Origin of the sequence: Bradyrhizobium yuanmingense (genome assembly GCF_900094575.1) — a bacterium.
In the GTDB taxonomy this organism is placed as follows: Bacteria; Pseudomonadota; Alphaproteobacteria; order Rhizobiales; family Xanthobacteraceae; genus Bradyrhizobium; species Bradyrhizobium yuanmingense.
Genome location: NZ_FMAE01000002.1, coordinates 56,301 through 111,778 on the forward strand (window position 1 = coordinate 56,301; position 55,478 = coordinate 111,778).

At 65.2% G+C, this 55,478-nt stretch carries 57 protein-coding genes (1 of these 57 only partly in view); 29 read left to right on the forward strand and 28 right to left on the reverse strand.

Features of this window, described 5'->3' with window-relative positions:
- From GA0061099_RS05285 to GA0061099_RS05345, 13 genes are all read right to left on the reverse strand, one after another.
- On the reverse strand, window positions 1–490 hold the 5' portion of the coding sequence (locus GA0061099_RS05285; protein ID WP_036024632.1) for a hypothetical protein. It extends 41 nt beyond the left edge of the window; only the first 490 of its 531 coding nucleotides appear in the window; it begins with the start codon at window positions 488–490; its stop codon lies off the left edge, out of view.
- A 34-nt stretch (window positions 491–524) separates the two neighbouring features.
- Window positions 525–1,925 (reverse strand): dihydrolipoyl dehydrogenase, encoded by a 1,401-nt coding sequence (gene lpdA / locus GA0061099_RS05290; RefSeq protein ID WP_036024630.1) that lies wholly within the window; start codon window positions 1,923–1,925, stop codon window positions 525–527.
- A gap of 52 nt (window positions 1,926–1,977) precedes the next feature.
- Window positions 1,978–2,727 (reverse strand): SDR family oxidoreductase, encoded by a 750-nt coding sequence (locus GA0061099_RS05295; protein WP_036024628.1) that lies wholly within the window; start codon window positions 2,725–2,727, stop codon window positions 1,978–1,980.
- Window positions 2,728–2,752: 25 nt separating this feature from the next.
- Complete coding sequence (locus tag GA0061099_RS05300) at window positions 2,753–2,986, reverse strand: hypothetical protein (RefSeq protein WP_036024626.1); 234 nt, start codon at window positions 2,984–2,986, stop codon at window positions 2,753–2,755.
- 11 nt (window positions 2,987–2,997) lie between these two features.
- Complete coding sequence (gene odhB, locus GA0061099_RS05305) at window positions 2,998–4,239, reverse strand: 2-oxoglutarate dehydrogenase complex dihydrolipoyllysine-residue succinyltransferase (RefSeq protein WP_074447572.1); 1,242 nt, start codon at window positions 4,237–4,239, stop codon at window positions 2,998–3,000.
- 163 nt (window positions 4,240–4,402) lie between these two features.
- Complete coding sequence (locus GA0061099_RS05310; protein WP_036024619.1) at window positions 4,403–7,360, reverse strand: 2-oxoglutarate dehydrogenase E1 component; 2,958 nt, start codon at window positions 7,358–7,360, stop codon at window positions 4,403–4,405.
- Window positions 7,361–7,497: 137 nt separating this feature from the next.
- Window positions 7,498–8,382, reverse strand: a complete 885-nt coding sequence (gene sucD / locus GA0061099_RS05315; RefSeq protein ID WP_036024616.1) for a succinate--CoA ligase subunit alpha — start codon at window positions 8,380–8,382, stop codon at window positions 7,498–7,500.
- Between the two features lie 36 nt (window positions 8,383–8,418).
- Complete coding sequence (locus tag GA0061099_RS05320) at window positions 8,419–8,898, reverse strand: DUF1579 family protein (protein WP_036024613.1); 480 nt, start codon at window positions 8,896–8,898, stop codon at window positions 8,419–8,421.
- 4 nt (window positions 8,899–8,902) lie between these two features.
- Entirely contained in the window at window positions 8,903–10,102 is a 1,200-nt protein-coding gene (sucC, locus tag GA0061099_RS05325) for an ADP-forming succinate--CoA ligase subunit beta (RefSeq protein WP_036008785.1), read from the reverse strand.
- Window positions 10,103–10,306: 204 nt separating this feature from the next.
- Window positions 10,307–11,275, reverse strand: a complete 969-nt coding sequence (gene mdh, locus GA0061099_RS05330) for a malate dehydrogenase (RefSeq protein WP_025032846.1) — start codon at window positions 11,273–11,275, stop codon at window positions 10,307–10,309.
- 240 nt (window positions 11,276–11,515) lie between these two features.
- Window positions 11,516–12,703, reverse strand: coding sequence for a cell division protein ZapE (zapE, locus tag GA0061099_RS05335; RefSeq protein ID WP_036024610.1), 1,188 nt, complete (start codon window positions 12,701–12,703; stop codon window positions 11,516–11,518).
- A 240-nt stretch (window positions 12,704–12,943) separates the two neighbouring features.
- Complete coding sequence (thpR, locus tag GA0061099_RS05340; protein ID WP_027572985.1) at window positions 12,944–13,480, reverse strand: RNA 2',3'-cyclic phosphodiesterase; 537 nt, start codon at window positions 13,478–13,480, stop codon at window positions 12,944–12,946.
- Window positions 13,481–13,655: 175 nt separating this feature from the next.
- A complete protein-coding gene (locus GA0061099_RS05345) occupies window positions 13,656–14,291 on the reverse strand; it encodes an arylesterase (protein ID WP_036024607.1) in 636 nt (211 codons plus the stop codon).
- A gap of 55 nt (window positions 14,292–14,346) precedes the next feature.
- On the opposite strand from GA0061099_RS05345, the gene GA0061099_RS05350 reads away from it, so the two are divergent.
- The 4 genes from GA0061099_RS05350 (at window position 14,347) to GA0061099_RS05365 (ending at window position 19,483) form a co-directional block, all read left to right on the forward strand.
- Entirely contained in the window at window positions 14,347–15,066 is a 720-nt protein-coding gene (locus GA0061099_RS05350) for an ABC transporter ATP-binding protein (protein ID WP_036024603.1), read from the forward strand.
- Entirely contained in the window at window positions 15,063–17,630 is a 2,568-nt protein-coding gene (locus tag GA0061099_RS05355) for an ABC transporter permease (RefSeq protein ID WP_074447573.1), read from the forward strand. Before GA0061099_RS05350 ends, GA0061099_RS05355 begins: the two co-directional genes overlap by 4 nt.
- 280 nt (window positions 17,631–17,910) lie before the next feature.
- The gene (locus tag GA0061099_RS05360) at window positions 17,911–18,702 is read left to right on the forward strand and encodes a Bax inhibitor-1/YccA family protein (protein WP_036008808.1); all 792 of its coding nucleotides are present in this window, start codon (window positions 17,911–17,913) and stop codon (window positions 18,700–18,702) included.
- A 250-nt stretch (window positions 18,703–18,952) separates the two neighbouring features.
- Entirely contained in the window at window positions 18,953–19,483 is a 531-nt protein-coding gene (locus GA0061099_RS05365; protein WP_036008811.1) for a GNAT family N-acetyltransferase, read from the forward strand.
- Window positions 19,484–19,630: 147 nt separating this feature from the next.
- On the opposite strand, the gene GA0061099_RS05370 is transcribed toward GA0061099_RS05365, so the two are convergent.
- The 3 genes from GA0061099_RS05370 to acnA form a co-directional block, all read right to left on the reverse strand.
- Window positions 19,631–20,002: a DUF2794 domain-containing protein gene (locus GA0061099_RS05370; protein ID WP_036024594.1), complete on the reverse strand. Its 372-nt coding sequence runs from the start codon at window positions 20,000–20,002 to the stop codon at window positions 19,631–19,633.
- Between the two features lie 530 nt (window positions 20,003–20,532).
- A complete protein-coding gene (locus tag GA0061099_RS05380; protein WP_036024589.1) occupies window positions 20,533–21,309 on the reverse strand; it encodes a DUF1223 domain-containing protein in 777 nt (258 codons plus the stop codon).
- Between the two features lie 231 nt (window positions 21,310–21,540).
- On the reverse strand, window positions 21,541–24,261 hold the full coding sequence (gene acnA / locus GA0061099_RS05385) for an aconitate hydratase AcnA (protein WP_036008823.1): 2,721 nt from the start codon (window positions 24,259–24,261) through the stop codon (window positions 21,541–21,543).
- Between the two features lie 241 nt (window positions 24,262–24,502).
- Here acnA and ccmA point away from each other — a divergent pair, with 241 nt between their 5' ends.
- The 5 genes from ccmA (at window position 24,503) to GA0061099_RS05410 (ending at window position 27,664) form a co-directional block, all read left to right on the forward strand.
- The gene (gene ccmA / locus GA0061099_RS05390; RefSeq protein ID WP_036024596.1) at window positions 24,503–25,105 is read left to right on the forward strand and encodes a heme ABC exporter ATP-binding protein CcmA; all 603 of its coding nucleotides are present in this window, start codon (window positions 24,503–24,505) and stop codon (window positions 25,103–25,105) included.
- 235 nt (window positions 25,106–25,340) lie between these two features.
- Window positions 25,341–26,009, forward strand: coding sequence for a heme exporter protein CcmB (gene ccmB / locus GA0061099_RS05395; RefSeq protein WP_025032861.1), 669 nt, complete (start codon window positions 25,341–25,343; stop codon window positions 26,007–26,009).
- 91 nt (window positions 26,010–26,100) lie between these two features.
- Window positions 26,101–26,892, forward strand: coding sequence for a heme ABC transporter permease (locus tag GA0061099_RS05400; RefSeq protein WP_036024578.1), 792 nt, complete (start codon window positions 26,101–26,103; stop codon window positions 26,890–26,892).
- Window positions 26,889–27,074 carry a heme exporter protein CcmD gene (ccmD, locus tag GA0061099_RS05405; RefSeq protein WP_036024576.1) on the forward strand — a complete coding sequence of 62 codons (186 nt, stop codon included), beginning with the start codon at window positions 26,889–26,891 and terminating at the stop codon, window positions 27,072–27,074. Before GA0061099_RS05400 ends, ccmD begins: the two co-directional genes overlap by 4 nt.
- A complete protein-coding gene (locus GA0061099_RS05410; protein ID WP_036024575.1) occupies window positions 27,071–27,664 on the forward strand; it encodes a DsbE family thiol:disulfide interchange protein in 594 nt (197 codons plus the stop codon). Before ccmD ends, GA0061099_RS05410 begins: the two co-directional genes overlap by 4 nt.
- A gap of 163 nt (window positions 27,665–27,827) precedes the next feature.
- Here the strand turns inward: GA0061099_RS05410 and GA0061099_RS05415 are convergent, their stop codons facing one another.
- Window positions 27,828–28,430 carry a septation protein A gene (locus tag GA0061099_RS05415; protein WP_036008846.1) on the reverse strand — a complete coding sequence of 201 codons (603 nt, stop codon included), beginning with the start codon at window positions 28,428–28,430 and terminating at the stop codon, window positions 27,828–27,830.
- Window positions 28,431–28,552: 122 nt separating this feature from the next.
- Window positions 28,553–29,497 (reverse strand): signal recognition particle-docking protein FtsY, encoded by a 945-nt coding sequence (ftsY, locus tag GA0061099_RS05420; protein WP_036008849.1) that lies wholly within the window; start codon window positions 29,495–29,497, stop codon window positions 28,553–28,555.
- 57 nt (window positions 29,498–29,554) lie between these two features.
- Between ftsY and GA0061099_RS05425 the strand changes: the two genes are divergently transcribed.
- Both GA0061099_RS05425 and GA0061099_RS05430 read left to right on the forward strand, forming a co-directional pair.
- Window positions 29,555–30,256, forward strand: a complete 702-nt coding sequence (locus tag GA0061099_RS05425; protein WP_036024574.1) for an RluA family pseudouridine synthase — start codon at window positions 29,555–29,557, stop codon at window positions 30,254–30,256.
- 254 nt (window positions 30,257–30,510) lie between these two features.
- Window positions 30,511–31,620 (forward strand): DUF2336 domain-containing protein, encoded by a 1,110-nt coding sequence (locus GA0061099_RS05430; RefSeq protein ID WP_036024572.1) that lies wholly within the window; start codon window positions 30,511–30,513, stop codon window positions 31,618–31,620.
- A 168-nt stretch (window positions 31,621–31,788) separates the two neighbouring features.
- Here the strand turns inward: GA0061099_RS05430 and mtaB are convergent, their stop codons facing one another.
- Window positions 31,789–33,042 carry a tRNA (N(6)-L-threonylcarbamoyladenosine(37)-C(2))-methylthiotransferase MtaB gene (gene mtaB, locus GA0061099_RS05435; RefSeq protein WP_036024569.1) on the reverse strand — a complete coding sequence of 418 codons (1,254 nt, stop codon included), beginning with the start codon at window positions 33,040–33,042 and terminating at the stop codon, window positions 31,789–31,791.
- Window positions 33,042–33,917, reverse strand: coding sequence for a diaminopimelate epimerase (gene dapF, locus GA0061099_RS05440; protein WP_036024567.1), 876 nt, complete (start codon window positions 33,915–33,917; stop codon window positions 33,042–33,044). Before dapF ends, mtaB begins: the two co-directional genes overlap by 1 nt.
- Before the next feature lie 245 nt (window positions 33,918–34,162).
- On the opposite strand from dapF, the gene GA0061099_RS05445 reads away from it, so the two are divergent.
- On the forward strand, window positions 34,163–34,921 hold the full coding sequence (locus GA0061099_RS05445) for a GyrI-like domain-containing protein (protein WP_036024564.1): 759 nt from the start codon (window positions 34,163–34,165) through the stop codon (window positions 34,919–34,921).
- A 5-nt stretch (window positions 34,922–34,926) separates the two neighbouring features.
- Window positions 34,927–35,631, forward strand: coding sequence for an SIMPL domain-containing protein (locus GA0061099_RS05450; RefSeq protein WP_036024562.1), 705 nt, complete (start codon window positions 34,927–34,929; stop codon window positions 35,629–35,631).
- A gap of 89 nt (window positions 35,632–35,720) precedes the next feature.
- Here GA0061099_RS05450 and GA0061099_RS05455 read toward each other — a convergent pair whose 3' ends face one another.
- On the reverse strand, window positions 35,721–36,131 hold the full coding sequence (locus tag GA0061099_RS05455) for a hypothetical protein (protein WP_225113772.1): 411 nt from the start codon (window positions 36,129–36,131) through the stop codon (window positions 35,721–35,723).
- Window positions 36,132–36,307: 176 nt separating this feature from the next.
- Window positions 36,308–37,372 carry an MBL fold metallo-hydrolase gene (locus GA0061099_RS05460; protein ID WP_036024561.1) on the reverse strand — a complete coding sequence of 355 codons (1,065 nt, stop codon included), beginning with the start codon at window positions 37,370–37,372 and terminating at the stop codon, window positions 36,308–36,310.
- A 453-nt stretch (window positions 37,373–37,825) separates the two neighbouring features.
- On the opposite strand from GA0061099_RS05460, the gene ffh reads away from it, so the two are divergent.
- From ffh to leuC, 6 genes are all read left to right on the forward strand, one after another.
- Window positions 37,826–39,376 carry a signal recognition particle protein gene (gene ffh / locus GA0061099_RS05465; protein ID WP_036024559.1) on the forward strand — a complete coding sequence of 517 codons (1,551 nt, stop codon included), beginning with the start codon at window positions 37,826–37,828 and terminating at the stop codon, window positions 39,374–39,376.
- Between the two features lie 100 nt (window positions 39,377–39,476).
- Window positions 39,477–39,809: a 30S ribosomal protein S16 gene (gene rpsP, locus GA0061099_RS05470; RefSeq protein WP_025032875.1), complete on the forward strand. Its 333-nt coding sequence runs from the start codon at window positions 39,477–39,479 to the stop codon at window positions 39,807–39,809.
- Window positions 39,810–39,818: 9 nt separating this feature from the next.
- Window positions 39,819–40,376 carry a ribosome maturation factor RimM gene (gene rimM, locus GA0061099_RS05475; protein ID WP_036024556.1) on the forward strand — a complete coding sequence of 186 codons (558 nt, stop codon included), beginning with the start codon at window positions 39,819–39,821 and terminating at the stop codon, window positions 40,374–40,376.
- A 115-nt stretch (window positions 40,377–40,491) separates the two neighbouring features.
- A complete protein-coding gene (trmD, locus tag GA0061099_RS05480) occupies window positions 40,492–41,247 on the forward strand; it encodes a tRNA (guanosine(37)-N1)-methyltransferase TrmD (RefSeq protein WP_036024554.1) in 756 nt (251 codons plus the stop codon).
- Between the two features lie 110 nt (window positions 41,248–41,357).
- Window positions 41,358–41,738: a 50S ribosomal protein L19 gene (gene rplS, locus GA0061099_RS05485; RefSeq protein ID WP_036008895.1), complete on the forward strand. Its 381-nt coding sequence runs from the start codon at window positions 41,358–41,360 to the stop codon at window positions 41,736–41,738.
- A gap of 408 nt (window positions 41,739–42,146) precedes the next feature.
- Window positions 42,147–43,553, forward strand: coding sequence for a 3-isopropylmalate dehydratase large subunit (gene leuC / locus GA0061099_RS05490; RefSeq protein WP_036024581.1), 1,407 nt, complete (start codon window positions 42,147–42,149; stop codon window positions 43,551–43,553).
- A 224-nt stretch (window positions 43,554–43,777) separates the two neighbouring features.
- Here the strand turns inward: leuC and GA0061099_RS05495 are convergent, their stop codons facing one another.
- Window positions 43,778–44,317, reverse strand: coding sequence for a hypothetical protein (locus GA0061099_RS05495; protein WP_036024552.1), 540 nt, complete (start codon window positions 44,315–44,317; stop codon window positions 43,778–43,780).
- A 474-nt stretch (window positions 44,318–44,791) separates the two neighbouring features.
- The gene (locus GA0061099_RS05505) at window positions 44,792–45,067 is read right to left on the reverse strand and encodes a hypothetical protein (RefSeq protein WP_036024546.1); all 276 of its coding nucleotides are present in this window, start codon (window positions 45,065–45,067) and stop codon (window positions 44,792–44,794) included.
- 157 nt (window positions 45,068–45,224) lie between these two features.
- On the opposite strand from GA0061099_RS05505, the gene GA0061099_RS05510 reads away from it, so the two are divergent.
- From GA0061099_RS05510 to GA0061099_RS05530, 4 genes are all read left to right on the forward strand, one after another.
- Window positions 45,225–45,623, forward strand: a complete 399-nt coding sequence (locus GA0061099_RS05510; protein ID WP_036024544.1) for a metallopeptidase family protein — start codon at window positions 45,225–45,227, stop codon at window positions 45,621–45,623.
- Between the two features lie 170 nt (window positions 45,624–45,793).
- A complete protein-coding gene (leuD, locus tag GA0061099_RS05515; RefSeq protein ID WP_057026583.1) occupies window positions 45,794–46,399 on the forward strand; it encodes a 3-isopropylmalate dehydratase small subunit in 606 nt (201 codons plus the stop codon).
- A 79-nt stretch (window positions 46,400–46,478) separates the two neighbouring features.
- Entirely contained in the window at window positions 46,479–47,264 is a 786-nt protein-coding gene (locus GA0061099_RS05520) for a glycosyltransferase family 32 protein (protein WP_036024535.1), read from the forward strand.
- Between the two features lie 237 nt (window positions 47,265–47,501).
- Window positions 47,502–47,921: a hypothetical protein gene (locus tag GA0061099_RS05530; protein WP_036008979.1), complete on the forward strand. Its 420-nt coding sequence runs from the start codon at window positions 47,502–47,504 to the stop codon at window positions 47,919–47,921.
- A gap of 9 nt (window positions 47,922–47,930) precedes the next feature.
- Here the strand turns inward: GA0061099_RS05530 and GA0061099_RS05535 are convergent, their stop codons facing one another.
- Complete coding sequence (locus GA0061099_RS05535) at window positions 47,931–48,704, reverse strand: N-acyl homoserine lactonase family protein (RefSeq protein ID WP_081492926.1); 774 nt, start codon at window positions 48,702–48,704, stop codon at window positions 47,931–47,933.
- 11 nt (window positions 48,705–48,715) lie between these two features.
- The gene (locus GA0061099_RS05540; RefSeq protein WP_036024533.1) at window positions 48,716–49,609 is read right to left on the reverse strand and encodes an AraC family transcriptional regulator; all 894 of its coding nucleotides are present in this window, start codon (window positions 49,607–49,609) and stop codon (window positions 48,716–48,718) included.
- 194 nt (window positions 49,610–49,803) lie between these two features.
- On the opposite strand from GA0061099_RS05540, the gene GA0061099_RS05545 reads away from it, so the two are divergent.
- Window positions 49,804–50,559, forward strand: coding sequence for an SDR family NAD(P)-dependent oxidoreductase (locus GA0061099_RS05545; RefSeq protein WP_036008930.1), 756 nt, complete (start codon window positions 49,804–49,806; stop codon window positions 50,557–50,559).
- 51 nt (window positions 50,560–50,610) lie between these two features.
- Here the strand turns inward: GA0061099_RS05545 and GA0061099_RS39805 are convergent, their stop codons facing one another.
- Window positions 50,611–50,799, reverse strand: coding sequence for a hypothetical protein (locus tag GA0061099_RS39805; RefSeq protein ID WP_141697564.1), 189 nt, complete (start codon window positions 50,797–50,799; stop codon window positions 50,611–50,613).
- A gap of 138 nt (window positions 50,800–50,937) precedes the next feature.
- Here GA0061099_RS39805 and GA0061099_RS05550 point away from each other — a divergent pair, with 138 nt between their 5' ends.
- Entirely contained in the window at window positions 50,938–51,750 is an 813-nt protein-coding gene (locus GA0061099_RS05550; RefSeq protein WP_036024531.1) for a Crp/Fnr family transcriptional regulator, read from the forward strand.
- Window positions 51,751–51,791: 41 nt separating this feature from the next.
- Here the strand turns inward: GA0061099_RS05550 and GA0061099_RS05555 are convergent, their stop codons facing one another.
- Window positions 51,792–52,673: an HpcH/HpaI aldolase/citrate lyase family protein gene (locus GA0061099_RS05555; protein ID WP_036024530.1), complete on the reverse strand. Its 882-nt coding sequence runs from the start codon at window positions 52,671–52,673 to the stop codon at window positions 51,792–51,794.
- A 101-nt stretch (window positions 52,674–52,774) separates the two neighbouring features.
- Here GA0061099_RS05555 and GA0061099_RS05560 point away from each other — a divergent pair, with 101 nt between their 5' ends.
- The 4 genes from GA0061099_RS05560 (at window position 52,775) to GA0061099_RS05575 (ending at window position 55,426) form a co-directional block, all read left to right on the forward strand.
- On the forward strand, window positions 52,775–53,416 hold the full coding sequence (locus GA0061099_RS05560) for a carbonic anhydrase (RefSeq protein WP_036008941.1): 642 nt from the start codon (window positions 52,775–52,777) through the stop codon (window positions 53,414–53,416).
- A 337-nt stretch (window positions 53,417–53,753) separates the two neighbouring features.
- Window positions 53,754–54,449 (forward strand): tRNA (adenosine(37)-N6)-threonylcarbamoyltransferase complex dimerization subunit type 1 TsaB, encoded by a 696-nt coding sequence (gene tsaB / locus GA0061099_RS05565; protein ID WP_036024529.1) that lies wholly within the window; start codon window positions 53,754–53,756, stop codon window positions 54,447–54,449.
- Window positions 54,446–54,931, forward strand: coding sequence for a ribosomal protein S18-alanine N-acetyltransferase (gene rimI / locus GA0061099_RS05570; RefSeq protein WP_036008947.1), 486 nt, complete (start codon window positions 54,446–54,448; stop codon window positions 54,929–54,931). The genes tsaB and rimI overlap by 4 nt, the downstream gene beginning before the upstream one ends.
- A gap of 39 nt (window positions 54,932–54,970) precedes the next feature.
- On the forward strand, window positions 54,971–55,426 hold the full coding sequence (locus GA0061099_RS05575) for a Fur family transcriptional regulator (RefSeq protein ID WP_036024527.1): 456 nt from the start codon (window positions 54,971–54,973) through the stop codon (window positions 55,424–55,426).
- The last annotated feature ends 52 nt before the right edge of the window (window positions 55,427–55,478 follow it).

Consider the following 55,478-nt stretch of genomic DNA (forward strand, 5'->3'; position numbering starts at 1 on the left):
TACGCAGCGTGCGGTAGGACCAGCCCTCGCCGTTGCCGGCGATCAGCTCGCGGATGCGGCGCTTGATCGGGTCGACCAGCTCCGCGGCCTTGGCGCGGATCTTCAGCACCAGGGCGTAGATCCGCTCGAACCAGCGCATCTCCAGAAGCTTGGCGCGCGTCACGTCGAACACGAAGGCGGTGACGCCGACGCCGACGAGCTTTCCGAACACGATCGTGAAGAACGCGCCGGTCCAGTATTCATGCGCGAGCAGCCACAGCCCGACCAGCTTGAGCGGAAACAGCGGGACGACGGGCACGGCAAACACGAGCAGCGTCATGGCCGGCGAGAGCGCATCGACGCGCTCCGTCAGCCAATGCTTGAAGCGCGCCAGCGGGATGGCTGCGACGATCCTGGCGACGATCGGCTCGAGATGATCCCACAGCCAGGCTTCGATCAGGAAGATGATCGCAAGCAGGACCCAGACCGGTTGAAGAAGGCGGCGCAGCATGTGTTTCCCGCCCGGTTCGGCGCTGGGCGCGTCGTTACATATGGATGGCTCGCTTGCCGACCGCAAGCGCGGCTTCCTTGACGGCCTCCGAGCGCGTCGGATGGGCGTGGCAGGTGCGCGCGAGATCTTCCGCACTGCCGCCGAATTCCATAAGAACACACGCTTCATGGATCATTTCGCCGGCTTCGCGGCCGATGATGTGCACGCCGAGCACGCGATCGGTCTTCGCATCCGCGAGAATCTTCACGAAACCGTCAGTGGTCTGGTTGACCTTGGAGCGGCCGTTGGCGGTGAACGGAAACTTTCCGACCGTGTAAGCCACGCCCGCCTGCTTGAGTTCCTCCTCGGTCTTGCCGACGGAGGACACTTCCGGCGTGGTATACACGACGCCCGGGATCACATCGTAATTCACGTGGCCGGCCTGGCCTGCGATGATCTCGGCGACCGCAACGCCTTCGTCCTCGGCCTTGTGCGCCAGCATCGGGCCGGCAACGACGTCGCCGATGGCATAGACGCCCTTCAGACTGGTGGCGAAATGCGGATCGATCTGGACCCGGCCGCGCGCATCGAGCGCGACGCCGGCTTCCTTGAGGCCGAGACCGTCGGTGTAGGGCACGCGGCCGATGCAGACGAGCACGACGTCGGCTTCGAGCGTCTCAGCGGCACCGCCGGAAGCCGGTTCGATTTTCGCGAGCAATGCCTTGCTGTTCACCTCGACGCCGGTCACCTTCGAGCCCAGCTTGAACGCAAAGCCCTGCTTCTCGAGGATGCGCTGGAATTGCTTGGCGATCTCGCCGTCCATGCCGGGCAGGATGCGGTCGAGGAATTCGACCACGATGACTTCGGCACCCAGGCGGTGCCAGACCGAGCCGAGCTCGAGACCGATCACGCCGGCACCGACGATGAGGAGCTTGCCGGGGACCTTGTCCAGCGACAGCGCGCCGGTCGAGGAGACGATGCGCTTCTCGTCGATCTCGATGCCCTTGAGGCGCGCGATGTCGGAGCCGGTGGCGATCACGATGTTCTTGGTCTCGACCACCTGCGAATTGCCGTCGGCGGAGACCTCGACCTTGCCGGTGCCGAGGATCTTGCCGGTGCCCTTGAGCACGTCGATCTTGTTCTTCTTCATCAGGAACTCGACGCCCTTGACGTTGCCGTCGATGCCCTGCTGCTTGAAGTTCATCATCGCGGGCAGATCGAGCTTCGGCGCGGAAACGCTGACGCCCATCTTGGCGAAGGAATGGCCGGCTTCCTCGAACATTTCGGAGGCGTGCAGCAGCGCCTTCGACGGCATGCAGCCGACATTGAGGCAGGTGCCGCCGAGGGTCGCGTTCTTTTCGACCACGGCGACCTTCATGCCGAGCTGGCTCGCGCGTACCGCGCAGACATAACCGCCCGGTCCGGTGCCGATGACGACGAGATCGTAGGTAGCCATGAGAGAAAGTCCCGTAAGGTTAGGCGTGGTGAGGATGCGTCAGCGCGGCGCGTCAGCGTCCGCCGGACACATCGAGAATGGCTGAGGTGACGTAGGAGGCCTCGTCCGAGATCAGCCAGACGATGGCATTGGCGATTTCATCGGCGGTGCCGACGCGCTTCATCGGCACCAGATGGGCCAGGCGATGGGCGCGGTCGGGTTCGCCACCGGCAGCGTGGATGTCGGTGTCGATCAGGCCGGGACGGATCGCGGCGACGCGGATGCCCTCGCCCGCGACCTCATGGCCGAGGCCGACGGTGAAGGAATCGACCGCACCCTTGGATGCGGCGTAGTCGACATAGGTGTTGGGCGCGCCGAGCCGCGCAGCGACGGACGACAGGTTGACGATGACTCCGCCCGTGCCGCCGTGCTTGGTCGACATCCGCTTCACCGCCTCGCGCGCGCAGAGGATGGAGCCGGTGACGTTCACCGCCATCACGCGCTGGATGCGCTCGGCCGACATCTCGTCGACGCGCACGCCGCTCTTGCCGACGATGCCGCCATTGTTGACGAGCGCCCCGAGCGTGCCGAACTTGTCGGCCTCCTCGAACAGATTGAGGATGTCGCTTTCCTCGGCGACATCGCATTTCACAGCGATGGCCTTGCCGTTGCTGGCCGCGATCTGCGCGACCACCTCGTCGGCCGCCTGCTTGTTGCTGGCATAGCCAACCACGACGCGAAAACCGCGCGCGGCCGCCGCAAGCGCGGTCGCCCGCCCGATGCCGCGGCTGCCGCCGGTGATGACAACGACTTTATCCGTCACATCAATCCCCACGAGTTCGAGCGCACTACGACGTCCTGCCCTCAAGAGCCGCCAAGCGATCAAGCACGGACTTGTCCGTCAAGCTGATCAAATGGAACAGAATGAAGGGCGTGAGAAACGGGATCAGGCACAAGGCCGCGAAGCCGACCCCCTTACCTTTCCTGCGACTAATCGGAATCGCAAAGAAGAAAAAGATAAGGGTGGTCAGCAGGAGCGGCACCATGGAGATGAGCGCATGCGCGAGCGACGGCTCCCCCATCGTCGCCTCCCTTAGAGGTCCAGCACCAGGCGCGCCGGATCTTCCAGGCTCTCCTTAACGCGAACCAGGAAGGTGACGGCTTCCTTGCCGTCGATGACGCGGTGATCGTAGGACAGCGCCAGATACATCATCGGGCGGACCTCGATCTTGCCGCCGACGACCATCGGGCGCTCCTGGATCTTGTGCATGCCGAGGATGCCGGACTGCGGCGCGTTCAGGATCGGGGTCGACATCAGCGAGCCGTAGATGCCGCCATTGGTGATGGTGAAGGTGCCGCCCTGCATCTCGTCGATCTTGAGCTGGCCGTCACGGGCGCGGCGGCCGAAATCGGCGATGCTCTTCTCGATGTCGGAGATCGACTTGTGGTCGCAGTCGCGCACCACGGGCACGACCAGGCCCTTGTCGGTGCCGACGGCAACGCCGATGTGGTAGTAGTTCTTGTAGATCAGGTCGCTGCCGTCGATCTCGGCGTTGACGGCCGGGATGTCCTTCAGCGCCTGCACGACGGCCTTGGTGAAGAAGCCCATGAAGCCGAGCTTGGCGCCGTGCTTCTTCTCGAACGCGTCCTTGTAGTGCGCACGCAGCGCCATGACGTTGGTCATGTCGACCTCGTTGAAGGTCGTGAGCATGGCCGCGGTGTTCTGCACGTCCTTGAGCCGGCGCGCGATGGTCTGGCGCAGCCGGGTCATCTTGACGCGCTCTTCGCGGGCGGCGTCATCGGCCGGCGAGGGGCTGCGGACCTGCACGGCGGCGGCGGGCTGGTTGACCGGCGTCGGCGCCGAGGCGGCGCGCTCGATGGCGGCCAGCATGTCGCCCTTGGTGACGCGGCCGTCCTTGCCGGAGCCCGGCACGGTCGAGGCGTCGATGCCGGTCTCGGCCGACAGTTTGCGCACGGACGGCGCGAGCGGCGCATCGGCCGGCGGCGCCTTCGCGGCAGCGGGAGCCGCCGCCGGAGCAGCGGCAGCAGCGGCAGGCGCAGCAGCCTTGACCGGCGCGGCAGCGGGCTTGGCTGCGCCGGCACCTTCGGTGATCTGACCGAGCAGCGCGCCCACGGCAACGGTCGCACCATCAGCAGCGATGATCTCGCTCAGCGTGCCGGCGGTCGGCGCGGGGACTTCGATGGTGACCTTGTCGGTCTCGAGCTCCACCAGGGGCTCGTCGACGGCGACGGGGTCGCCGGCCTTCTTGAACCAGCGGCCGATGGTGGCCTCGGTGACGGATTCGCCGAGCGTCGGCACACGAATTTCAGTCATGGTCTCTTCCTCAAGGGATCGCAGGTAGCGGTCATGAATTCATACGTCATTGCCCGCGAAGACGGGCAATCCAGTACGCCGTGACTTTCGTGATCAGAACGAAAGCCGCGGAGTACTGGATGCCCCGCCTTCGCGGGGCATGACAGAGTCCTAAAAAAACTTCTCAGCTCAGTGCTTCGTCCAGGAACGCCTTCAGCTGAGCCTGATGCTTGGACATCAGACCCGTTGCGGTCGCGGCGGAAGCGGCGCGGCCGACATAACGCGGACGCCGGCTCGCGCCGTTCACCTGGTTCAGCACCCATTCCAGATAGGGCTCGATGAAGTGCCAGGCACCCATGTTGCGGGGCTCTTCCTGGCACCACACCATCTCGGCCTTCTTGAAGCGCGACAGCTCGGCCACCAGCGCCTTCAGCGGCACCGGATAGAGCTGCTCGACGCGCATCAGGTAGATGTCGTCGATGCCGCGCTTCTCGCGCTCCTCGTAGAGGTCGTAATAGACCTTGCCGGAGCACAGCACGATGCGGCGGATCTTCTCGTCGGGGACGAGCTTGATGGCCTCGTTCGGCAGCATCTGGGCGTCATCGTAGAGGATGCGGTGGAAGGTCGTGCCCTTCGCGAGTTCGTCGAGACGCGACACCGCCCGCTTGTGACGCAGCAGCGACTTCGGCGTCATCATGATCAGCGGCTTGCGGATCTCGCGATGCAGCTGCCGGCGCAGCACGTGGAAGTAGTTCGCCGGCGTGGTCGGGTAGACCACCTGCATGTTGTCTTCCGCGCACATCTGCAAGTAACGCTCGAGGCGCGCCGAGGAGTGCTCCGGCCCCTGGCCCTCATAGCCGTGCGGCAACAGGCAGACCAGACCGGACATGCGCAGCCATTTGCGCTCGCCCGAGGAGATGAACTGGTCGAACACGACCTGCGCGCCGTTGGCGAAGTCGCCGAACTGGGCTTCCCACAGCGTCAGCGTGTTCGGCTCGGCGAGCGAATAGCCGTATTCGAAACCGAGCACGGCTTCTTCCGACAGCAGCGAGTTGATGACCTCGTAATGGCCCTGCTCGTGGCCGAGATGGTTGAACGGCGTGTAGCGGCTCTCGTCCTCCTGATCGATCAGGACCGAATGGCGCTGCGAGAAGGTGCCGCGTTCCGAATCCTGTCCGGACAGGCGGACGTGGTGGTTTTCGTTGAGCAGCGAGCAGAACGCCAGCGCCTCGCCGGTCGCCCAGTCGATGCCGTTGCCGCTCTCGATCGCCTTGGCGCGGTTATCGAGGAAGCGCTGAATGGTGCGGTGAACGCGGAAACCGTCCGGCACCTTGGTGATCTTGCGGCCGATGTCCTTCAGCGTGGCGATGTCGACGCCGGTGACGCCGCGCCGCGCATCCTCTTCCTGGTCGGCGATCTTGAAGCCCGCCCACTTGCCGTCGAGCCAGTCGGCCTTGTTCGGCTTGTAGGAGGTGCCGGCCTCGAACTCGGCATCGAGCCGGGCGCGCCAGTCCGCCTTCAGCTTGTCGACCTCGCCCTCGGTGACGACGCCTTCCGCGATCAGGCGCTTGGAGTAGAGCGTCAGCGTCGAGGGATGGGCGGCGATCCGCTTGTACATCACCGGCTGGGTGAAGGCCGGCTCATCGCCCTCATTGTGGCCGTAGCGGCGGTAGCACCACATGTCGATGACGACGGGCTTGTGGAACTTCTGCCGGAATTCGGTCGCGACCTTGGCCGCGAACACGACGGCTTCCGGATCGTCGCCGTTGACGTGGAAGATCGGCGCATCGATCATCTTCGCCACATCCGACGGATAGGGCGAGGAGCGCGAGTAGCGCGGATAGGTGGTGAAGCCGATCTGGTTGTTGACGATGAAGTGCACGGAGCCGCCGGTGCGGTAGCCCTTCAGGTCGGACAGGCCGAAGCATTCAGCAACCACGCCCTGGCCGGCGAAGGCGGCGTCGCCGTGCATCAGGAGCGGCATCACCGAGATGCGCATATCAGGGGGATCGCCGTGCTGGTCCTGCTTGGCGCGGACCTTGCCGAGCACGACGGGATCGACGATCTCGAGATGCGAGGGGTTGGCGGTCAGCGACAGGTGGATGCGGTTGCCGTCGAACTCGCGGTCCGAGGAGGCGCCGAGGTGATACTTGACGTCGCCGGAGCCTTCGACCGCGTCGGGATTGGCCGAGCCGCCCTTGAACTCGTGGAATAGTGCGCGATGGGCCTTGCCCAACACCTGGGTCAGCACGTTGAGGCGGCCGCGATGCGGCATGCCGAGCACGATTTCCTTCACGCCGAGATTGCCGCCGCGCTTGATGATCTGCTCGAGCGCGGGGATCAGGGCTTCACCGCCGTCGAGGCCGAAGCGCTTGGTGCCGGTGAACTTGGTGTCGCAGAACTTTTCGAAACCCTCGGCTTCGATCAGCTTCTGCAGGATGGCCCTGCGGCCTTCGCGCGTGAACGAGATCTCCTTGTCGGGTCCCTCGATGCGCTCCTGGATCCAGGCCTTCTGCGCCGCGTTGCTGATGTGCATGAACTCGACGCCGAGCGTCTGGCAGTAGGTGCGCTCGCAGATCGCGGTGATCTCGCGCAGAGTGCCGTATTCGAGGCCGAGCACGTGATCGAGGAAGATCTTGCGGTCGAAATCGGCTTCGCTGAAGCCGTAGGTGCGCGGATCGAGCTCTTCGCGGTTACGCTGGGCTTCGATGCCGAGCGGATCGAGCTTGGCGTGGAAGTGGCCGCGCATGCGGTAGGAGCGGATCAGCATCAGGGCGCGGACGGAATCGCGCGTCGCCTGAAGCAGGTCGGCGGAGGAGATGTCGGCCCCCTTGGCCTGCGCCTTGGCGGCGATCTTGCCACCGACCGTCTTCTCGACCTCGGCCCAGTTGCCGTCGAGGGCGGAGGTCAGATCGTCCTTCGGGGTCAGCGGCCAGTTGTCGCGCTCCCAGGACGGGCCTTCCGCGTTCTTGCTGATGTCAGCCGGCGCGTCGTTCAGGCTCTTGAAGAACTCCTGCCACTCGGCATCGACCGAGGACGGGTCCTTCTGGTAGCGGGCGTAGATTTCGTCGATGTAGGTGGCGTTGGTGCCCTGCAAAAAGGATGACAGGGCAAAGGCTGCGTTCGCGTCCTGGCGAGACATACTTGAGTTCCTGGCGATTTCGATTCGCGCATAACAAACGGCGCTGGCGCCGAGCTCCCCCGACAGGGCTCGACGCGACAGGCACCCTTTACCCTATTTGCTGCGAAACTTCGCCCGGAAAAGCACGAAGAACTGAATTAGCCTTTCAACTTTTCGGCAAGCGTGTGGCCGAGGCGGGCGGGCGACGGGGACACTGTAATCCCTGCGGATTTCATCGCGTCGGTCTTGGAACCGGCATCGCCCTTGCCGCCGGAGATGATGGCGCCGGCATGACCCATGCGGCGGCCGGGAGGGGCGGTGACGCCGGCGATGAAGCCGACCATCGGCTTCTTGCGGCCACGCTTGGCCTCGTCCTTGAGGAACTGGGCGGCGTCCTCCTCGGCGGAACCGCCGATCTCGCCGATCATGATGATCGATTCGGTCTTGGGGTCGGCGAGCAGCATCTCCAGCACGTCGATGAACTCGGTGCCCTTGACCGGGTCGCCGCCGATGCCGACCGCGGTGGTCTGGCCGAGGCCTTCCTGGGAGGTCTGGAACACCGCTTCATAGGTCAGCGTGCCCGAGCGGGAGACGATGCCGACCGAGCCGGTCTTGAAGATGTTGGCGGGCATGATGCCGATCTTGCACTCGCCGGCGGTCATGACGCCCGGGCAGTTCGGCCCGATCAGGCGCGACTTGGAGCCGAGCAGCGAGCGCTTGACGCGAACCATGTCGATCACAGGAATGCCCTCGGTGATGCAGACGATCAGCGGGACCTCGGCGTCGATGGCTTCGCAGATCGCGTCGGCTGCGCCCGGCGGCGGCACGTAGATCACCGAAGCGTCGGCGCCGGTCTTCTCACGCGCCTCGCGCACGGTGTCGAACACCGGCAGGCCCAGATGCGTCGAGCCGCCTTTGCCCGGCGAGGTGCCGCCGACCATCTTGGTGCCGTAGGCGATCGCGGCCTCCGAGTGGAAGGTGCCGTTCTTGCCGGTGAAGCCCTGGCAGATGACCTTGGTGTTCTTGTCGATCAGGATGGACATGAGGTCTGCTTTCGCGAAACTAACAGAGTGAGTGGGTCAGTGGATGCGGCGGTAGACGCCGGTGAGGACGTCGGACCAGCCTTCCGCGTCCGGCGAGAATTGAATCTTCAACGAGTAGGAATCCTCATTGATGATCTCGTAGACGTGGCGCGCATTGCCGCGGAGCGAACCGCGCACCAGCGTCAGGGTCTTGCCGGCCCAGCCGCCCGAGGCGGGCGATGGCGGCGTATAGCCGAGCGAATCGTACCAGAACAATTTGTAGGTCCGGTCGTCGCGGTCGAAGGTGAAGATGCCGTGGGTGGCGAAGACCTGCTTGCCGTCACGCATCTGGACCGAGTCCTGGATCAGATAGAACCCGTTGAGATCCATGCGCGCGACGGTGCGCGAGGTCGCCGGCCCGCCCGCCGTCCAGCGCGACGGGAAGACCATCTCCTCACCATCCCATTCGCCGGCGAACGCGGCGAGGCGCGCATGCTCGGGGAGCGGAGATGATGCGGCGAGATGGTCCTGGGCCATGGCGCTAGCCTCCCTTGACGGCCTTCACGATCTTCTGCGCGGCGTCGTCGAGATTGTCGGCGGGCACCACGTTCAGTCCGGATTCACGGATGATCTTCTTGCCGAGCTCGACATTGGTGCCTTCGAGGCGAACCACCAGCGGCACGCTGAGGCCGACCTCGCGAACCGCAGCCGTGACGCCCTCGGCGATCACGTCGCACTTCATGATGCCGCCGAAGATGTTGACCAGGATGCCCTTCACGTTGGGGTCGGCGGTGATGATCTTGAACGCGGCCGCGACCTTCTCCTTGCTGGCGCTGCCGCCGACGTCGAGGAAGTTGGCCGGCGCCATGCCGTAGAGCTTGATGATGTCCATCGTCGCCATGGCGAGACCGGCGCCGTTGACCATGCAGCCGATATTGCCGTCGAGCGTGACGTAGTTGAGATCGTATTTCGACGCCTCGATTTCCTTGGCGTCTTCCTCCGTCAGATCGCGCAACGACACCGCGATCTCGGGATGGCGGAACAGGGCGTTGTCGTCGAAGGACACCTTGGCATCGAGCACGCGGAGCTCGCCCTGCTTGGTCACGACCAGCGGATTGATCTCCAGCATCGACATGTCCTTGGCGACGAAGGCCGCGTAGAGCTGCGCGGTGAGCTTCTCGGCCTGCTTGGCGAGATCGCCGGACAGATTCAGCGCCTTCGCCACGGTGCGGCCGTGATGGCCCATGATGCCGGTCGCCGGATCGACCGAGAAGGTCACGATCTTCTCCGGCGTGTTGTGCGCGACGTCCTCGATGTTGACGCCGCCCTCGGTCGACACCACGAAGGAGACGCGCGAGGTCTCGCGGTCGACCAGGATCGAGAGGTAGAATTCCTTGTCGATGTCGGAGCCGTCCTCGATGTAGAGGCGGTTGACCTGCTTGCCGGCAGGTCCCGTCTGCACGGTGACCAGCGTCGCGCCCAGCATCTGCTTGGCGAATTCGTTGACCTCTTCCACCGACTTGGCGATGCGGACGCCGCCTTTGTCGCCGGCGGATGCCTCCTTGAACTTGCCCTTGCCGCGCCCGCCGGCATGAATCTGGCTCTTCACCACCCAGACCGGGCCGGGAAGCTGTCTTGCGGCGGCGTCGGAGTCCGAGGCCTTGAGAACCGCTACGCCGCGCGAAATCGGAACGCCGAATTCATGCAGCAGCGCTTTGGCCTGATATTCATGGATATTCATATGGTCGCTCCCTGAACCCGCGGGCGGTGACCTCATGGGCCCACCTCAGTCTTGTGGCTGGCATACCATATACCACAGGAACTGCAACCCGGATTCTTTGACAATCGAGATCTGCCGAGACCGGAACCCCACCCCGGTCAGCCGGGGTCCGGAAGTGAAACCGCCGAAGACCGGGTTTCGATCTTCGGCGGGTATTGCTTTGCCTTAGCGGCCGAGAAGATCGGGTGCGATCTTCTTGCAGGCATCGACCAAGCCCTGCACGGCACCGACCGACTTGTCAAACGCCTCGCGGTCCTTGCCGGCGAGTTCGATCTCGACCACGCGCTCGACGCCCTTGGCGCCGATCACGACGGGCACGCCGACATACATGTCCTTCACGCTGTACTCGCCGTTGAGATAGGCGGCGCAGGGCAGCACGCGCTTCTTGTCCTTCAGATAGCTCTCGGCCATCGCGATCGCGGAGGCGGCAGGGGCGTAGAAGGCCGAGCCGGTCTTGAGCAGGTTGACGATCTCGGCGCCGCCATTGCGGGTGCGGTCGACGATCTCGTCGAGGCGCGCCTGTGAGGTCCAGCCCATCTTGACGAGGTCGGGCAGCGGGATGCCGGCGACGGTGGAGTACTTCACCAGCGGCACCATGGTGTCGCCGTGGCCGCCGAGCACGAAGGCGGTGACGTCCTCGACCGAGACGTTGAACTCGTCGGCGAGGAAGTAGCGGAAGCGGGCCGAATCCAGCACGCCGGCCATGCCGACGACCTTCTTGTGCGGCAGGCCCGAAGCCTTCTGCAGCGCCCAGACCATGGCGTCGAGCGGGTTGGTGATGCAGATGACGAAGGCGTCGGGGGCGTACTTCTTGATGCCGGCGCCGACCTGCTCCATGACCTTGAGGTTGATGGAGAGGAGGTCGTCGCGGCTCATGCCGGGCTTGCGCGGCACGCCGGCGGTGACGATGCAGACCTTGGCGTTGTCGAGCGCCTCATAGGAGTTCGCGCCGGTGTAGTGGGCGTCGAAGCCGTCGACCGGCGAGGACTGCGCGATGTCGAGCGCCTTGCCCTGCGGCACGCCCTCGGCGATGTCGAACATCACGACGTCGCCCAGTTCTTTCAGGCCGATGAGGTGAGCCAGCGTTCCGCCGATCTGGCCGGAGCCAATCAAAGCAATCTTGTCGCGCGCCATGTGAACCTGTCCTTTAGACACGTAAGGAGGGGAAACTGAGACGGGTGGTTATCCCTTTCGTCTCCCCCGTTCAAGTCGCCCAATGCCCAATTGTCGGGCTTGCCGAGATAGCAGCCAGCATACCCCGGCCGTCATTCCGGGGCGCGCGAAGCGCGAGCCCGGAATCCATAACCACCATCCGGAGTATGGATTCCGGGCTCGTCGCTTTGCGACGCCCCGGAATGACGGCGGGGATAGGACTTAAGTCTCGACCAAGCCCTTGGTCGAGCCGCTGGCGGTGGAATCCTTGCGGCCGTGAGGCAGCGCCAGATAGGATTCCGAGCTCATTTCGATCAGGCGCGAGGCGGTCCGGTTGAACTCCATGGCCTCGGTGCCATCGGTCGCGAGGTAGAGCGAGATCGGATTGGCGTCGGCCGAGGCCATCAGCTTCACGGCGTTGTCATAGAGCGTATCGATCAGGGTGATGAAGCGCTTGGCCGCGTTGCGCTGGGAGAGGTCCATCACTGGAATATGGTCGACCAGGAGGGTGTGATAGTCGTGCGCCAGCCTGAGGTAGTCGGATGCACCGAGCGGCTGCTCGCAGAGGTCGGCGAAGGAGAATCGCGCCACGCCATGGGCCGAGCACGGCACGTGCAGAATGCGGCCCTTGATCGAAATGTCACGCGAGCGGCATTTGGCGCCGCCCGTCATCCGCTTCCAGGCCCGATCGAGCGCGGCGTCCGCATCGCCATCGGCCGGTGTCAGCCACATCGGCACGCCCTGCAGCTTCTCCAGGCGGAAGTCGGTGCGCGCATCGAGCCGCGCGACGTCCATGTGGTCGGTGATCTGCTTGATGAAGGGCAGGAACAGCGAGCGGTTGAGACCGCCCTTATAGAGATCGTCGGGCGCGACGTTGGACGTCGCGACCACGACGGTGCCGAGCTCGAATAATTTGGCGAACAGGCGGCCCAGGATCATCGCGTCCGCGATGTCGGTGACATGGAATTCGTCGAAGCAGAGCAGCCAGCTCTCCTCGAAGATCGCATTGGCCGTCAGAGCGATGACGTCGCTGTCGGCGATCTCGCCGCGCGCGATGCTCTGGCGATAATCGTAGATGCGCTCGTGCACGTCCGCCATGAACTCGTGGAAATGCGCGCGGCGCTTATGCTCGACCGATGAGTGCTGGAAGAACAGGTCCATCAGCATGGTCTTGCCGCGGCCGACCTCGCCGTGGATGTAAAGCCCGCGCGGCGCCTCGTCCTTGTCACCAGAGCTGAACAGGCGGCTGAGCAGGCCCTGCTTGCGGGTGGGCTTGTAGGTCGAAAGCCGCAGGTCCAGCGCCGCATAGGCCTCGGCGACCTCGGCCTGCGCGGGATCCGGCTCGATCGCGCCGGACGCGATCTCGGCCTGATAGGCCTCGCGGAATGAGGGATTTGGGGTGGAGAGCATAGCTCTTTACCGCCAGAGACGGACGGAAATTGCAAGCCGTGAAATGGGGTCAGAGGTATGCGCGTTTCTTCTCCCTCGCCCCGTTCTTACGGGGGCGCGACGAGCTTCGCTCGCGCTGGGAGGGTCGGGGTGAGGGGCTCTATCCGCATATGAGATCCATCGAAAGACCTGTCCCCCCTCACCCGGATCGCGAGAGCGATCCGACCTCTCCCCGCAAGCGGGGAGAGGTTAAGAAAGAAATTACTCACACAGCTCGTAGGCATCCTCGACCACATACGGGCCGCCGCCGGTGGACGCGCGCGAGGAGAACAGCACGAAGCGTTCGGCCATGAACGCCTTGCTCGGGAAATAGCCGCGCAGCGAGAGATAATCGGCGACGTCGCGGTCGGAGGCATCGTGCAGCCTCGCGAGCGTGACGTGCGGGATGAACTTGCGTCCCTCCGGGTCGAGGCCGATCCGCTGCATCATGCGCTCGAGCTCGGCCTGCAATTCCATCAGCGGCTTGCTCGGCGCAATCGTGGCGACCACCGCGCGGGGCTTGCGGCCGCCGAAGCTGGTGAGCCCCTGCACCTTCACCTCGAACGGCTTGCGGTCGACGCGAAACAGCATCGAGGCGATCTCGTTGGCGGAAGCACCGTCGATGTCGCCGATGAAGCGCAGGGTGACGTGATAATTTTCGGGATCGATCCAGCGGGCGCCGGGGAGGCCACCCCTCAAGTTGGAAAGCGACTGGCCAATTTCGGCCGGAATTTCCAGACCCGTGAACAAACGCGGCATCGTTTCGCACTCCCGATGCTTGGGTACGGTGCTCGAACAGCGAGAACCATATCCAAATTAGAGCCGGCGACGAATCACCGGTACCCTGATTCCTATCGCAGTTGTGTGACTCTGCGAAGCATGCCGCGCCTCACCCCGGTAAAACCCTGGGAATTAGGGTAGCGCTGCCTGGTTTTCAACGCCGTTGCTCAGCGATCGTGCCAATGAATGCCTCCACCATGGGCATGATCCTGCCGACGATGATGTCGACGCCTTCAGCGGTCGGATGAATGCCGTCGGCCTGGTTGAGCTTGGCCTCGGCCGCGACGCCTTCGAGGAAGAACGGATAGAGCGGCACGTCGAATGTCTTCGCCAGATCCGGATAAATCGAATTGAAGCGCGCGGCGTATTCGGCGCCGTAATTCGGCGGCGCAAGCATGCCGCAGAGCATGACCGCAATCTTTCGCGCCTTGAGCCGCTGGACGATGTCGGTCAGCGCGGCGCGCGCCACGTCGGGATCGATGCCGCGCAGCGCGTCATTGGCGCCGAGCTCGATGATGACACCGTCAGTTCCATCGGGCACCGACCAGTCGAGCCGGTCGCGGCCGCCCGAGGTGGTGTCGCCGGACACCCCGGCATTGGTCATGTCGACCTCTATACCTTTGGCCCGCAAGGCTTTTTGAAGCTTTTGGGGGAACGCCTCCTGGGCCGGAAGGCCAAGGCCCGCGCTTAAGGAATCGCCGAGGACGACCAGCTTGACCGGCTTTGCCGCACCCGCCCAAGCGGGGTTCGCCATCGTCATGACGGCGAGCATCAACACGGCTATGTGCATGAACAATCCGTAACGCCTCTCGACCCCGCGTGCGGACTTGCCATATGACCGGACCATGGACACTCGCATCGACCCCTCTTCCCTCGCCGCTACCGCGGACACCATCGCCATCTCCAACGTCAACCTCTCATTGGGCACGGGCGCGGCACGCGTTCACATCCTCAAGGATATCAGCCTGCGGGTCGGCCGGAGCGAGACGATCGGCCTGATCGGCCCGTCAGGCTCGGGCAAATCCACGCTGCTGATGGTGATGGCGGGGCTGGAACGTCCTGATAGCGGAGAGGTGGTGGTGAATGGCACGCCTTTCAATGCCCTCGACGAGGACGCGCTGGCGCGCTTCCGCGGCCGCCAGGTCGGCATCGTCTTCCAGTCCTTTCACCTGATCCCGACCATGACGGCGCTGGAGAACGTTGCTGTGCCGCTCGAACTCGCCGGCAATCCCGATGCCGCCAAGCGCGCGGCAGAGGAGCTGCAATCGGTCGGGCTCGGTGACCGCCTGCATCATTATCCGACCCAGCTCTCCGGCGGCGAGCAGCAGCGCGTCGCGCTCGCCCGCGCGCTGGCACCCGATCCCGCGATCCTGGTCGCCGACGAGCCGACCGGCAATCTCGACGAGACCACCGGTAAGCAGATCGTCGATCTGCTGTTCAGCAAGCACGCCGAGCGCGGCATGACCTTGGTGCTGGTGACGCACGATTCCTCGCTCGCGCATCGCTGCGATCGCGTCATCCGCCTGCGCTCCGGGCGCATCGACACGCAGTCTGCGCCCGCATGAGCGCCGTGGCCGAATCGTTCGCGAAGCCCAACGCCGTCGCGCTGTCGCTGCGCTATGCTTTGCGCGAATTGCGCGGCGGCCTGCGCGGCTTCTACGTCTTCATCGCCTGCATCGCGCTCGGCGTGATGGCGATTGCCGGCGTCGGCTCGGTGTCGGCGAGTCTGAGCGACGGTCTCGCACGCGAGGGCCGCACGCTGCTCGGCGGCGACGTCTCCTTCGTGCTGTTCCAGCGCGAGGCCAAGCCGGAAGAGATCGCGTTCCTGCGCTCGCGTGGCACGCTGTCGGCGGCTGCGACCTTGCGCGGCATGGCGCGTTCGGCTGACGGCAAGCTGGCGCTGGTCGAGATGAAGGCGGTCGATAACACCTATCCGATGCTGGGACAGCTGACGCTGGCACCAAAGCTGCCGATGGCCGATCTGCTCGCCGAGCGCGACGGCGCGTTCGGCGCCGCGGCCGATCCGACGCTGCTGGCGCGGCTTTCTCTCAAGACCGGCGACCGCGTCACGATCGGGTCCGCAACGTTCCAGATCCGCTCCACCGTCGAGGCCGAGCCCGACAAGCTCGCCGGCGGCATCGGCTTCGGGCCGCGCTTTCTGATCAGCGAGGCGGCCTTGCGCGCCACCGGCCTGATCCAGCCCGGCAGCCTGGTGCGCTGGGTCTACCGGGTCAAGCTGCCGGAGGCCGCGAACAACGAGCGCGCCACCGAAGCCTTCATCGCGGATGCGCGCAGCGCCGCGCCGCAGGCCGGCTGGGAGATCCGCAGCCGCTCCAACGCCTCGCCGCAGCTCGAGCGCAACATCAACCGCTTCACGCAGTTCCTGACGCTCGTCGGCCTTGCCGCGCTGCTGGTCGGCGGCGTCGGCGTCGCCAATGCCGTCAAGAGTCACATCGACCGCAAGCTCGAGGTGATCGCTGCCTTCAAGGCCGTCGGGGCCACCGGCCGGGACGTGTTCGGCATCTACCTGGCGCAAGTGGTCCTGCTGGCCGCGATCGGGTCCGTGATCGGCCTGGCGCTCGGCGCCGCGATGCCCTTTGCGATCGTTGGCCTGTTCGGCAAGCTGTTGCCGCTGCCGGTGGTGCCGGCCGTCCACACCGACGAGCTCGCGCTGTCCTTCCTCTACGGCCTCCTCACCGCGCTCGCCTTCGGCCTGTGGCCGCTCGCGCGCGTGCACGACGTGCCGGTGGCCGCGCTGTTCCGCGACACCATCAGCTCCGAATGGCACCGGCCGCGCGCGAGCTATCTCGTGTTCATGGCCGTCGTGATCGCACTCCTCATCGCGGTCGTGATCGGCCTGTCGTTCGACAGGCGCATCGCCGCGGTGTTCGTGGCCTCCTCAGTGGTCGTGTTCGCCTTGCTGCGCGGCATCGCCGCCCTGCTGATGACGATCGCACGACGGCTGCCACGGACGCGGCTGCCGATGCTGCGGCTTGCGATCGCCAACATCCACCGGCCGGGCGCGCTGACGCCGTCCGTCGTGCTGTCGCTGGGACTCGGGCTCGCCGTGCTCGTCACCATCACCCAGATCGACGGCAATCTGCGCCGGCAGTTCCTGGCGGCGCTCCCCGACCAGGCGCCATCGTTCTTCTTCATCGACATTCCGAGCGCGCAGGCCGAGCAGTTCGATGGCTATCTGCGCCAGATCGCCCCCGGCGCCAGGATCGAGGACGTGCCGATGCTGCGCGGACGCATCGTCGCCGCGCGCGGGGTGCGCGCCGAGGAGCTCAAGCCGACCACGGATTCCGAATGGGTGCTGCAGAGCGACCGCGGCCTGACCTACACCGCCGAGCTGCCGAAGGGCTCCAAGGTGGTCGAGGGCGAATGGTGGCGCGCCGATTATTCCGGCCCGCCGCTGGTCTCGATGGAGAAGAAGATTGCCGACGGGCTCGGCCTCAAGCTCGGCGACGAGGTGGTGGTCAACGTGCTCGGCCGCGACATTCCGGCCAAGATCAGCAATTTGCGCACGATCGACTGGCAGGGTCTCGGCATCAATTTCGTCCTTGTGTTCTCCCCCAACGCCTTCAAGGGCGCGCCGCACACCCACATCGCGACGCTGACGGAAGCGGGCGGAAAGGCGGGCGACGGCAAGATCATCAAGGAGGTCGCCGACGCCTATCCGATGGTGACGAGCGTGCGCGTGCGCGAGGTGATGGAGACGGTCGGCTCCGTGGTCACCAATCTGGCCCTGGCGATCCGTGGCGCCAGCGCCGTGACGCTGATCTCGGCGATCCTGGTGCTGGGCGGGGCGCTCGCCGCCGGCCACCGCCACCGCGTCTATGATGCGGTGATCCTCAAGACCCTGGGTGCGACGCGGCTGCGGCTGCTCGGCGCCTATGCCCTCGAATACCTCCTGATCGGCCTTGCCACCGCGGTGTTCGGGGTGATCGCGGGCAGCATCGCGGCCTGGCTGATCGTGACGCGGCTGATGACGCTGAGCTTCGTCTGGCAGGCCGGCAGCGCCGCCGGCGTGGTCGCCGCCGCGCTGGTCGTGACCGTCGGGCTCGGGCTTGCCGGCACGCTGCTGGCATTGAACAAAAAGCCGGCGACGGTGTTGCGAAATTTGTGACAAAATGTAGCGGCGGATCGTGCCGGGCGGAATCGGCCCGGTTTCGGCGATTAACCACGCTACCGGTCAGCTTCGCGTCAGGATTGACGCCGAGGGCGACATTCAGCCGCGCGTGGAAGGTTGCGGCGAATGTGTTAGTTTCCCACATATCGGATGGGTTCGGAGCCCCGATTGTGAGCCAAAATTCAGTCGGCTGGCAGCGGTCTCCGAGATAGAATTTGACGAACCGGCGGCATGGCGACCCTCGTGCCGGACCGGACCAACCAACGGGAATTCGACCATGTCGGACCTAGACCGTAACTACGCTTCTCCTTTCGGCAGGGCCGCCGGGCGTGTTGACGCCGCGACGGTCGATGCCGGCCTGCGCGCCTATATGCTGCGCATCTACAACTACATGAGCATTGGCCTGGCCATCACCGGCCTTGCCGCGCTCGGCGTCTACATGGCCGCCGTGACCGACGTTCCGACGGCGGACGCCGTCCGCGTCGGCAAGGTGTTCCTGACACCGTTCGGCTACGCCATGTTCGTCAGCCCCCTGAAGTGGCTGTTCATCCTGGCGCCGCTCGCGATGGTGTTCGTGATCTCGGCGGGCATCAACCGTCTGGCACCCTCGACCGCCCAGATCCTGTTCTGGGTGTTCGCGGCGCTGATGGGCATCTCGCTGTCGTCGATCTTCCTGGTGTTCACGCACACCTCGATCGTGCGGGTGTTCTTCATCACCGCGGCGACCTTCGGTGCGCTGAGCCTCTACGGCTACACCACCAAGCGTGACCTGACCGGCATGGGCTCGTTCCTGTTCATGGGCCTGATCGGCATCGTTCTCGCCAGCCTGGTGAACCTGTTCCTGGCCAGCTCGATGCTGCAGTTCATCGTGTCGGTGGTCGGCGTGCTGGTGTTCTCGGGCCTGACCGCCTGGGATACCCAGCGGCTGAAGAACGACTACATCTACGGCTATGCCTCGGCCGGCGGTGACGTCGCAGAGCGTTCGGCCATCACCGGCGCACTGTCGCTGTACCTGAACTTCATCAACCTGTTCACGCTGCTGCTGCAGCTCCTCGGCCAGCGCGAGTAAGCTCTGAGACGAGAGAACGGACACGAACCCCGGCCGAAAGGCCGGGGTTTTTGTTTTGAGGGTACGGCCTCTCCCCGTCATTGCGAGGAGCTCGCGACAAAATTGCGCAGCAATTTTGCGCCGATGCGACGACGCAATGCAGAGCCCCTCCGCAGATGCATTTCTGGATTGCTTCGCTGCGCTCGCAATGACGGGTGTGGAGGCAGCGCAGCCTCTTCCGGCCCCTCAGGGAACGCTCTATCCTTCCCCCATGTCCGCACCCGATATCAGGCCCACCACCGAGGCCGACCTCCCCGCCGTCACCGCCATCTACCAGCAGGCCGTCCGCGAGGGCACGGCGACGTTCGAGCTGGAGCCGCCCGACCTCTCGGAAATGACGCGCCGCTATCGCGCGCTGATCGACGGCGGCTATCCCTATTTCGTCGCCATGCTGGACGGCCGCGTGGCCGGCTATGCCTATGCCGGCGCCTACCGGCCGCGGCCCGCCTATCGCTTCACGGTGGAGAACTCGATCTATCTCGATCCGTCCTTCCACCGCCGCGGCGTAGGCTCAATGCTGCTGGAACGGCTGATCGTCGAATGCGAGGCGCGCGGCTTCCGCCAGATGATCGCTGTCATCGGCGATTCCGCCAATGCCGGATCGATCGGCGTGCACACGAGGTGCGGCTTCAAGATGATCGGCACGCATCCCAGTGTCGGGCTGAAATTCGGCCGCTGGCTGGACACCGTGATGATGCAACGCGACCTCGGCGAGGGCGCAAGCACGGTGCCGGGGAAGTAGTTCATCCGTCATTCCGGGGCGATGCGCAGCATCGAACCCGGAATCCATTGAACGGCAGGGGCGGTGGAGGGATGGATTCTCGGGTGCGCAATTGCGCACCATAGCTCGCGACTTCGTCGCGCCCCGGAATGACGATCGATGGTTCGGCTACACCACCGCCAGTTTGCGATCGATCACCAGCAGCACCCGCTCGAGCTCGTGGCCGCGACGCAGGATCAGGCCGGTCGCCGAGATCACGCTGTACATGCCCTGCTTGCGTGCCAGGCGCGGGTCCTTCTCGATGCGATAGATCGGCACTTCCGAGGCGCGGCGATAGACCGAGAACACGGCGCGGTCCTTCAGGAAGTCGATGGCATAATCGCGCCATTCGCCGTCGGCGACCATGCGGCCGTAGAGATTGAGAATCCGGTGCAGCTCGAGCCGGTTGAACGTCACCCGGTTCGGCTGCGCAAGCGCCGCGGCAGGACGCGCCGCCGCGCGCTGCTCGCTCGGGTCGGCATCCTCCGACGTCAGACTCATGGGAAGCGCCTCCTCATCGCACGGCTACCCGCGTCCGCCAAGATCGTCCCGGAACCGCGTTCGTGACAATTGCATGATTGCGCCAACCGTTCCGCATCGCAAGGGGCTCGACCCATCGAATCGGCGTCGCATCAGGGCACACGCAAGGGTGGAACTCCGTCGCGGCAAACCGTCACGGGATCGTTAGCAGGAATCATAGTATCGCCGCTTTTCCGCCAACCGCCTGCCGCCCTGCACTGCGAAAAGGGTGACGTGCGTTGACCCGGTCCTTTCGGTTCCGGATTCCTCAGCCCCCAGCCCCCCGGGGTCGAACAGGATCGGGTCTGTACGCACGACAAGGAGGGCCAACGCAAGTTGGTCCTTTTTTGTTTGTGCCGAGATGTTTCCGGGTCTGCCTTCATTCCGGGGCGCGCGAAGCGCGAGCCCGGAATCCATTTACCATCACACAAGCTGAGAAATGGATTCCGGGTTCGCGCCAAGAGGCGCGCCCCGGAATGACGAGCATCAATTGCTGAGACGTTCTGCCTGCTTCAATGCAGGGACGTGTAGGCCGCACCCAGCATCGGGCCCGGTCTCTCGCGGCTGCCGTCCTGGATGTAGACCACCGCGCCGTCGACGCCGTCGCGCGTGAGGTTCTCGATCGGCACCGTCCAGCTCTCCGGACGGCCGGTCCAGTCGCCGACCTTGAGCAGGCTGCGTACCACATTGTGATAGGTGACCTGCTGTCCCTTGTTCTCGCCGCGGGTGATCGCGATCGGCACCGACTTCGCGATCGAGCAGATCCAGACCTCGCCGCGCGAGACCGTGGGCTCCTTGCTTGCGGCTACCGACACGTTGATCTGCTTGCCCGAGAGTGACATCGTCACCGGCACGCTCATCACGCCAGTGCCCTTGTCGGTCTTGCCGATCGCGTTCTCGATGCCGGTGCGATCGCTGCCGATGACATGGGTGGAGCCGTTGACCACGACCTGCGGCGTGTAGACCTCGCGGTCGCCGCGCATGCGCGAATAGGCACGCTGCCGTGCAGAGAAGCGCGAATCCGCCAGCGTGTCCTTCCAGCCGAGATAGTCCCAATAATCGATCGGCATGCTCAGCGCGATGACCGAGGGGTCCTTGGAGAGATCGCCGATGATCTGGTCGGCGGGCGGGCAGGAGGAGCAGCCCTGCGAGGTGAACAATTCGACGACGGCGCGGGGTTCAGCTTCGGCAGGACGAATGACGGCGATGATCGCACATATGCCGAGAGCTCCCGACCAGAGGGCGCCGGACCAACGTGGAATCAGATGGGAAGCCGTCATTGTCGTCATGTCGAACGCCGCACACCGTTGCTCTCAGGGGGAAATCTTATCGCCGGATGGTCACCGTAGTCTTACGGGGCGCGGTACATTCATCCATCCGGGCCACCGTCCAAAGGGAGGTTTTCCGCCGGGCGGGCCCATCTGAAGCGTACCGCAAACGCGCGAAGGCGGCCTTTGATAGGCCGCCTTCGTTAAGGCTTCTACTCACTTCGCAGTGAGCCATCATTCACAAATCCGCGTTTACGCCGCGAGCTTGCGCAGCACGTAGTGCAGGATGCCGCCGTTGCGGTAGTAGTCGAGCTCGTCCAGCGTATCGATGCGGCAGAGCAGCGAAACGCGCTGCAGCGAACCGTCGCCGGAGACGATCTCCGCGGTCAGCTTCTGGCGCGGCTTGAGGTCGCCGACGAGGCCGCGGATGGTCACCTTCTCGTCGCCCTTCAGCCCAAGCGACTGCCAGGAGGTGCCTTCCTCGAAGGTCAGCGGCAGCACGCCCATGCCGACCAGGTTGGAGCGGTGGATGCGCTCGAAGCTCTGGCAGATCACGGCGCGCACGCCGAGCAGGCGCGTGCCCTTGGCGGCCCAGTCGCGCGAGGAGCCGTTGCCATACTCGGCACCGGCGAACACCACCAGCGGCACCTTCTCTTCCTGGTACTTCATCGCGGCGTCGTAGATCGACATCTGCTCGCCGTCGGGCCAGTGCTTGGTCAGGCCGCCCTCGGGGATGTTTCCGTCCGCGCCCTTCAGCATGAAGTTCTTGATGCGGATGTTGGCGAAGGTGCCGCGCATCATCACTTCATGGTTGCCGCGACGCGTGCCGTACTGGTTGAAGTCGGCCGGACGCACCTGGTGCTCGCTGAGATATTTGCCGGCGGGCGAGGTGAGCTTGATCGAGCCGGCCGGCGAGATGTGGTCGGTGGTGATCTTGTCGCCGAACATGGCGAGGATGCGCGCCTCGACGATGTCGGTGACCGGCTCCGGCTCCTTCTTCATGCCTTCGAAGTAGGGCGGGTTCTGCACATAGGTCGAAGACATGTTCCAGCGATAGGTCTCGCTCTCGACCGTCTTGATCTTGCGCCAGTTGGTGTCGCCCTTGAACACGTCGGCATACTTCTTCTTGAAGATCGACGCGGTCACGAACTTCTTCATGAAGGCGTTGATCTCCTTGGTCGTCGGCCAGATGTCCTTCAGGTACACCGGCTTGCCGTCCTTGCCCTCGCCGAGCGGCTCGGTGGCGAGGTTCTTGGTGACGCTGCCCGCGAGCGCGTAGGCGACCACCAGCGGCGGCGAGGCCAGGTAGTTCGCCTGCACATCCGGCGAAACGCGGCCTTCGAAGTTGCGGTTGCCGGAGAGCACGGCGGCCGCGACGACGCCGTTGTCGTTGATCGACTTCGAGATCTCCTCAGGCAGCGGACCGGAATTGCCGATGCAGGTGGTGCAGCCGAAGCCGACCAGGTTGAATCCGACTTTGTCGAGATCGGGCTGCAGACCGGAATTGGCGAGATATTCCGCGACCACCTGGCTGCCCGGCGCGAGCGAGGTCTTCACCCACGGCTTGGCCTTGAGGCCCTTCGCAGCCGCATTGCGCGCGAGCAAGCCGGCGCCGATGAGGACGCTCGGGTTCGAGGTGTTGGTGCAGGAGGTGATCGCGGCGATCACGACGTCGCCATGGCCGATGTCGAAGTTCTTGCCTTCGACGGGGAAGCGCTTGGCCGGCTCCTCCGCCTTCTTGTACTCGCTGGCAAGCGCGAGCGAGAAGCCGTCCGCGACGGTGGGCAGCGCGATGCGGCCTTCGGGACGCTTCGGGCCTGCCATCGACGGCACGACGTCGCCGAGGTCGAGGGTCAGCGTTTCCGTGAACACGGGGTCGGGCGACTTGGCGGTGCGGAACAGGCCCTGCGCCTTGGCATAGGCCTGCACCAGCGCGACGCGGGCCGAGGCACGGCCGGAGGTCTTGAGATAATCGAGCGCGGCGGCATCCACCGGGAAGAAGCCGCAGGTCGCGCCGTATTCGGGCGCCATGTTGGCGATCGTCGCCTTGTCGGCGACCGAGAGGTGGTCGAGGCCGGGGCCGAAGAACTCGACGAACTTGCCGACCACGCCGAGCTTGCGCAGCATCTGCGTCACGGTGAGCACGAGGTCGGTCGCGGTGACGCCTTCCTTCAGCGCGCCCTTCAGCTTGAAGCCGACGACGTTGGGCAGCAGCATCGACAGCGGCTGGCCCAGCATGCAGGCTTCCGCCTCGATGCCGCCGACGCCCCAGCCGAGCACGGCAAGGCCGTTGACCATGGTGGTGTGCGAATCGGTGCCGACCAGCGAATCGGGATAGGCCACCTCGAAGGTGCCGGTCTTCTTGCCGACGGTCATCTTCTCCTTCTTGGTCCAGACCGTCTGGGCCAGATATTCGAGGTTGACCTGATGGCAGATGCCGGTGCCAGGCGGCACGACGGAGAAGTTCGAGAACGCCTTCTGGCCCCACTTCAGGAACTCGTAGCGCTCCTGGTTCTGCTTGTATTCCTCGGTGACGTTCTTGCCGAAAGCCTTGTTGTCGCCGAAGAAGTTCACGATCACGGAATGGTCAATGACGAGATCGACGGGCACCAAGGGGTTGATCTTCTCAGGCTCGCCGCCGAGCTTCTGCATCGCGTTGCGCATCGCGGCGAGGTCGACCACCGCGGGCACGCCGGTGAAGTCCTGCATCAGCACCCGCGCCGGGCGGAAGGCGATCTCATGCTCCAGCGACTTCTTGCGCAGCCATTTCGACACCGCGACGATGTCTTCCTTCTTGACCGAGCGGCCGTCCTCGTTGCGCAGCAAATTCTCGAGCAGGACCTTCATCGAGTAGGGAAGTTTCGAAATTCCCTTCAGACCATTCTTCTCGGCGGTGGGCAGGCTGTAATAGACATAGGTCTTGGCGCCGACCTTGAGAGTCTTTTTGCATTTGAAGCTGTCGAGCGAGGTCATGTAGGAGATCCCAATTGCTAGTTATACCCGGCAGGGTATTTTAACACCGTCAGCGTATCAGGCTGGGCCGCTTGCAGGGGCAGGTTGAGTTGCTGCATCAAGTAGTTCCGGGCTTATAGAAGCTTTCTAACCGCGCCGCCACAGCCACTATCGTGCCGCAGCAATTCGCGAGCCAAAAATTCCCATGCGCTACCCCAAGATTTCCTGAGGCCCGGCTGTGAGCGGACTGAACCAAGGCGACATGCGGCTGTCAGGTCACGGGCTGAGATGCGTGCGGGGCGGGCGCGAGGTGTTCGCCGGGCTCGATTTCGCGGCCGGGTCGGGCGAGGCCGTGGCTGTGGTCGGCCGCAATGGATCGGGCAAGACCTCGCTGCTGCGGCTGATCGCGGGCCTGCTCGTTCCGGCCGCCGGGACGATCGCGCTGGAGGGGGGCCATAGTGAGCTGACCTTGGCGGAGCAGTGCCACTATCTCGGCCATCGCGATGCCCTGAAGCCGGCGCTGAGCGTGGCCGAAAACCTGACGTTTTGGGCTGATTTTCTCGGCGGCGAGCTTTTCGATGCCGTCGAGAGCCTTGCCAAGGTGGGGCTCGACCACGCCATCCATCTGCCCGCCGGATTCCTGTCCGCGGGACAGCGCCGCCGGCTCTCGCTGGCGCGGCTGCTGACGGTCCGCCGCCCGGTCTGGCTCCTGGACGAGCCGACCAATGCGCTTGATGTCGCCGGTCAGGACATGTTCGCCGGCCTGATGCGCGAGCATCTGGCCGGCGGCGGCATGATCGTCGCGGCGACGCATGCCCCGCTCGGGATCGAATCGCGGGAGCTGCGGATCGGGGGTGTGGCGTGAAGTTCAGGCACCCTCAGTTTTCCAAGCGGCCGGGCTCGGCTCTCCCCGTTCCCTCGCCTCTCCCGCGTACGGGAGAGGCGGGCGCGGAGCGCCGAGAGAGGGTTCTCTCCTCTGGGGGAGTCGTCGTTGTCGAGACACCCTCTCCCCACCCCTCCCCCGCAGGCGGGGGAGGGAGCGCACCGCACCCGGAGCTCCAGCCCGGCTCCCACGTCCGCTCCGCGGGGAGAGCCGCCCCATGACCGCCCTTGCCGCCCTCATCCGCCGGGACATCCGCATCGCGCTCCGCGTCGGCGGCGGGGCCTTGATTGGCGTCTTGTTCTTCCTGACCGTGGTGGTGCTGATGCCGTTCGCGGTCGGGCCGGATTTGGCGCTGCTGTCGCGGCTGGGACCTGCGATCCTCTGGCTCGGCGCCCTGCTCGCGAGCCTGCTGACCCTCGACCGGCTGTTCATGGCCGACCATGAGGACGGCTCGCTCGACCTGATCACGATGAGCCGGACGCCGCTGGAACTCGCCTGCGCCGCCAAGGCGCTGGCGCATTGGCTCGCCGCCGGCCTGCCGCTGATTGTCGCAACCCCCGTGCTCGGCCTGTTGCTCAACCTCGACATGATCGCCACGGCCGCGGTGGCGCTGACGCTGCTGGCGGGCACTCCGGCGCTGACCTTCACCGGCATGATCGGCGCGGCGCTGGCGGTGACGCTGCATCGCGGCGGGCTGTTGATGGCGGTGCTGGTGCTGCCGCTGTCGATTCCCGTGCTGATTTTCGGCGTTGCGGCCTCGCAGGCGGTGATCGTCGGCCCGATGACTTTCGGCGCGCCGTTCTCGATCCTGTGCGCACTGTCGCTGGTCAGCCTCGTGATCGGCCCGTTCGCGGCCGCAGCAAGCCTGCGGCATGGCCTCGACTGAGATGGGCTCGACGGACCTTGACCCGGATCAACTTTCGCGACGGGCTTTCGTGCTGATTGCCTGAGCGGCCCCCGGTGATTATCAGGATACCATGACGCTGATCGACCTCGCCAACCCCACGCGGTTCCTCGCGCTGACAGCGCGGGTGTTGCCGTGGCTGGCGGCCGCGACAATCATCCTGCTCACGATCGGTCTCTATCAAGCTGCGCTCGCGCCCGACGACTATCAGCAGGGCGCGACCGTCAAGATCATGTTCATCCACGTGCCCAATGCATGGCTGTCGATGTTCGTGTGGGGCGTGATGAGCATCGCATCGTTGGGCACGCTGGTGTGGCGGCATCCGCTCGCCGACGTCGCCGCCAAGGCCGCAGCTCCGATCGGCGCCGCCTTCACCTTCCTCGCGCTGCTCACGGGCTCGCTCTGGGGCCGGCCGATGTGGGGCACCTATTGGGAGTGGGACGCGCGGCTGACCTCGGTGCTGATCCTGTTCCTGATGTATCTCGGCCTGATGGCGCTGTGGCGCGCCGTCGACGATCCCTCGCGTGCAGCGCGCGCCGCCGCGGTGCTGACCTTGGTCGGCGCGATCAACCTGCCGATCATCAAGTTCTCGGTCGATTGGTGGAACACGCTGCACCAGCCCGCCTCGGTGATACGCATGGGCGGCTCGGCGCTGGACAAGTCGTTCCTGATTCCGCTGCTGGTGATGGCGGTCGCCTTCACGCTGCTGTTCGTCACGCTGCACCTGGCCGCGATGCGCAACGAGATTTTGCGCCGCCGTGTCCGCTCGCTGCAGATGATGCAGGCCAGCCGCATGGCGTTTTCGAGCGACATGGCCGCCGGTTCGCGTGAAGACAACGCGTCCAAAGAAGCTGGGGCTGCATGACGATGTCGCTCGGTCCTTATGCCTCTTTCATCGTGGCGTCTTACGCAGCTGTCGCCCTCGTGATCGCGATCCTGATCGGCTGGGTCATGCTCGATTATCGCAGCCAGACGCAGCGCCTGCGCGAGCTGGAGCAGCGCGGCATCACCCGCCGGTCGGGCCGCAGCGCGACGGAGCTGCGATGAGCGATCAGCCTGCCTCCGCTTCGCCGCAGCGCCGCACCTTCCTGGTGATGCTGCCGCTGATCGTCTTCATCGGCCTAGCGCTTTTGTTCTGGTTCCGGCTCGGGAGTGGCGATCCCTCGCGGATTCCGTCCGCGCTGATCGGCCGGCCCGCACCGCAGACCGTGCTGCCGCCGCTCCAGGGATTGCAAGAGAATGGCGCGCAGGTCCCGGGACTCGATCCGGCTGCCTTCAAGGGCAAGGTCAGCCTCGTCAACGTCTGGGCGTCCTGGTGCGTGCCGTGCCATGACGAGGCGCCGCTCTTGACCGAAATGGCAAAAGACAAGCGCTTCCAGCTGGTCGGCATCAACTACAAGGACGCCGCCGACAATGCGCGGCGCTTCCTCGGCCGCTACGGCAACCCGTTCGGCCACGTCGGCGTCGACGCCAACGGCCGCGCCTCGATCGAATGGGGCGTCTATGGCGTGCCGGAGACCTTCGTCGTCGGGCGCGAGGGCACCATCGTCTACAAGCTGGTCGGGCCGATCACGCCGCAAAATCTCAAGGCCGTGCTGATGCCGGAGCTGGAGAAGGCGCTGAAGGCAGGAAGCTGATGCCGCGCTCGTACCACACGCTCAACTGTCATCGCCCGACTTGATCGGGCGATCCAGTATTCCAGAGACGCCAGTCGTATACGGAGAAGCTGCGGCGTACTGGATGCCGGTCAAGCCGGGGTATGACAGCGGTATGTGGAGCGACGCTTCGCCTGTCCTTCGCCTAACCCTTGCTCACATCCCCCGCCTCGGCCTCGCTTCTCTCCAGCGAGACCGGCGCGAGATGATAGCGCTTGGTCAGCGGCATCTGGGCGATGGCGAAGATCATCGTGATCGGAGTGACGCCGAACACCTTGAAGTTCACCCAGAAATCCGTGCTCTGGGTGCGCCAGACGATCTCGTTCAGCACCGCCATTCCGGCGAAGAACAGCGCCCAACGCAAGGTGAGGATGCGCCAGCCCTGCGGCGTCAGGTTGAACACCTGGTCGAACATGACGGCGATGAAGGAGCGGCCGAATAGCAGGCCGCCGCCGAGGATCGCGGCGAACAGGCCGTAGATGATGGTCGGCTTGACTTTGATGAAGGTCTCGTCGTGCAGCACCAGGGTCAACGTGCCGAACACCAGCACGATCACGCCCGTGACGATCGCCATGATCGGGATGTGACGCGTCACGATGTAGGAGGCGGCCATCGCGACCGCGATGGCCACCATGAAGGCGCCGGTCGCCGCGAACAGATTGAACTTCGCGTTGACGAAGAAGAACACGAGCAGCGGACCGAGCTCGGTCGCGAGCTTGAACAGCGGATGCGGCTGGGTCTTGTCCATTCTCTCTTCCGTATCTCCCATCCTTCGAGACGACCGCTTCGCGGTCTCCTCAGGATGAGGACCTCATGTGTGGCACGACCTCATCCTGAGGAGCCGCGCAAGCGGCGTCTCGAAGGATGACGCTATTCGATTCCGGCGATGGCGCGGGCGAAGTCGCGCGCGGTGAAGGGCGCGAGATCGTCGACGCCTTCGCCGACGCCGATGAAGTGCACCGGCAGCTTGAACTTCTCCGCGAGCGCCACCAGGATGCCGCCGCGCGCGGTGCCGTCGAGCTTGGTCATCACGAGGCCGGTGACCCCGGCGGTGCGATGGAAGGCCTCGACCTGCGACAGCGCATTCTGGCCGACGGTCGCATCCAGCACCAGCAGCACGGCATGCGGCGCAGTGTCATCCACCTTGCGGATCACGCGCACGACCTTCTCGAGCTCGTTCATCAGCTCGGCCTTGTTCTGCAAGCGGCCGGCGGTGTCGATCAGCAGCACGTCAACATTCTGCTCCTTCGCCGCGGTGAGCGCGTTGAAGGCGAGGCTTGCGGAATCCGAGCCCTGCGCGCCTGCGATGACGGGCGTCTTCGTCCGCTCGCCCCAGACCTTGAGCTGCTCGATGGCGGCGGCGCGAAACGTGTCGCCGGCGGCCAGCATCACCTTGCGGCCTTCGGAGGCGAATTTCTGCGACAGCTTGCCGATCGTGGTGGTCTTGCCGGAACCGTTGACGCCGACCACGAGAATGACGAACGGCTTTTTTGCCGCATCGATCACCAGCGGCTTTGCCACCGGCGACAGCACCTTCTCGACCTCGGTGGCGACGACGTCCTTGACCTCGTCCGCCGAGATCGCCTTGTCGTAGCGGCCGGTGCCGACGGCATCGGCAATGCGCACCGCGACTGACGTGCCGAGGTCGGCGCGCAGCAGCACGTCCTCGATGTCGTCGAGCATGGCGCGGTCGAGCTTGCGCTTGGTGACGAGGTCGGCGACCGCGGTCCCGAGCGAGGACGAGGTGCGCTTCAGCCCGTTGGACAGGCGGCGCCACCAGCTCAGCTTGGGGGTCTCGGAGGTGGTATCGTTCATAGTGGCGTGTTAGCCGTTCCGGCCCGTAAACGAAAGCCTTGACCGAAAGTCCTGCGATTGCTCGATGTTCCCCAATTGACCGCCGATGAGATCTTAGGCCGCGTGCTCCATCGCGACGGCCTGATGCTGGTCATCGACAAGCCGGCCGGCCTGCCGGTGCATCGCGGCCCCAAGGGTGGCCCCAATCTGGAGGATTGCTTCGACGCGCTGCGTTTCGGCCTGCCGCGACCGCCGGTGCTGGCCCACCGGCTGGACAAGGACACCTCGGGCTGCCTCGTGCTCGGCCGCCACCGCAAGGCGACGGCATCGCTGGGCCTTTTGTTCAAGCACGGCAAGATCGGCAAAACCTACTGGACCGTGGTCGAAGGCGGCCCTGCCGACGACGAAGGCACCATCGACATGCCGCTCGGCCGGCTCAATGCCGAACGCGGCTGGTGGCAGAAACCGGATCCGGAAGGGCAGAAGGCGATTACCAACTGGAAAGTGTTGGGCCGGGCCGACGGTTTCACCTGGCTTGCCATGGAACCGGTGACCGGCCGGACCCATCAATTGCGGGTGCATGCGGCCGCGAGCGGCTGGCCGATCTTCGGCGACAACATCTACGGCAACGGTCCGCGCTTCGGCGAGCCGCGCCTGCACCTGCATTCGCGCGAGATCGTGGTGCCGATCTCCCGGAACAAGGAGCCGGTCCGCGTGGTGGCGCCGGCCCCGCCGCATATGCACGAGAAGCTCCGGGCCTGCGGGTGGAACGGGGAGTAACCTCTTAGACCCTCATGGTGAGGAGGCGCGTCAGCGCCGTCTCGAACCATAGAGGCCCCGCAGGCGCATCGCGGTCGTATCCATCCTTCGAGACGCCCGCTTCGCGGGCTCCTCGGGATGAGGAGCGGTGGTCGGTCGAGAAGCGGCTGTGCTCGGCTACCGTGCCATGGTTTACGAAACCTTCAGCGCTCGCCTCTAATGATAACGGTTGCTTAGAACAAGCTTCCGTAACCGCTCAGGACGAGCCGCGCGCGATGACCAATTCCGGGCTATCGATCATCGACGAGGTCGAATCCGCACTGCGGATCGGCTCGCCGGAAAAGGGCCTGGCGACGGCCCGGCGCGTCACCGAGCTGTTCCTCTCCTCCGCCGGCAATTTCGACGACGAGCAGATCGCGCTGTTCGACGACGTGCTCGAGCGCCTGATCGGCACCATCGAGCTGCGCGCCATCGCCGATGTGGCAGCGCGCGTGGCGCTGGCCGAGATCAGCGCGCAGCTGGCGCCGATCGCGCAGGCGCCGCCGTCGGTGATCCGCCGCCTCGCCAACAATGACGAGATCCGCATCGCCGGCCCCGTGCTGCAGGAATCCGCGCGCCTCGACGACGGCGAGCTGGTGAAGATCGCATCAGCTAAGGGCGAGCCGCATCTGCTCGCGGTCGCCGGCCGCTGGTGGCTGAAGGAGATCGTCACCGACGCGCTGCTGGCGCGCCGCTACCCCAGCGTCAGCCGGCGGCTTGCGGCCAATCCCGGCGCGCGCGTCTCCGGAAAAGGGTTCGCCATCATCGTCGGCCAGGCCGAAAGCGACCCGGAGCTCGCAGTCAGTGTCGGCGTCCGCGTCGACTTGCCCTCGGAGCTGCGCCGCCAATTGCTGCGCTCGGCGACGGACGCCGTGCGCACCCGCCTGTTGTCGCGCGCCCCGCCGCATCTGTTCGAGGAGATCCAGAGCGCGATCGCCGCCGTCGCCATCGGCGCCGAACGCGAAATGTCGGCGGCGCGCGATTTCGAAGGTGCCAAGCGCGCCATCGCCGGCCTCAAGGCCACCGGCCAGCTCGACGAGGCGACGTTGCTCGGCTTCGCCACACAGCGGCGCTATGAGGAGACGGTGGCGGCGCTGGCGGCGTTGTCGGGATCGACGGTCGAGGTGATCCGACCGCTGATGCAGAGTCTCCGCGAGGACGGCCTGCTGGTGCCGTGCAAGGCCGCACAGCTCAGCTGGGAGACCACCATGGCCGTGCTCGAATGCCGTTTCGCGACAGGCGCGATGACGCCCGCGGACATCGCGAGGACACAGGGGCATTTTGCGAGAATGACGGCGGAGAACGCCAAGCGCACGCTGCGATTCTGGCAGGTCAGGGCGTCGTAGTTTTCCCTCTCCCCTTGCGGGAGAGGGTGGCTCGCCGTGAGAGCGGCGAGACGGGTGAGGGGCCTCTCTCCGCGCATGACCTCTCAATGCGATTGCGCGGATACAAACCCCTCATCCGGCGCTTCGCGCCACCTTCTCCCACAAGGGGAGAAGGAAGAGAGCAGCTGCTTACGTCGTGAGCCGCTCACCATCAATGCCAGCAATCTTCAGCCGCACGATGCTTCCCACCCGCTCGCCCGCAATCGCCACCGGCAGATAATGCTCCGTGCGGCCCTGCCCCTCGCTCTCGATCAGCACATCGCGCATGGCGCCGATCTCGGCTTGCAGCCGTTGCTGCAGCGCCGCCTCTCCTACCGCGCGCAGCCGCTTCGCACGCTCTTTAATGACCGGCCCCGCCACCTGCGGCATCCGCGCGGCGGGCGTGCCGGGCCGCGGCGAATAAGGGAAGACGTGCAGGAAGGTCAGGCCGCATTGCTCGACGAGATCGAGCGAGCGCGAGAACATGTCCTCGGTCTCGGTCGGGAAGCCCGCGATGATGTCGGCGCCGAAGACGACATCGGAGCGCAGGCGGCGCACCTGCTCGCAGAAGCCAATCGCATCCTGCCGCGAATGCCGCCGCTTCATGCGCTTCAGGATCATGTCGTCGCCCGACTGCAGCGACAGATGCAGATGCGGCATCAGGCGCGAATCGTCGGCGATGGCATCGAGCAGGTCGTCATCGGCCTCGATCGAATCGATCGAGGAGATGCGCAGGCGCTTGAGCTCGGGCACATGGCGCAGGATCTGCTTGGTCAGCATGCCGAGCTTGGGCGCGCCGGGCAGGTCCGCACCATAGCTGGTGAGATCGACGCCGGTCAGCACGATCTCGGCATGGCCGCGTTCGACCAGGGCGCGCACCTGCTCGACCGCCGCCCCCATCGGCACCGAGCGCGAATTGCCGCGGCCGAACGGGATGATGCAGAAGGTGCAGCGATGATCGCAGCCGTTCTGCACCTGCACGAAGACGCGCGGCAGGCCGCTCGCATAGCCATCGACGAGGTGCGGCGCCATCTCCTTCACCGCCATGATGTCGCTGACGGCGATCTTCTCGCTGGCGCCAAGATCGAAAGCGTGGCGCGTCTCCCGCCACGCTTCGCCGCGCATCTTGTCGTCATTGCCGACGACGCGATCGACCTCGGCCATGCCCGCAAACATCGCAGCCTGCGTCTGCGCCGCGCAGCCGGTGACGACGATGCGCGCCTCGGGGCGCTCGCGCTTCAACTTGCGGATCGACTGGCGCGCCTGCGCCACCGCCTCGTTGGTGACGGCGCAGCTGTTGATGACGATGGTGTCGGAAAGCCCTGCGACTTCCGCCTTGCTGCGGATCACCTCGGCCTCGAAGGCGTTGAGGCGGCAGCCGAAGGTGACGATGTCGACGGCCATCAGGCGACCGGCGCGAACAGCGCCGGATCGAAGCTGCCCTCATATTCGAAGGTCGCGGTGCCCGTCATCAGCACGTGGTCGTCGCGCTCGCGCCATTCGATGCCGAGCTTGCCGCCGGGCAATGTGATCTCGACCTTGCGCTCGGCGCGCTTCAGCCGCGCGGCGGCGACCGCCGTGGCGCAGGCCGCCGACCCGCACGCCTTGGTCAGGCCGGCACCGCGCTCCCAGGTGCGGATCGTGATGTGCTCGCGATCGACGATATGGGCCAGCGTGATGTTGGCGCGCTCGGGAAAGATCGGATGGTTTTCCAAGAGCGGACCGAAGCGGCCGAGATCGTAGGCGTTGACGTCGTCGACCCAGAACACCGCGTGCGGATTGCCCATGCTCACCACTGAGGGCGAATGCAGAATGGGATTGTCGATCGGCCCGATCTGCAATTCGATGTAGCGGGTGTCGCGAAACTCTTCCGCCAGCGGAATGTCCTGCCAGCCGAATTTCGGCGCGCCCATATCCACTGTGTAGAGGTCGGGCGCCGGACCCTGCCAGGCATTGAGCAGGCCGGCGGCCGTCTCGAAGGTCGCACTGGTCTGCCCGGTCTTCTCGAAGATGCGGCGCACGACGCAGCGCATGCCGTTGCCGCAGGCACCGGCCTCCGAGCCGTCATTGTTGTAGATGCTGATGAAGGCCTCGGTGCCGTCGAGCCGCGGCCTCTGCAGCACCATGAGCTGGTCGTAAGCCACGCCGCCGTTCGCGGACGCGACGGCGCGGGCATCGTCCGGCGTGACCTTGGCCGCCGAATCGCGCAAGTCGACAACGACGATCTCGTTGCCGATGCCGTTCATCTTGGCAAATGCGTGGTTGGCCAGCGCGCTCATGAAAATTCCCGAATTTCGCCTGCCTTATATGGCGATCCTCGGCCGCTTGGCCAGTGATTTGCCACCCGGGTCGGGACATCGGGCAAGTTGCCTGCCATGACGCATCTGTCATGGGACGAATTCGGCGCTCGCGTGTTAGAACGGCGCGGTTCGCGCGAACCGGGACGCGCGGACGGGTTAAGGCCTTGGTGGGTAAGGCCTTGATGAATTGAGGCCCCGACGAAGCGGGCCTCGGGGAGAATAAAATGAACACTTTTCGTCGCCTCGCTTTGGCCGCGCTGATCCCGGCTGCGGCCTTGTCGCATGGGCTGTCAGGCGCTCTGGCGCAGACCGCGAGCCCGGCGCCGGCCGCATCGGCAAGTCCCTCGCCGGCCCCGTCGGCTGCGCCCGCCCCGGCTGCAAGTGCCTCGCCCGCCCCCGCGGCCTCCCCCTCGCCTGCGGCGAGCGCCTCACCCGCTCCTGCAGCCTCGCCACCGCCCGCCGCCAGCGCCTCGCCCAGCCCGCCCCCGGCCGCCGCCGCGACCCCCGCCCCGGTTCAGACCGCCGATCCCTTTGGCCTCGAGACCACGCTCGAGCCGAAGAAGGTCGTGATGGTCAAGGGCACCGCCAATTGGGACTCCGCCTTCGACACGCTGATCGACGCCTTCAAGGCGTTGAACACGCTGCTCGACAAGCAGGGCATCAAGCCATCGGGCAATTCGATGATCGTCTACACCTCGACGGACGATACCGGCTTCACCTTTCTTGCCCAGATCCCGGTCGATCAGGACCCGAAGAACCTGTCCAAGGACATGAGCATCGGCAAATCGCCTGAAGGCAAGGCGCTGAAATTCGTCCATCGCGGCTCCTACGACAACATGGACAATACGTATGAGGCGATCACCAATCATCTCGACGACAAGAGGCTGGAAGCCAAGGACACCTTCATCGAGGAGTACCTCACCGATCCCCTAAAGACGTCCGAGGACAAGCTCGTGATCAATGTTTTCGTGCCACTGAAGTGAGACTGATGAAAAAGCCTGCCCTACTTGCCGCCGTCCTCGCCACCACGCTGCTCGCCGCGCCCGCGCGCGCCGAGGATTTTCCCTCCGCGATCTCGGTGAGCGGCGAAGCCTCCGTATCCGCGGCGCCCGATCTCGCGCAAATCGATGCAGGCGTCGCCAACGACGCCAAGACGGCGAAAGAGGCCTCCGATGCCAACAATGCCGCGATGGGCAAGGTGCTGCTGGCGCTGAAGGGCGCCGGGATCGCCGAGAAGGACTACCAGACCTCGCGGCTGTCGCTGCAGCCGCAATACGGCCAGAACAAATCCACCGGCGCCTCGCCGGTGGTCGGCTTCCGCGCCAGCAACCGCGTCACCGTCAAGATCCGCGACGTGACCAAGGTGGCCGGCATCATCGACACGCTGGTCAGCGCCGGCGCCAACGACATCGGCAATATCTCGTTCGAGGTGACGCAGGCGTCAAAGCTGCTCGATGATGCGCGCGAGCAGGCCGTTGCCGATGCGCGGCGCAAGGCGGAGATTTACGCGAAGGCTGCCGGTGTGACGCTGGGCGCGCCGCTCAGCGTCACCGAGGGCGGCGGCCCGGTGCCGCTGTTCAAGGGCCGCATGGCCGAACGGATGGCCGCAGCCCCGCAGGCCGCAGTTGCGCCGGGCGAAGAGACGCTGACGGTGACGGTGAATGTGAGCTGGGCGATCAAGCCGGGGCAGTAGCCGCTTTCGTAAGAGGCGCATCGCCGCAACACCAATGGGCCGGCGACCCGATCATACGTCCGGCGGCAGGGGATGGCATTGTTGCCCGATCAATCATTCACGCTGATATCAGTAAAAAGAAACCCCGTCGGCGTCTTGGTAAAGACGAAGATGAGCTCGCCGCAAAAGACGAAGTAACTGTCGTTCTTATAGTCATCGCGATCGTAGACGGCCTTGCCGCGCTGGATACACGCGCGATTTTTCGCCGTGAACGAGGTCCGATAGGTCTTGGCGCCAAATTGCGCGGCGTCGCGAATTGCGTTGTCGTTCATGAACGGCAACCGTGTCATACCGGCGACGGCGGCGGAATCGTTTGCCTTCAGCGCCGCGCGAAACTTCTCGATGAAGCCATCGAATTCCTTCTGCAAGGCAGGAGAAGCGACGGCGTTCCTCGCCTGGGCGGCGGCCGGAGCAAGGTTCACGAGAGCGGTTGCAAGCACAATTCTCAGCAAAAATCCCACAGGCCGGCTCCATCCATCGATTAATAAAGGTCTTCCGACCAAAAGAAATCCATGGTGCTTTGTTGCGTCATGGGCTTTCTGGTTCAACGGCGCAGAACCGCACGCACCTGCCGCAATGGGAGCAAAGCGGACATTGCTTTCGTCGCATCAAGCCGCCGGGTTTATGGATACACCACCTAAATCTCCACCACCTGCCCCGGCAGCATCGCCACGAATCTTTCCTGCGGAATCTTCGCGGCATCCAGCGCCTCGACCAGCGCTGTCGCCGGCGCGTCGATCGCTTCGTCGGTCAGCTGGAACGTGCCGTGGTGATGCCCGAGCGCGGCTTCCGCGCCGCAATCGGCCAGCGCCTTCACCGCATCTTCCGGGTTCATGTGCTGGTCGCGCATGAACCAGCGCGGCTCGTAGGCGCCGATCGGGAGGATCGCCAGGCGCAGCTTGCCGTGCTTCTCGGCGACGCGGCGGAAATGGCGGCCATCGCCGTAGCCGGAATCGCAGACCACGTAGATCTTCCCGGCCGGCGTCTCCAGGACAAAGCTCGCCCACAGCGCCTTGTTGCGGTCGAACAGGCCGCGCGCGGTCCAGTGCCTTGTCGGCACCAGATGCACCGCGACGCCTTCGCCGAGCTCGACGCGGTCGTGCCAGTCGAACGCTTCCACCTTGATCGTGGAATCCCAGCTGCGCATGGTGACGTCGTTGCCGAGCGGGGTGACGACGCGCGGGGCGAAATTCTTGGTGAGCCGCGACAGCGTCGCGATGTCGAGATGGTCGTAATGGCCGTGCGAGACCAGCACGACGTCGATCTTCGGCAGCTTCTCGAAGGCGATGCCGGGGTCGTTGTGCCGCTTCGGCCCGGCGAAGGCGACCGGCGAGACCCGCTCCGACCAGACCGGATCGACCAGGATGTTGAGGCCGCCGGCCTGGATCAGCCAGCTGGCATGACCGACGAAGGAGAGCCGCACCTTGTCGCCGTCAACGCGCGCCGGCGGGGTGTCGGCATGGGGACTGGGCGCCCAATCCGGCCAAGTCGCCCGCTGCCGCTTGCCGCCGAGCTGCCAGCGCAGCACCTCGCGCAGCGATTTCGGCGGCGCCCCGTCCGGATCGAAGAAGGTCAGGCCGTCGAAATGATCGGAGGCGGGGCCGTCATAGGTTTTCATGCTGGACATCCAGAGGGAGGGGACGCCGACCAGCGCACCGGTTCCGGCGAATAGTCCGAAAAGGCGGCGGCGGGTGATCGGCACGGCGGGCTTCTAGGGATGGTTGGAGGGGTAAGACATCACCGCCTATATGGGCGGGGCTGGCGGAAAAGGAACCTGCGACAAAAGGATCACGTTTTCAAAACCTTGGCTTACCGAGGGCGGGCCGACACCCTAAGTTTCCTTGACATTTGAGCGGGAGCGGCGTTTAACCCGGCCACTTTCTCGGAAAGGCTTTCTTTTCGACCCGCCGACCGGCCTCGAGGCCGGAGGTCAACGCCCGACAGCGCTGTGCGCCCTCGGGCGCAAAGGTGTTTGGAAGATGCTTATCCAGGAAGGTGTCATCGCCCGACTTGATCGGGCGATCCAGTATCCCAGAGGCGGCTCGGCTTGAACTGAGGTGCTGCGGCGTACTGGATGCCCCGCCTTCGCGGGGCATGACAGCGGTGAGTTACGGAGCGCTCTTCCCATCGGGAAGACAGCAACAGGACAACGGCATTGTTCGACAATCTGTCGGAACGGCTTGGTGGCATTCTCGATCGTCTGACGGGGCGCGGTGCGCTGACCGAAAAGGACGTCGACGCCGCGATGCGCGAGGTGCGCCGCGCGCTGCTGGAGGCCGACGTCGCGCTGGAAGTCGTGCGCAGCTTCACCGAGCGCGTGCGCGAGCAGGCGATCGGCGCCACCGTCGTCAAGTCGGTCACGCCCGGCCAGATGGTGGTCAAGATCGTCCATGACGAGCTGGTCAACACGCTGGGCGCCGAAGGCCAGACCATCGACGTCAATTCGGTGCCGCCGGTGCCGATCATGATGGTCGGCCTGCAGGGCTCCGGTAAGACCACCACCACCGCAAAGCTCGCCCGCCGCCTGGTCCAGCGCGACAAGCGCAAGGTGCTGATGGCCTCGCTCGACGTCTACCGCCCGGCGGCGATGGAGCAGCTCGCCGTGCTCGGCCGCGACCTCGACATTCCCACTTTGCCAATCGTTGCCGGCCAGCAGCCGCCGCAGATCGCCAAACGCGCGCTGGAAGCCGGCAAGCTCGGCGGCTACGACATCGTGCTGCTCGACACCGCCGGCCGCACCACGCTCGACGAAGAGATGATGGCAGAGGCGGCCGCGATCAAAGCCGCGGCCAATCCGCATGAAGTGCTGCTGGTTGCGGATTCGCTCACCGGCCAGGACGCCGTGAACCTGGCGCGCTCGTTCGATCAGCGCGTCGGCCTCACCGGCATCGTGCTCACACGCGTTGACGGCGACGGCCGCGGCGGCGCCGCGCTGTCGATGCGCGCCGTCACCGGCAAGCCGATCAAGCTGATCGGCACCGGCGAAAAGACCGACGCGCTAGAAGACTTCCACCCGGATCGTATCGCCGGCCGCATCCTCGGCATGGGCGACGTGGTGTCGCTGGTCGAGCGCGCCGCCGCCAATATCGACGCCGAGAAGGCCGCACGCACCGCCGAGCGCATGCGCAAGGGTCAGTTCGACCTCAACGACATGCGCGAGCAGCTGCTGCAGATGGCCAACATGGGCGGCATCAGCGGGCTGATGGGCATGATGCCCGGCATCTCCAAGATGAAGAACCAGATCGCGGCCGCCGGCATCGACGACAAGATCCTGAAGCGTCAGGTCGCAATCATCGATTCCATGACGCGCGAGGAGCGGCGTCATCCGGACCTCTTGAAGGCCAGCCGCAAGAAGCGCATCGCGGCCGGCAGCGGCCAGAGCGTCGAGCACGTCAACAAGCTGCTGAAGATGCACCGGAACATGGCCGACGTGATGAAGGCCATGGGATCGGGCAAGCGCGGCCCGCTCGCCGGCATCGCGCAGGCGATGGGCTTCGGCGGCGGCATGAAGATGCCCTCGCCCGAAGAGATGAAGGCGCTGCAGGAGAAGATGCAAGGCGCGGGCGGCGGACAAGGCCTGCCGAATCTGCCGAAGGATCTGCCGCCTGGTCTTCGCTCGGGCCTACCGAATTTGCCGGGACTTACGGGTCTCAGCGGCAAGCCGACCCTTCCGGGTCTGGGCGGCTTTCCCGGCAAGAAGAAATGAGGAATTCGTCGCACGGGATCATCAGCATCTCGCGCGGCGCGGAAATACCAATCAACCGAACAAAACGTACTTTGCAAACCACACTTTCAAGGAGAACTGAATGTCCGTCGTTATCCGCCTCGCCCGTGCAGGCACCAAGAAGCGTCCCGTCTATCACGTCGTCGTCGCCGATTCGCGTTTTCCGCGCGATGGCCGCTTCATCGAGCGTCTCGGCCATTTCAATCCGCTGCTGCCGAAGGACAACGAGACCCGCCTCAAGCTCGACATGGACAAGGTGAAGGCCTGGCTCGCCAAGGGCGCGCAGCCGTCGGACCGCGTCGCGCGTTTCCTCGATGCCGCCGGCGTCAAGAAGCGCGAAGCGCGCAACAACCCTGAGAAGGCCGTGCCGCGCAAGGAGCGCAAGGCGCAGGCCGAAGCCGCCGCCAAGGCGTAAGGCCGGATCATGTCGGCGCTGGTCTGCGTCGCGCGGATCGGCGCCGCGCATGGTGTGCGCGGTGCGGTCAAGCTGTGGACCTTCACCGAGGATCCCTTCGCCGTCCGCCGCTACGGTCCGCTGTCGACCAAAGACGGCAGGCGCCAGTTCGAAATCGCGCAGGTGCGCGAGGCCAAAGATCATCTGGTCGCGACATTCAAGGGTGTCGCGACCCGCGATGAGGCCGAGCGCCTCAACGGCATCGAGCTCTATGTCCCGCGCGAAAAACTGCCCGCGACGGACGAGGACGAATATTACCACACCGATCTGATCGGGCTTGCCGCGATCACAACTGATGGCGATGCGCTCGGTCGCGTGCTCGCGATCCATAATTTCGGCGCCGGCGACATCATCGAGATCGCGCCGCCCAAGGGCCCGACGATGCTGCTGCCGTTCTCCAACGCGGTGGTGCCGGAAGTCGACCTCAAAGGCGGCCGCGTCGTGATCGCGTTGCCGCAGGAGATCGAGGGGGAGGATCGTGACGAAGCTTCTTCCGCGAGTCGTCCCGGCGAAGGCCGGGACCCATGACCACAGGCCGGAATTTTTCGCTAAGCTGATCGCTCCAGCCATCGCAAAACGGGCTGCGGTGGTTATGGGTCCCGGGCTCGCGCTTCGCGCGCCGGGACGACGAGACTAGGATGCAATGACCAATCCCTCACCCTGGCGCGCGACCGTGCTGACGCTGTTTCCGGAGATGTTTCCGGGGCCGCTCGGCGTGAGCCTCGCCGGCCGGGCGCTCGCGTCCGGGCTCTGGCAGATCGAGGCGCGCGACATCCGGGCCTCCGCGACCGACCGCCACCGCAGCGTCGACGACACCCCGGCCGGCGGCGGGCCGGGCATGGTGCTGCGGGCAGATGTACTGGCCGCCGCGATCGATGCCGCCGAGATCGGGCAAGACCCGTCAAAAGCGCGTCCCCGCCTGCTCATGAGCCCCCGGGGTCGGCCATTGACCCAGGCCCGGGTGGTCGAGCTCGCCGAAGGCCCCGGCCCCCTGATCGTCTGCGGGCGCTTCGAGGGGATCGACCAGCGGGTGATCGACGCGCGCGGCCTGGAGGAGGTCTCGATCGGCGATTACGTGCTGTCCGGGGGCGAAATCGCAGCTTTAGCCCTGATCGACGCCTGCGTCCGGCTGCTGCCGGGGGTGATGGGCAAGGAAGCCTCCGGAACCGAGGAAAGCTTTTCGGACGGCCTGCTGGAGTACCCCCAATACACCCGCCCGCAGCTGTTCGAGGGGGTTCCGATCCCTGCTGTCCTCACCTCCGGCGACCACGCCAAGGTGGCCGCCTGGCGGCGGGTCGAATCCGAGGCCCTGACGGCCGCTCGGCGCCCGGATTTGTGGGAAAAGGCCGCGAATCGGGGGAGCGGCCAAAAAACGCCAAAAACCAAGACAGACGGGTGACAAACGCTCCGGCTTGCCTTATAGGAGCGGCCAAATCCGCAATGGCTGGATAGACGAATTTTGCGCAGCCCCCCGTTTCCAGGGCTGGGCGCGCCGATGGAGATTTACCCATGAACCTGATCAAGCAGCTCGAGCAGGAGCAATTCGACAAGCTGTCGGCCGGCAAGGACATCCCGGAATTCGCCCCCGGCGACACCGTGATCGTCAACGTGAAGGTCGTCGAAGGCGACCGCACCCGCGTGCAGGCCTATGAGGGCGTCTGCATCGGCCGTTCCGGCGGTGGCCTCAACGAGAGCTTCACCGTGCGCAAGATCTCCTATGGCGAGGGCGTCGAGCGCGTGTTCCCGCTGCTCTCCCCGATGATCGACTCGATCAAGGTGGTGCGCCGCGGCAAGGTGCGTCGCGCCAAGCTCTATTATCTCCGCAATCTTCGCGGCAAGTCGGCCCGCATCGTCGAGAAGCAGGACCGCGCTGCTGCCGTCGGCGAGTAAGCTTTCGCCACCAGGCAGGTCTTTCGAAAGCGCGGGGCTCGGCTCCGCGCTTTTTTGTTGGCTCTGCTGTCATTGCGAGGAGCTCTTGCGACGAGTAATCTAGACTGTCTCCGCGGATGCATTTCTGGATTGCTTCGCTCCGCTCGCAATGACGAGCTGAAGCTCTCGCGCTTTAGCTTCCGCGTGCTATATAACTTCTAGAATGTTTCCAGATCTGACCAGCTTCGCCCCCATCCAGCGCATCGTCATCGACGATCGCTCGCGGCTGCCTGGCCGGTTCTTCGGACGCTTCGCGACCTCGGCAACGTCAGAGCTTAGCCGCGCAGCCTGAAGGCTGCGCTGACGATTTTGTTGCCCGCGCGCTCTGCCGCGCTCATCGCTGACACACATTCTTTGGAGCTCGAGCTCATGTCCAAGCCGACCACCCTGTACGACAAGATCTGGAACGACCATCTGGTGCACGAAGCCGAGGACGGCACCTGCCTGCTCTACATCGACCGCCATCTGGTGCACGAGGTGACCTCGCCGCAGGCGTTCGAAGGCCTGCGCGCCACGGGGCGCAAGGTCCATGCGCCCGAGAAGACGCTCGCGGTCGTCGACCACAACGTGCCGACCACCGACCGCACCAAGCCGAATCCCGACCCCGAAAGCATCGAGCAGATCAAGGCGCTGGCCGAAAACGCCAAGGAGTTCGGCATCGAATATTACAACGAGTTCGACAAGCGCCAGGGCATCGTCCACGTCATCGGCCCCGAGCAGGGCTTTACGCTGCCCGGCACCACCATCGTCTGCGGTGACAGCCACACCTCGACGCATGGCGCGTTCGGCGCGCTCGCCCACGGCATCGGCACGTCCGAGGTCGAGCACGTGCTGGCGACGCAGACGCTGATCCAGAAGAAGGCCAAGAACATGCGCGTCACTGTCGACGGCAAATTGCCGGATGGCGTGACGGGCAAGGACATCATCCTGGCCATCATCGGCGAGATCGGCACCGCCGGCGGCACCGGCTACGTGCTGGAATATGCCGGCGAAGCGATCCGCGCGCTCTCGATGGAAGGCCGCATGACGGTCTGCAACATGTCGATCGAAGGCGGCGCGCGCGCTGGCCTGGTCGCGCCCGACCAGAAGGCGTTCGACTTCCTGCGTGATCGTCCGAAGGCTCCGAAGGGCGCGGCCTGGGACGCGGCGATGCGCTACTGGGAGAAGTTGCGCTCCGATGACGGCGCGCATTTCGACCACGAGCTGCGCCTCGATGCCGCAAAGCTGCCGCCGATCGTGACTTGGGGCACCTCGCCTGAAGACGTGATTTCTGTCACCGGTATCGTGCCCGATCCTGATAAGATCGCGGACGAGGCCAAGCGCATCTCCAAGCATCGCGCGCTGAAATATATGGGCCTGACGGCGGGCACGAAGATCACCGACATCAAGCTCGACCGCGTCTTCATCGGCTCCTGCACCAACGGCCGCATCGAGGACCTGCGGGCCGCGGCGAAGATCGCCGAAGGCAAGACCGTGTCGGCGAACGTCAATGCCATGGTCGTGCCGGGCTCCGGCATCGTGAAGGAGCAAGCCGAAGCCGAGGGTCTGGACAAGATCTTCATCAAGGCCGGCTTCGAATGGCGCGAGCCGGGCTGCTCGATGTGCCTTGCCATGAACCCGGACAAGCTGAAGCCGGAAGAGCGCTGCGCCTCGACCTCGAACCGCAATTTCGAAGGCCGCCAGGGTTTTAAGGGCCGCACCCATCTGGTGTCGCCGGCGATGGCGGCAGCGGCGGCGATCGCGGGCCACTTCGTCGACGTCAGGGACTGGCGCTAAGCTGGTCCCTGCAATCTGATGCGGTGGAAAGCTTCGTCGTGGAAGCTGAAGGATTGGCTCTAACCAGTCTCTCCGTCATGCCCGGGCTCGTCCCGGGCATCCACGAACTCTCTGCACAAGCCCCAAGAACGTGGATGGCCGGGACATAGGCGAGCGGAAGCGACGCCGTCCTTCGGACGGCTATGCCCGGCCATGACGAATGCAGAGCCAGCAATCCACTCACGTCACCAATAGCGGTACGGATAGTGCCACCGCGGCCAGTGGCAGACGCGGCGCGGGCCGTAATAGGTCCAGATGATCCGGCAGCGGCGCGGATAAGAGTAGGAAGGATAGTAGCCGCCGACATAATAGGGCCGGTAGAAGTGACGATGCCGGAAATGGGGGCGGTGATGGCCCCAGTGCCGGTGGACCCCGCCATATCCGCCGTGGCGAAAGCCGCCATGGCGATGGATGCCGACATGTCTGTGGTGAAAGGCCGGCGCGGCGCGGACGCCACCGCTGTGGAAACCGCGGCCGATATGCCCGCCGCCGCCGCGAAAACCGCCGCCGTGAAAATGCCCGCCGCCATGTCCACCGTGCCCGCCACGGCGAACCTGCGTGACGAGATCGTCGGTCGCGGCCTTCGTCATCGGCGACGTCGCCGGATTGATCAAGGTGAGCGCTTCAGCACGACGCGTGCTGCCGGCCGACAGCATCAGCGTCGCGGCGGCCGCAAGCCCGAGCAGGCGCATCGGGACAGCCCGGCGGCCAAACATCCTCAGCATGGAATCCTCCCTGAATCCGGACAGCAGAGCTGCGACGTCTCGGCCGCGCCATGGCCGTTCAATTGCGGTCGCTGCCGGGATCAAGTTGCGGACAGCGATGTGAACGCGCCATGAATGAACGACCCGCGGCGCCGCGATGCGACGCCGTGCCTCGCGCGATCGCAAAGCCGGCCGCCAAAGCGGCGCCTTACCAGAAGGGGCCGTAGGTGAACACAAACGGTGCCGGCACGCCGTAGGGATAGGGACGATAGTAGACAGGGCGCGCGTAGTAGCGCGGATCGCGGCGTACGGCAGGCCGCGCCATGTCATAGGTCCGCGCGTGTCGTCGTACATCGAAAACCGCAATCCCCGCAGACGCCTCCGGGACCGTCGCCCTTGGCGCGGCGGACGCGCGAGGCAGCCCAGTGGCCAGCGCGACGGCAAAGGCCCATGCGATCCATCTCGCCATCACACCCTCACGAGGTCGCCGCGAAGTCAGCCCCGGCGCCAGTAGCAGCTCACGCGCGGCACGATCACCGTGCCGCTTGGCCGGTACTCCTGCACATAGGTGGCATTGCAGACCCGGACCGCGTCGGGGCCGGGATTGTAGCGGGGATAGACGCCGTCCGGGCTGTAATAGGGCGTGATGCGCAGGCGCGGCCGCTTGCGCGGCGGGGGGACATCGTCCGGCGAGACCAGTTGGGCCATCCGGATTTCGGAACTGGCGGCCTGCGCCTCGGCGCCGACGCAAGACTGCGAAAACAACCCCATGCACAGTAGAGTCAGCGCTGTTTTCGCTCGCATTTTTCCGCCCACCCTGAACCGTCCCATCGATCGCCCCACGCTCCCCGTTTTGGCGGCGCCCGTCAACCTCGCCGCGCTTATAAAGCCAGATGCATCAGCGGGAAACCCGCGCTAAGAGGTGCTCATGTGGACGGAATTGAAAGCCCCTTCGCTGGCCGAAATGGAAGCGATGGCTCACGACGTGTTCGAGCGCCTGCCGGCGGAATTTCGCAAGCTTTGCGAGGGCGTGATCGTCCGCGTCGAGGACTTCCCGACCGAGGAGGTCCTGGACGAGATGGAATGCGAGAGCGAGTTCGACCTGCTCGGCCTGTTCCAGGGCGTCGGCCTGCCCCAGCAGAGCTCTGGCGACGTGGCACGGCTGCCCAACATGGTCTGGCTCTACCGCCGCCCGATCCTGGATTATTGGGCCGAGCACGACGAAAGTCTCGGCCACATCGTCCGCCATGTCCTGATCCACGAGATCGGCCACCATTTTGGTCTGTCGGACGACGATATGGCCGCGATTGAGGCTAAGGCGGAGTAGGACGCTCTCGGTCCACCTCTCCCCACCGGGGAGAGGTGAAATCCCGATGCCGCGCCAGTTCGGCTTCAAACCCCCTACGGCAGACTAGCCCTGCCGAATTCGGCCTAGGATTTCCGGCCCGATCGCGATAAATAGCCGGTTCCCTGAACCACGTGCGGGAAAGCGCAACCATGGACAAGTTCACCACGCTGGAAGGCGTCGCGGCGCCGCTGAAGATCATCAATGTCGACACCGACATGATCATTCCGAAGCAGTACCTCAAGACCATCAAGCGCACCGGCCTTGGCAAGGGGCTCTTCTCCGAGCAGCGCTACAAGGACGACGGCAGCGAGAATCCGGACTTCGTGCTCAACCAGCCGGCCTATCGCAACGCGAAGGTGCTGGTCGCCGGCGACAATTTCGGCTGCGGCTCGAGCCGCGAGCACGCGCCCTGGGCGCTGCTCGACTTCGGCATCCGCTGCGTGATCTCGACCTCGTTCGGCGACATCTTCTACAACAATTGCTTCAAGAACGGCATTCTGCCCATCCGCGTCACCCAAGAGGACCTCGACAAGCTGTTCGACGACGCCGAGCGCGGCGCCAATGCGACGCTGACGATCGACCTGCCGAATCAGGAGATCCGCGGCCCCGACGGCGGCAAGGTCAAGTTCGAGATCGACCCGTTCCGCAAGCACTGCCTGATCAACGGCCTCGACGACATCGGCCTCACCATGGAGAAGAAGGCCTCGATCGACTCCTACGAGGACAAGCTCAAGCGCGAGCGCGCCTGGGCCTGATCGCAAGTTTTTGTTGAGCCCCGGTGCCGCAAGCGCCGGGGCTTTTTCGTTGCCTGGATTGTCCCGTATAGATTTGCCCATGCTGCCCGAGATCGTCACCTTCTGGCATGGCCCGATGGACGCGCTGCGCCAGACCTGTCTGCGCTCGCAATTGGCTGCCGGCCACAAGGTCACGGTCTACAGCTTCGACACTATTCCCGGATTGCCGGCCGGCGTCGCGAATGCCGAGGCCGAGGCGATCCTGCCGCATGCGTTCTCCGAACGCCTGCGCCCGCCGCAGCCGGACGGCAGCTGGCGCGACTGGACCATTCTGCAGTTCAGCGACTTCTTCCGCATGAAGCTGATGGCGAAGGGCCTCGGCCTCTGGCTGGATGCCGACGTGCTGCTGTTGAGGCCGGTCGAGATCGATCCGGCCAAGCCGTACTTCGCCTGGGAGCGGCCGCGCCAGCTCGGCAATTCCGTGCTCTATCTGCCGCCCGCGCACGGCATCGTTGCCGCCTTCGCGGAGCTGATGGAGCAGGAGGAGCTGACGCCGAACTGGCTGTCGCTGCGCCATCGCATCACCTTCATGATGCGCCGTTTGCGCGGCGGCTCGAACCGGCTCTCGGATGTTCGCGTCGCGATCTACGGGCCCGCGGCACTCACCGCGCTCGCGCGCCGCACCGGCGAGCTGCAGAACGCATTGCCGAAGCAATCGTTCTATGCCGTGCATGCCGAGCCAAAGCTGTTCTTCGATCCCTCGAGCTATCTTGGCCTGGTCACCGACCCCGCCATCATCGGCCTGCACATCTCGCCGAAGGGACGCGGCGGCGAGAAGCCGATTCCCGGCAGCCTGTATGCCTGGGCGGCGGAGCGGTTCAGGTAGCTGCTGCGCAGGAGGTGCGCTCCCTCTCCCGCTTGCGGGAGAGGGTCGGGGAGAGGGTATCTCCGCAATGGGACAATCCCCCAGAGGAAAGAGCCCTCACCCGCGCCTTCGGCGCGACCTCTCCCGCAAGCGGGAGAGGTTGGCAACCCCGCTCTTTCCTGTTTGATCCAGCGCAACGCGCTTCTGCATCATTGTGCTTATCTCGCTCCAATTCCGACCGTCCGAATGGAGCTTTCCATGAGCACCGCAACCAGGCCCTACCCCATCGTCCAGGATCTCATCGAGTCCTTCGCGAACTGGGTGAAGCACCGCCGCGAGATCAACGAAATGCGGCAGCTCGACCGCGCCGATTTCGACCGGATCGCCAATGATCTCAGGATCGCGCCGGACGATCTGGAGGAACTGGTCCGTCATGGCCGGCACGCCGCCGACGAGCTGCCGAAGATGCTCGAACAGCTCGGCATCAGCAGTGAGGCGCTCGGCCGCGCGCAGCCGCTGCTGCTCCGCGACCTCGAGCGGGTCTGCTCGCTCTGCAATCACAAGGGACAGTGCGACCGCGATCTCACTGAGGGCACCGCCGCGGAGAATTACCACGGCTATTGCGCCAACGCCTCGACCCTGGAGACGCTCGAGCGTGCCGACCTCGTGCCGCGGTGAGGCATTGCGCTACTCGATCCATTTCGGCGCGTAAGCCATCCCCTGGCTTTGCGCCGTATCGTGATTGATCCAGATTTCGGCGTTCTCGACGCGTAGCAGCTCGACCACCTTGGCCATCGACGCAACCGTCGCCTGCGGGTCGGCATTGAACGACGGCACGCGCATGTGCCGGAGGTTCTCCCGGTTGTGCGCGACGTCACCGCTCAGCAGCACGGCGCCGCGCCGCGGCAGCTTCACCAGCAGCGAGCAATGCCCGGGGGTATGGCCGGGCGTGAAGATCATGCGCACCGCGCCGTCGCCAAATATGTCGTGGTCGCCATCGACAATCTCGAAAGGCCGCTCCTGCAACGCCTCGTAGTGCGGCAGTGAGTAGCCGAACTCGTCGAGGTCAGGTCCGAACATGGCTTCGAACTCGGCCCGTTGAGCGATCCATCTTGCGTTTTCGAACAGGTCGACATTTCCGATATGATCGAAATGCGCGTGAGAGAGGAGGATCGTGCCGATATCGCGGGGCCGCACCCCGATTTCATCCAATTGATCCGCGAGAGGGCGGCGCACGATGCCGCGTATGCCGTGTGCGATGATCCGTCCTTCCGGATGCTTCGCCAGCTCATCCGCTATTCCCGTATCCCAGATCAGCCACTCACCGCGGTGACGGATGAGATAGGCATTGCAGCTCAACGTCATGGGAATGCCGACATTGATACCGGGAGAGTAGATCGAACCGTCTTCGACCTCAGCAATGCCTCCGTCGAGGATGTAGATCCGGTCGATGGTCGCCATGTGAGAGCTCTTCAAGCCGCCGATTCGACGCGCCGCTTCGCCTCGCGCATGTCGCGCCCAGGCGGCATGCCGAACAATCGGCAATATTCCCGCGTGAACTGCGTAACGCTTTCGTAGCCGACCCGATGAGAGGCGGTCGCGATGCTCGCGCCATCGGCCAGCATGGTGCGGCGCGCCTCGATCAGACGCAACTGCTTCTGGAACTGAAGCGGGGTCAGCGACGTGATGCTGCGAAAGTGCAGGTGAAAGGCCGAGTGGCTCATCCCCGCGGCCTTGGCGAGCCGGTCGACACGCAAAGGTTTGGCATAGTCGGCGCGAATGATCGCAACCGCACGGCCGATCCGCTGCGCATGGCTGTCGGCCATACCGAGCGCCCTGATGGCACCACCGTGCCGACCGGCCAATAGCCAATAATGCAGCTCCCGCAGCACTTGGCTCTGGAGAATTGAGGCGGACGAGGGCCGATCGATCAGGCGCAACAACCGCAGCGCCGCATCGCTCACATCCCGCTCCGCTGGCTCGACCCGAAGCGGCTGCGACGGAACATAAGGCGCGGCCCCCATCTCGACGACCAGCCCCTCGATGACGATGGGATCGAGCTCGACGACGAGCGACAAATAGGGCACCGCGGCTGTGGCGCGCGTGATCTGGCTGACCGTCGGCACGTCGCTCGAGATCACCAGCGAATCGCCCGCACCCAGGTCGAACGACGTGGCGCCGACCGCAACACGCTTGGCACCTTGCAGCACCAAAGCGACCAGCGGCTTGGAGATCGCAAATTGGAGCGCGCTCGGCGCGGTCTCACGAATGATCGAGATGCCGGCGAAAGGCGTGCACGCAAGGCCTTTGCCGTCGGCGTGAGCTGCGGCGTAACGGCTGGCGATCTGGAGCAGCGTTTCGGTCACGGGCCCAATCTAGGCCGCGCCAAGCATGCCGGCAATTGCCGAGGGGCGATCGGGCAAGAAGACGGGAGTTTCAGGCAAGGCTGCCGCCGGCCGCATTCCTGGAGGATTGGGCAAGACGATCGGAGCATCCGGCAACACCGGATGCTCGATCACAGGCAGAAAGGCCCCACCGAAACTTCACGAGGAAGCCTCAAATGCCCACCATTTCGCTCGTCACCGGCGCCAGCCGGGGCCTTGGCCGCAATACCGCAATCGCCATCGCGCGTCACGGCGGCGACGTCATCGTGACCTATCGCAGCGGCGCCGCCGCCGCCCGCGAGGTCGTCACCGAGATCGAGGCGCTCGGCCGAAAAGCGGTCGCGCTCCAGCTCGACGTCACCTCCGTATCGACCTTTCCGGCGTTCGCCGCAAAAGTCGCGTCGGCGCTGGCGGAGCATTGGCACGCCGACAAGTTCGATCATCTCGTCAACAATGCCGGCCAGGGCGAAATGGCCGCCATAGCCGAGACGACGGAGCAGCAGTTCGACGCACTCTTCGACACCCATGTCAAAGGGCCGTTCTTTCTGACGCAGGCCTTGCTGCCGCTGCTTGGCGACAATGGCCGGATCGTCAACTTCTCGAGCGGGCTGACGCGCGTGTCTTTCCCCGGCTTCTCGGCCTATGCCGCCGCCAAGGGCGCCATCGAGGTTCTGACCGTCTACATGGCAAAAGAATTCGGCGAACGCGGCATCACCGCCAACGTCGTAGCGCCGGGCGCGATCGAGACCGACTTCCTCGGCGGCGCCGTCCGCGACGTGCCGGATTTGAACAAGCAGTTCGCGCAAATGACCGCGCTTGGCCGCGTCGGTGTGCCCGACGACATCGGGCCGATGGTCGCGAGCCTGCTCGGTCCGGAGAATCGCTGGGTTACGGCCCAGCGCATCGAGGTGTCCGGCGGCCAGACGATCTGAGTGCGGCGGCATTGGCGCACTCCGTCGCGAGGCGACGGAGTGTGCGAGCCCTCAGCCCTTCCGCATCACCGCGATCGCATCCGCGATTTCGTCACCGCTACCGTCACCGAGAAAGACCCGACCATCTGCCGGACCGCTGATGGCAGCGTACAGCAGAGCTTTCGCTTGTGCGCATCGTCGGATGGCAACGGGCGTAAATAGTATGACTGTTTGCGCGGCGAGGATGCGGGGAAAGCTCACCGCAAATATCCGTGCTTGATCTCGATTATTAGCTCTGTTTGGATCGCTGCCGTTCCGCAATTCGCATTTCGGATAATCATGGCGAATGAAACAGATGATTCCCGTCGTTCGTTGGGTGCTCGTTCAACAGAGGACACCGTGACTGCCCACCGCAAGGGCATCGGGAATCGGCTATTGGCGGCGCTGCCGCCCGCGGATCTCGCTTTGCTGACGCCCCACTTCCAGAAGGTCTCGTTCGAACCCGATGCCGTCCTGGTGCGATCGGGCGACGAACTCGACCCTGTCTATTTTCCCCATAGCGGCGCGATCGCCTTCATGCTCGATATGCCGGACGGGCAAACGGTCGCGACCAGCTTGATGGGACGCGAAGGCGCTTTGGCCTCGTTCTCCGTGCTCGGCCCCTCGCCTTCATCCGTGACCGCGATTGCCCGCACAGCCGGCACTGCATCGGTGATTTCCGCCGCCAAATTTCGCGCTGCCCATGCGCAAAGCGCAGCGATCAGGAATGTCGTGCAGGTCCACGCCCGCGCCGTGTTGCTGCAGCTCCAGCATGTCGCCGCTTGCAACGCGCTGCACCGGGTGGATGGCCGCATGGCGCGGTGGCTCCTGCAGCTTCACGACCGCGTTCCCGAGGACCTGCTTCCGGTGACGCAGGAGGCGCTGGCGCAACTGGTTGGGGTCCGGCGGACGACGGTGACTTTGACGATGAGCAAGCTACGCGAGGCCGGCGCCATCCCGTCCGAGCGGCGCGGGTTTGTCGAGATCCATCGGTCGCGGCTCGAGAGGATCGCATGCGATTGCTATGCGCTCATGCAGCGCACGATCGATCGAATGTATTGCCAGGAATTGGCGGCGCCCCAGCCTGCCGATGCGCGATTCCGGCAAAGCGCCATCGCCGCCTCCCACGGAGCAGGCGGTGAATTCAAAGCCGTTTCGCGGGCGGGACGATAGAGTGCAAAACCTGCGGCGCGTGGAGAAGTGGATCTCGCGCCTCAGCCCTTCCCCATCGCAGCGATCGCGTCCGCAATCGCGATCGTGCGCCGGGCCATGTCGGCGTGCAGGCGCTCCACCATCGCACCATCGAGGCGGATCGCGCCGCGCGAGGCGTTCTCCGGCAGTTCGAACGCCGCGATGATTTTTCGCGCGCGGGCGACTTCCTCCTCCGGCGGGGTGAAGATGGCGTTGCAAGCGTCGATCTGGGAGGGGTGGATCAGCGTCTTGCCGTCGAAGCCGAGATCGCGGCCTTGCGCGCATTCGGTGGCGAAACCGTCGGAATTTGCGATGTCGCTGTAGGGGCCGTCGAGGATCTCGAGGCCGTGCGCGCGGCTCGCCAGGATGCAATGGGTGATCATCGGGATCATCGCGGCGCGGCCCGGCAGCATCCTGATCCGCGTCTCGCGCGAGATGTCGTTCGGGCCGAACACGAAGCCCGAGAGACGGCGCGAAGGATCGCGGCCGGCGGCGGCCAGTTCCTCGGCATGCAGCACGGCGCGCGCGGTCTCGATCATGGCCCAGACTTTGACGGTCGGCCCGGCGCCGAGCTCGGCCAGCTTGCGGCCGATGGCGTCGAGATCCTCGACGCTTGAAACTTTTGGAACCAGGATGCCGTCCGGCGAGGCCTTGGCGGCCATGGCGGCGTCATCTGGCCACCAGGGCGTATCGAGGCCGTTGGTCCGGATCAGGACCTCGCGCCTGCCAAAACCCTTGGCGGCGATCGCCGCCGCAATGCCGTCGCGCGCCGCCGCCTTGGCCTCCGGGGCGACGGAATCCTCGAGATCGAGGATCAGGCCGTCGGCGGCGAGATTGCGCGCCTTTTCCAGCGCGCGCGGGTTGGAGCCGGGCATGAACAGATGGCTGCGGCGCGGGCGGGTCATGCTGGCGTTCCTTCCTGGTCTGTCGTCCCCCAGCCGATAGCATTTGGCCTGCCCATTCGAAAGGCTTGTCGGCCTTGGCGGTATGTGATTAGGCATGGCCCATGACGACATTCCCGACGCACTTGCTGGAAGGCTACAAGGCCTTCGCCACCCAGCGGCTGCCGACCGAGCAGAACCGCTACCGCGAGCTCTCGGTCAAAGGGCAGTCGCCTGAGACCATGGTGATCGGCTGCTGCGACTCCCGGGTCTCCCCCGAGGTGATCTTCGACGCTGGACCGGGCGAGCTCTTCGTTGTCCGCAACATCGCCAATCTGGTGCCGACCTATCAGCCTGACGAAGGCGCGCACGGCGTCTCGGCAGCGCTGGAGTTTGCGGTGACGGTGCTGAAGGTGAAGCACATCGTGGTGCTCGGCCACGCCCAATGCGGCGGCATCCGCGCCTTCATCGACAAGATCGAGCCGCTCACGCCCGGCGACTTCATCGGCCGCTGGATGCAGATGTTCATCAAGCCGGGCGAGGTGGTCGAGCAGCGCGAGCACGAGACCATGGCGCAATTCGTCGAGCGCATCGAGAAGGCCGCCGTGTTCCGCAGCCTGGAAAACCTGATGACCTTCCCGTTCGTCCGCAAGGCCGTTGAGAGCGGCCGGATGCAGACCCACGGCGCCTATTTCGGCGTGGCGGAGGGGTCGCTGTTCGTGCTGGACAAGGCGACTAAGGAATTCAGGAACGCACGCGAGGGATAATCCTGCCCACCCTGCGAAATGCGGGGCTATCGCATATGATTTGTGGCAGCGGGCGTGCGCACGCCTCGTCCTTCGAGACGGCGCTTACGCGCCTCCTCAGGATGAGGCTAGTCAGCGTCAGTGCTCCTTGAAACTGTTGCCGCGCACTCCGCCCTCATCCTGAGGAGCCCGCCCAAGCGGGCGTCTCGAAGGATGGCCGCAGGGAAAAACTCTCAAATGCGATAGCCCTCCTTGCGCAATAGGGCATATCGGAAGTGCAAATCCTGCCTGACGAATGGCGGACAGGCGCCTGGTTCGCTAGAGTGTTCTCCATTCGCCACTCGCCATTTGCTCCATCATGCTGATCCTTGCCATCGATACTGCGCTCGAAGCCTGCGCGGCCGCCGTTCTCGACACCGACGCCGGCGAGCTCCTCGCACGGGAATCGCAGCTGATGAAGCGCGGCCATGCCGAGGCGCTGATGCCGATGATCGCGCGCGTGATGCAATCGGCCCGCCTTTCCTTCACCTCGCTCGACCGCATCGCCGTCACGGTCGGGCCCGGCAGCTTCACCGGCCTGCGCGTCGGCATCTCGGCGGCGCGGGGCCTTGCGCTTGCGGCGAAACGGCCGGCGGTCGGGCTGACGACGCTGTCGGCCTATGCCGCTGGGGTCGTCGCCAAGAGCGGAACGGTGCCGGTGATCTCTGCGATCGATGCGCGGCACGATCACGTCTATTTCCAGATCGTCGCCGGCGACGGCAGCCAGCTGGTGCGCCCCTGTGTCGCCTCCATCGACGCGGCGATCGCGGCCTCGCAATTCGGCGCGCCGCATCTGGTCGGCAATGCCGCCGGGATCCTCGCAGGTCGCTGGCCGAAGGACGGACCGCAACCCGTCGCGGTCGACGCGCAGCCCGCGCCCGACATCAGCTGGGTCGCCTGGCTCGGCGCGGCGGCCAATCCCGACACCAATCCGGCGCGGCCGTTCTATCTGAAAGCGCCCGACGCCAAGCCGGCAGCACGGACGCTGCTCGCAGCACAAGCCGCGACCTCATGATGGGATGGCTGTCGGAGTGGTGGCGCGGCGGCACCGCCGCCGTCGAGCCCGCGACCATGCGCGATGCCGCGCGCCTCGCGCAGCTGCACGGCGCCTCCTTCGCGCACGGCTGGGGCGAAGGCGAGTTCGAGAGCATGATGAGCGAGCGCAACACGCTGGTGCATCGCTTGCGGCTCGGCCGCAAGACGATCGGCTTTGCGGTGTCGCGGATCGGCGCGGACGAAGCGGAGATTCTCTCGATCGCGGTGGACGGGGCTTATCGCGGCCGCGGCCTCTCCCGCACGCTGCTGATGACCCATCTCGGCCACCTCGCCGGGCGCGGCGTACGCACCATATTTCTGGAAGTGGAGGAGAACAACCAGCCGGCGCGGCGGCTTTACGATCGAGCCGGATTCGTGGTGGTCGGACGCCGCGATCGCTACTATAAGCAGCCCAACGGGGAACAATTGAACGCCCTTCTGATGCGGCGTGACTTGTCGTAACATCGGTGGCAGAAAGCGCCCGCCCAGGCAGACAACGCTATGACCACACTGAAACATTCTTCTGCGTCCAAGACATCCGAGATCGAGGCGCGCTGCGCCGCAACGGGCATGCGCATGACCGAGCAGCGCCGCGTCATCGCCCGCGTGCTGGCCGAAGCGATCGATCATCCCGATGTCGAGGAACTGTACCGGCGCTGCGTTGCGGTCGACGACAAGATCTCGATCTCGACGGTCTATCGCACCGTGAAACTGTTCGAGGACGCCGGCATCATCGAACGCCACGATTTCCGCGAGGGCCGCGCGCGTTACGAGCAGATGCGCGACAGCCATCACGACCACCTCATCAATCTGCGCGACGGCAAGGTGATCGAGTTCACCTCCGAGGAGATCGAGAAGCTGCAGGCCGAGATCGCCCGCAAGCTCGGCTATCGCCTGGTCGATCACCGGCTCGAGCTCTATTGCGTCCCGCTCGACGACGACAAGCCGACGTCTTGATTGGGCATGACCTGGTCGGAAAACCGCTTCACACTTTTCCGGGTCATGCCTT

Coding starts and splice junctions, on each gene's coding strand:
- GA0061099_RS05510 (WP_036024544.1), top strand. CDS start 45,225: ATGTGGACGGAATTGAAAGCCCCTTCGCTGGCCGAAATGGAAGCGATG.
- GA0061099_RS05545 (WP_036008930.1), top strand. CDS start 49,804: ATGCCCACCATTTCGCTCGTCACCGGCGCCAGCCGGGGCCTTGGCCGC.
- ccmB (WP_025032861.1), top strand. CDS start 25,341: ATGACCGCCCTTGCCGCCCTCATCCGCCGGGACATCCGCATCGCGCTC.
- sucD (WP_036024616.1), bottom strand. CDS start 8,382: ATGTCCATCCTGATCGACAAGAACACCAAGGTCATCTGCCAGGGCTTC.
- ccmA (WP_036024596.1), top strand. CDS start 24,503: ATGCGGCTGTCAGGTCACGGGCTGAGATGCGTGCGGGGCGGGCGCGAG.
- GA0061099_RS05320 (WP_036024613.1), bottom strand. CDS start 8,898: ATGGCCCAGGACCATCTCGCCGCATCATCTCCGCTCCCCGAGCATGCG.
- rimM (WP_036024556.1), top strand. CDS start 39,819: ATGTCGGCGCTGGTCTGCGTCGCGCGGATCGGCGCCGCGCATGGTGTG.
- GA0061099_RS05300 (WP_036024626.1), bottom strand. CDS start 2,986: ATGGGGGAGCCGTCGCTCGCGCATGCGCTCATCTCCATGGTGCCGCTC.
- GA0061099_RS05450 (WP_036024562.1), top strand. CDS start 34,927: ATGAAAAAGCCTGCCCTACTTGCCGCCGTCCTCGCCACCACGCTGCTC.
- GA0061099_RS05410 (WP_036024575.1), top strand. CDS start 27,071: ATGAGCGATCAGCCTGCCTCCGCTTCGCCGCAGCGCCGCACCTTCCTG.
- GA0061099_RS05555 (WP_036024530.1), bottom strand. CDS start 52,673: ATGACCCGCCCGCGCCGCAGCCATCTGTTCATGCCCGGCTCCAACCCG.
- GA0061099_RS05415 (WP_036008846.1), bottom strand. CDS start 28,430: ATGGACAAGACCCAGCCGCATCCGCTGTTCAAGCTCGCGACCGAGCTC.
- GA0061099_RS05430 (WP_036024572.1), top strand. CDS start 30,511: ATGACCAATTCCGGGCTATCGATCATCGACGAGGTCGAATCCGCACTG.
- rimI (WP_036008947.1), top strand. CDS start 54,446: ATGATGGGATGGCTGTCGGAGTGGTGGCGCGGCGGCACCGCCGCCGTC.
- GA0061099_RS05365 (WP_036008811.1), top strand. CDS start 18,953: ATGTCCGCACCCGATATCAGGCCCACCACCGAGGCCGACCTCCCCGCC.
- GA0061099_RS05445 (WP_036024564.1), top strand. CDS start 34,163: ATGAACACTTTTCGTCGCCTCGCTTTGGCCGCGCTGATCCCGGCTGCG.
- mdh (WP_025032846.1), bottom strand. CDS start 11,275: ATGGCGCGCGACAAGATTGCTTTGATTGGCTCCGGCCAGATCGGCGGA.
- dapF (WP_036024567.1), bottom strand. CDS start 33,917: ATGAGCGCGCTGGCCAACCACGCATTTGCCAAGATGAACGGCATCGGC.
- GA0061099_RS05535 (WP_081492926.1), bottom strand. CDS start 48,704: ATGGCGACCATCGACCGGATCTACATCCTCGACGGAGGCATTGCTGAG.
- ccmD (WP_036024576.1), top strand. CDS start 26,889: ATGACGATGTCGCTCGGTCCTTATGCCTCTTTCATCGTGGCGTCTTAC.
- leuD (WP_057026583.1), top strand. CDS start 45,794: ATGGACAAGTTCACCACGCTGGAAGGCGTCGCGGCGCCGCTGAAGATC.
- GA0061099_RS05360 (WP_036008808.1), top strand. CDS start 17,911: ATGTCGGACCTAGACCGTAACTACGCTTCTCCTTTCGGCAGGGCCGCC.
- GA0061099_RS05380 (WP_036024589.1), bottom strand. CDS start 21,309: ATGACGACAATGACGGCTTCCCATCTGATTCCACGTTGGTCCGGCGCC.
- thpR (WP_027572985.1), bottom strand. CDS start 13,480: ATGCCGCGTTTGTTCACGGGTCTGGAAATTCCGGCCGAAATTGGCCAG.
- odhB (WP_074447572.1), bottom strand. CDS start 4,239: ATGACTGAAATTCGTGTGCCGACGCTCGGCGAATCCGTCACCGAGGCC.
- mtaB (WP_036024569.1), bottom strand. CDS start 33,042: ATGGCCGTCGACATCGTCACCTTCGGCTGCCGCCTCAACGCCTTCGAG.
- leuC (WP_036024581.1), top strand. CDS start 42,147: ATGTCCAAGCCGACCACCCTGTACGACAAGATCTGGAACGACCATCTG.
- GA0061099_RS05560 (WP_036008941.1), top strand. CDS start 52,775: ATGACGACATTCCCGACGCACTTGCTGGAAGGCTACAAGGCCTTCGCC.
- GA0061099_RS05350 (WP_036024603.1), top strand. CDS start 14,347: ATGGACACTCGCATCGACCCCTCTTCCCTCGCCGCTACCGCGGACACC.
- GA0061099_RS05575 (WP_036024527.1), top strand. CDS start 54,971: ATGACCACACTGAAACATTCTTCTGCGTCCAAGACATCCGAGATCGAG.
- lpdA (WP_036024630.1), bottom strand. CDS start 1,925: ATGGCTACCTACGATCTCGTCGTCATCGGCACCGGACCGGGCGGTTAT.
- GA0061099_RS05530 (WP_036008979.1), top strand. CDS start 47,502: ATGAGCACCGCAACCAGGCCCTACCCCATCGTCCAGGATCTCATCGAG.
- ftsY (WP_036008849.1), bottom strand. CDS start 29,497: ATGAACGATACCACCTCCGAGACCCCCAAGCTGAGCTGGTGGCGCCGC.
- GA0061099_RS05495 (WP_036024552.1), bottom strand. CDS start 44,317: ATGCTGAGGATGTTTGGCCGCCGGGCTGTCCCGATGCGCCTGCTCGGG.
- zapE (WP_036024610.1), bottom strand. CDS start 12,703: ATGCTCTCCACCCCAAATCCCTCATTCCGCGAGGCCTATCAGGCCGAG.
- tsaB (WP_036024529.1), top strand. CDS start 53,754: ATGCTGATCCTTGCCATCGATACTGCGCTCGAAGCCTGCGCGGCCGCC.
- GA0061099_RS05355 (WP_074447573.1), top strand. CDS start 15,063: ATGAGCGCCGTGGCCGAATCGTTCGCGAAGCCCAACGCCGTCGCGCTG.
- GA0061099_RS05505 (WP_036024546.1), bottom strand. CDS start 45,067: ATGGGGTTGTTTTCGCAGTCTTGCGTCGGCGCCGAGGCGCAGGCCGCC.
- GA0061099_RS05370 (WP_036024594.1), bottom strand. CDS start 20,002: ATGAGTCTGACGTCGGAGGATGCCGACCCGAGCGAGCAGCGCGCGGCG.
- acnA (WP_036008823.1), bottom strand. CDS start 24,261: ATGACCTCGCTCGACAGCTTCAAATGCAAAAAGACTCTCAAGGTCGGC.
- sucC (WP_036008785.1), bottom strand. CDS start 10,102: ATGAATATCCATGAATATCAGGCCAAAGCGCTGCTGCATGAATTCGGC.
- GA0061099_RS05520 (WP_036024535.1), top strand. CDS start 46,479: ATGCTGCCCGAGATCGTCACCTTCTGGCATGGCCCGATGGACGCGCTG.
- GA0061099_RS05310 (WP_036024619.1), bottom strand. CDS start 7,360: ATGTCTCGCCAGGACGCGAACGCAGCCTTTGCCCTGTCATCCTTTTTG.
- rplS (WP_036008895.1), top strand. CDS start 41,358: ATGAACCTGATCAAGCAGCTCGAGCAGGAGCAATTCGACAAGCTGTCG.
- rpsP (WP_025032875.1), top strand. CDS start 39,477: ATGTCCGTCGTTATCCGCCTCGCCCGTGCAGGCACCAAGAAGCGTCCC.
- GA0061099_RS05345 (WP_036024607.1), bottom strand. CDS start 14,291: ATGCACATAGCCGTGTTGATGCTCGCCGTCATGACGATGGCGAACCCC.
- trmD (WP_036024554.1), top strand. CDS start 40,492: ATGACCAATCCCTCACCCTGGCGCGCGACCGTGCTGACGCTGTTTCCG.
- GA0061099_RS05400 (WP_036024578.1), top strand. CDS start 26,101: ATGACGCTGATCGACCTCGCCAACCCCACGCGGTTCCTCGCGCTGACA.